The organism is Pseudomonas sp. TE6288, assembly GCF_054062095.1.
The window spans coordinates 1-57,309 of sequence record NZ_JBSSEW010000015.1 but is presented as its reverse complement, the minus strand read 5'-3'; the positions used below and the strand labels follow the sequence as shown (position 1 = coordinate 57,309).

Sequence of the window (57,309 nt, the reverse complement as noted above, 5' to 3'; positions counted from 1 at the left end):
CTTCAACATCGGCGGTTACCTGGGCACCGAACTGAGTCCGGTGGAGTTCATCGCCGTCGCCCACCCCGAGCATGCCCTGCACCGCATGGGCCGCGAAATCACCTTCCAGGACCTGGAAAGCCAGTTGCAGGTGGTGATCCGCGACTCCGGTCGGGCCCAGCCACGTGATGTCGGCTGGCTAGGCGCCGAGCAACGCTGGACGGTAGGCAGCCTGGGCACCGCGGCAACCTTCGTCGGCAGCGGCCTGGGCTTTGCCTGGCTGCCCCGGCACATGATCGAGCGCGAGCTGCGCGAAGGCGTGCTCAAGCCCCTGCCGCTGGATCAGGGTGGCAGCCGCCATCCACTGTTCTACCTTTACTCCAGCAAGGAAAAGACCTTGGGCCCGGCCACGCAGATCCTTATCGAACTGCTGCGGAACTTCGACACCGCGCCGCTGGACGTGCCCTTCGCAGCCCCCCCGCAAGCCTGAGAGGACCGCGCCCATGGCCGTTTTCGAACAGCAAGGATGCCAGTTGCATTACGAGGAACACGGTCAGGGCGAGCCCCTGGTGCTGCTGCACGGGCTGGGTTCGAGCAGCCAGGACTGGGAACTGCAGGTGCCCGAGCTCGCCCGCCAGTACCGGGTGATCCTCATGGACATCCGCGGCCACGGGCAATCGTCCAAGCCACGCGCGGGCTACCTGATAAAGACCTTCAGCGAGGATCTGCTGGCGCTGCTCCGTCACCTGGACACCGGCCCGGTGCACTTCGTCGGCCTGTCCATGGGCGGCATGGTCGGTTTCCAGTTCGCCGTCGACCACCCCGAGTGGCTGCGTAGCCTGTGCATCGTCAACAGCGCCCCCGAGGTCAAGCGCCGCACCCGCAGCGACTGGATCTGGTGGCTCAAGCGCTGGGGCCTGGCGCGCCTGCTCAGCGTCGAGACCGTCGGCAAGGGTCTGGCCGCACGGCTGTTTCCCAAGCCGGAGCAGGCCGAACTGCGGCGCAAGATGGCCGAGCGCTGGGCGCGCAACGACAAGCGTGCGTATCTGAAAAGCTTCGACGCCATCGTCGACTGGGGCGTACAGGAACGCATCGGCCAGATCCGCTGTCCCACCTTGGTGATCGCCGCCGACCACGATTACACACCGATACAACTGAAAGAACGTTACGTCGCCCTGATGCCCAACGCCAGACTGGCGGTCATCGACGATTCGCGGCACGCTACGCCCCTGGACCAACCTGAGGTCTTCAACCAGACCCTGCTGCAGTTCCTCGCAGCCGCTTCCACCTCTCAAGGATCATTGAGCCCATGCTGAAAAAACTTCTGCTCACCGCCTGCTCGGTCGCCTTCGCCACCAGCGTCATGGCCTCCGACAAGACCCCGCACGTTGAGCTGGTCACCAGCTTCGGCAAGATCGAGATCGAGCTGAACGCAGAAAAAGCGCCGATCAGTACCAAGAACTTCCTCCAGTACGTGGACAGCGGCTTCTACAACAACACCATCTTCCACCGTGTGATCCCTGGCTTCATGGTTCAGGGCGGTGGCTTCACCGAGCAGATGGTGCAGAAGCCGACCAAGGATCCGATCCGCAACGAGGCCAGCAACGGTCTGCAGAACACCCGTGGCACCCTGTCCATGGCGCGTACCTCCGACCCGAACTCGGCCACCAGCCAGTTCTTCATCAACGTCGCCGACAACGACTTCCTCAACCCGGGCCGCGACCGTGGCTACGCCGTGTTCGGCAAGGTCACCAAGGGTATGGAGGTGGTCGACCAGATCGTCAACTCGCCGACCACCGTCAAGAAAGGCATGCGTGATGTGCCGGCCGACCCGGTGTACATCAAGTCGGCCAAACGCATCGACTGATCCCGCACCACACAGGGACGTGAGTCGGGTCGAACAGGAGTGTCGTCACCCATGCTGTACCGTCGTTTCGAGCAGTTGATCGACATCTTCCGCGAGGCGCCGAGCGAGGCACCTCCCGGCAAGGTCTGGCCCTTCTATCTCTATTACCTGCGCCAGGTCTGGCCGAGCTTCCTCGCCCTGCTGATCGTCGGGCTGATCGCCTCATTGATCGAGGTGGCGCTGTTCAGCTACCTGAGCCGGATCATCGACCTGGCCCAAGGCACACCCAACGCCAACTTCTTCAGCGAGCACAGTGGCGAGCTGATCTGGATGCTGGTGGTGGTGCTGGTGCTGCGGCCGGTGTTCTTTGGCCTGCACGACCTGCTGGTGCACCAGACCATCAGCCCGGGCATGACCAGCCTGATCCGCTGGCAAAACCACACCTACGTGCTCAAGCAGAGCCTGAACTTCTTCCAGAGCGACTTCGCCGGGCGCATCGCCCAGCGCATCATGCAGACCGGCAACTCCCTGCGTGATTCGGCGGTGCAGGCGGTGGACGCGCTGTGGCACGTGCTGATCTACGCCATCAGCGCACTGGTGCTGTTCGCCGAGGCCGACTGGCGGCTGATGCTGCCGTTGCTGGTGTGGATCGCCTGCTATATCGGCGCGCTGTACTACTTCGTGCCAAGGGTCAAGGAACGCTCGGTGATCTCCTCCGACGCACGCTCCAAACTGATGGGGCGCATCGTCGACGGCTACACCAACATCGCCACCCTCAAGCTGTTCGCCCACACCGACTACGAGCAGCAGTACGCCCGCGAGGCGATCAGTGAGCAGACCGAGAAGACCCAGCTGGCCTCGCGGGTGATCACCAGCATGGACGTGGTCATCACCTCGCTGAACGGCCTGCTGGTGGTCGCAACCACGGGCCTTGCCCTGTGGCTGTGGAGCCAGTCGCTGATCAGCGTCGGCGCCATCGCCCTGGCCACCGGCCTGGTGATCCGCATCGTCAACATGTCCGGCTGGATCATGTGGGTGGTCAACGGCATCTTCGAGAACATCGGCATGGTCCAGGACGGCCTGCAGACCATCGCCCAGCCAGTCACCGTCAGCGACAAGCCCCACGCGCCGGCACTCAAGGTCAGCCGCGGCGCGGTGCGCTTCGACCATGTCGACTTCCACTACGGCAAGGGCGGCAAGGTGATCGACGCCTTGAACCTGGATATCCGCCCCGGCGAGAAGATCGGCCTGATCGGCCCCTCCGGCGCCGGCAAGTCGACCCTGGTCAACCTGCTGCTGCGCCTGTACGACATCGACAGCGGGCGCATCCTCATCGACGGCCAGGATATCGCCGAGGTCAACCAGGCCAGCCTGCGCGCGCAGATCGGCATGATCACCCAGGACACCTCGCTGCTGCACCGCTCGATCCGCGACAACCTGCTGTACGGCCGGCCGGATGCCAGTGACGAGGAAGTCTGGGAGGCTGTGCGCCGGGCACGGGCCGACGAGTTCATCCCGCAGTTGTCCGACGCCCAGGGCCGTACAGGCTTCGATGCCCATGTCGGCGAGCGCGGCGTGAAGCTCTCCGGCGGCCAGCGCCAGCGCATCGCCATCGCCCGGGTGCTGCTGAAGAACGCGCCGATCCTGATCATGGACGAGGCTACCTCGGCGCTGGACTCGGAGGTCGAGGCGGCGATCCAGGAGAGCCTGGAGACGCTGATGCAGGGCAAGACGGTGATCGCCATCGCCCACCGCCTGTCGACCATCGCCCGCATGGACCGGCTGATCGTGCTGGACAAGGGGCATATCGTCGAGAGTGGCAGCCACACCGAGCTATTGGCGCAGCGTGGACTGTATGCGCGATTGTGGCATCACCAGACAGGTGGGTTCGTCGGGGTGGACTGATACAGAAAACGGCATGGGAAAATCGGCGTGGGCTTGCCCCGCGATGGCGTCAGATCAGGCGACACGACAGCTTGATCTGACGCCATCGCGGGGCAAGCCCGCTCCCACGTGCCCCTTGATCTTCATGCCTGGCGATACGGCAGCATCCCGCGCGCCTCTTCGGCATACGCCCTCACCCCCGCCCGCTCCTGCAGCAGAAAATCCTCCACCGCCCGGCGCAATCCCGGATGCAGCAGGTAATGCCACGACCGCGTGATCACCGGCTCGAAGCCGCGAATCAGCTTGTGCTCACCCTGGGCCCCGGCATCGAAACGCTGCAGTCCTTCGCCTATGGCGAAATCCATGCCCTGGTAGAAACAGGTCTCGAAGTGCAGACGGTCGAACTCATCCAGGCACCCCCAGTACCGTCCATACAGGCTGTCACCGCCGATCAGGCTGAGCGCCATGGCCACCTCGCGCCCCTGCTGGCGGGCGATGACCACTCGGATGGCCTCGGGCATGCGCTCGGCGATCAGGCTGAAGAATTCACGGGTAAGGTAGGGCGCGCGCCGGCGCACGGCGTAGGTGTTGGCGTAACACAGGTAGACAAAATCCCACTGCGCCTCGCTCAGCTCGTCGCCCTGATACCAGGCGAAGTCGATCCCCTGCCCCGCCACCTGTTCGCGCTCCTTGCGCATCTGCTTGCGCTTGCGTGAGCTGAGGGTGTCGAGAAAGTCCTGGAAATCCCGATAACCCCGATTGCGCCAATGGAACTGGCAACCCAGGCGTTCCATCCAGCCTGGCAACACGCCGATGGCCTCATCCAGCGCAGTGTCGGTGAAGTTGATATGCGCACCCGACAGCCCGCCCTTGCCCAGGTACTCGGGGATGGCCTGCAACAGCAACAGGCCATCGCTCGGGTCGGTGGCCAACAGGCGTGGGCCGCTCACCGGGCTGAACGGCACGGCACCCAGCAGCTTGGGGTAGTAGGCGATACCTGCGCGCTCGCAGGCATCGGCCCAGCCGTGGTCGAACACGTACTCGCCGAACGAATGCCACTTGCGGTACGCAGGCAGCAGCGCCCGCACCTCACCATCGCGTTCCAGCACCAGGTGTTCGGCGGCCCAGCCAGTGTCGGGCACCACGCTGCCACTGTCCTCCATGGCCGTGAGGAAGGCATGGCGCAGGAACGGTTGGCCGTCGGGCGCCAGCGCGTCCCAGGTGGTCGCCGGCAGGTCGCGCAGGTGGGCAAGGCTGTGGAGGCTGATCACGTTTTCCGACTCGCTGAAAAGAGAGTGCCAGTATTGCCAAGTCGACCGTGACACTCAAATGACGGCCGCTTTACTTAACAACAGTGCCACTGTTTAGACATTATTCTGTCATTCGCCCCCGCAATACTTGCGCCTGTTTTCCGGAACCCCAGAACCTGTCTAGTCAGGCCCTTTCCGAAGACATGCCAACTTGGGGGCGGGCGCTTGAGCCTCCCCACTTTTTCCAACAGGGAGAACCTTATGCGTCTTGTTTCTACACTTACCGGAGTGAGCCTTACCGGCATGATGCTGGCTCTGAGTACTCCGGCCAGTGCTGCTGTCGACGCCAAGCTGCTCGAAATGCTCCGCGCCAATGGCTCGATCAACCAGGCGCAGTACAACGAACTGCAGGGCGACCTGGCAAAGGAAACCAAGGAAAAGGCCGACCAGAAAGCCCAGTCCGAACGCATGAGCTCGTTCGAACAGAAAGTGGCGTGGGCCGCCAAGACCCAGATCAAGGGTGATGTGCGCCTGCGTTACGAAGACGTCAACGTCGACAACCCGATCTCGCGCAGTGGCAACCAGGACCGTGAGCGCGTCCGCGCCCGTGTCGGCTTCTACAGCGAGATCAACCCGCAAGTGGACGCCGGCGTGCGTGTGGCCACCGGCAGCAGCGCCGATGCCCGCTCGACCAACCAAAGCCTGGACAACTACTTCGAGAAGAAATCGCTGTGGGTCGACCTGGCCTACCTCGACTGGCACCCGACCGCCATTCCCAACCTGCACCTGATCGGCGGCAAGATGGCTCAGCCATGGGTGAGCATGGGCGACATCATCTGGGACAGCGATATCAACCCCGAAGGCGTGGCGATCACTTACAAGACCAACCTGGGCGCCACCGAACTGTTCGGTAGTGCCGGCCACTACACCCTCAAGGACAACGTCGACGGCGACGGCGTGCAGTTCAAGCACGACGCACAGCTGTACCACGGCCAGCTGGGTGCCAAGTTCAACGCGGCCGACACCCTCAAGTTCACCGTGGGCGGCAGCATCTACGGCTACGACAACGACAAGGAGTCGACCGTCCTGCGTGCCCTGGGTAACACCACCAACGAGTTCAACCTGGTGGAAGGCTTCGGCCAGGTGGACTTCACCGGCTTTGCCATCCCACTCTCGGCCTATGGCCAGTTCGTCAAGAACACCGAAAGTACCGACGGCAAGGACAAGGCCTGGCTGGCCGGCCTGAAAACCAAGGTCGGCGCCTGGAGCCTGGACTACAACTACCGCGACGTGCAGCGTAACGCGGTGGTCAGCGCCTTCACCGACTCCGACTTCGGCAACGGCTTCACCGGGTCGCGTGGCCACAAGTTCAAGGTCGGCTACGAGATCGACAAGAACTTCTCACTGGGCGCGGCCTACCTGATGGCCAAGACCGACTTCTCCAACCTGCCGAACAGCGATGCTGACGTAGATACGCTGCAGGTGGACCTGGAAGCGAAGTTCTAAGCGCCAGGCTCCTTTGCACCACCCTGAAGCGGGAAATGCTGACCCCATCCAGCATTTCCCGCTTTTTTTGCTCTGTCAGAAATGCTCCGGCCCTATCGCCGGCAAGCTGACTCCCAAGAGAAATATGCACCACTGTGGGAGCCGGCTTGCCGGCGATAGGGCCGGAGCAGGCGAAACGGGTATCAGCGCTTGCGCAGGATCACGCTGCCAATCGAATAACCCGCACCGAACGAGCTCAGCACACCCAGCGCCCCCTTGACCAGGTCATCCTGGTACAGGTGGAAGGCGATCACCGACCCTGCCGAGCTGGTGTTGGCATAACGGTCGAGAATCACCGGCGCCTCTTGCTCGTCCACTTCGCGGCCCAGCAGCTTCTTGACGATCAGGTGGTTCATGCTCAGGTTGGCCTGGTGCAGCCAGAAGCGCTGGACATCGCTCGGCTGCTGGCCGTTTTCATCCAGGTGCTGGCCGATCAGTTCGGCGACCTTCGGGCAGACTTCCTTGAATACCTTGCGGCCTTCCTGCACGAACAGCTTGTCGCGCGAGCCGATACCCTCTTCCGCGGCGCGGTTGAGGAAGCCGAAGTTGTTGCGGATGTTGTTGGAAAACGCGGTCCACAGCTTGGTGCTGACAATATCGAACTGGTGCGCGGAGGTGGCCAGGTCGGCACGCTCGATCAGTACCGCGGTGGCGGCGTCACCGAAAATGAAGTGGCTGTCGCGGTCACGGAAGTTCAAGTGACCGGTGCAGATTTCCGGGCTGACCACCAGCACCGCGCGGGCCTGGCCCAACTGCACGCTGTTGGCTGCCGTCTGGATACCGAAGGTGGCCGACGAGCAGGCGACGTTCATGTCGAAGGCGAAGCCCTCGATACCGAGCGCCTGCTGCACTTCGATGGCAATGGCCGGGTACGGGCGCTGCAGGTTGGAGCAGGCGACAATCACCCCGTCGACATCGGCGGCGGTGCGCCCGGCACGTTCCAGCGCCTGACGCGCAGCGGCAACGCCCATTTCGCAGAGAATCGACTGTTCGTCGTTGGAACGCTCAGGCAGGCGCGGTTTCATGCGCTGCGGGTCGAGGATGCCGGCCTTGTCCATGACGAAGCGGCTCTTGATGCCCGAGGCCTTTTCAATGAAGGCGGCATCGGACAGCGGCGCCGCCTCGACTTCGCCACGCTCGATGGCGGCGGCATTGTCACGGTTGAAGCGCTGTGCCCAGGTGTTGAAGGACTCCACCAGTTCTTCGTTGGAAATGCTCTGGGCCGGGGTATACAGGCCGGTGCCGCTGATGACGACGTTGTGCACGGTCGTTCCTCTGGTCAAAGGCCATCGCCATGCGGCGCAGGCCGGGAAAAGGGCAACATAATGGCACCTTGGTACCAATTCATGGACGAGGGCTGCGCCCTCGATCGCTGGCAAACCAGCTCCCACAGTTCAATACGTCCCCTGTGGGAGCTGGCTTGCCAGCGATGGGCCGCAAAACGACCCAAAATTCCGTCAAGTTTGCCACAAGTTGCAACGGTTAGGCTTCCACCTGACTCCACTGCTTGCTCAGTCGCTTGTCGGAAACCGGCACCTTGGTACCCAATTGCTGGGCAAACAACGACACCCGGTACTCCTCCAGCAGCCAGCGGTACAAGGTCAGTTGCTCATCGCGCTTGCCTTCCTGGGCATGCTTGTCGGCACGGGCCTGGTATTGCGCCCAGCAATTGGCCAGCTCGCCACTCCACACCCGGTCCTTCTGTACCTGCGACCCCAGCTTCTCCAGGCGCAGTTCCACTGCCTTGAGATACCGCGGCAATTCCTTGAACCAGGCCCCCGGCGTCTCGCGCACGAAGCCCGGATACACCAGGTTGGCCAGTTGCTGCTTGATATCGTTGAGCGCCACCGCCTGGCTCAGGTCGATCTTGCCCTTGAAGCGCTTCTGCAAGCCATGCCATAGCTTGAGCACCTCCAAGGTCAGGCGCGCCAGGCGCTCGGCATGCTCGCTCCAATTGCCACGCTTGCGTTCGGCCAGCGAGGCCAGAGCGGCGCCATCACGGGGCAGCGGGTCTTCGCCTTCGAGCACGCAACTGTCGAGACTGGCCAACAGGATATCCTCCACCAGCGCCTCGACCCGGCCCAATTCGCGATACAGCAGGCCCAATTCGGTCAGCCCTGGCAGCTTGCCGCGCAGGAACTTGGCCGGCTCGGCCAGCTGTTGCAGCAACAGGCGCTGCAGGGCACGTCGGTGCTGGAACTCGGCCTCGGCCTGGGTCGAGAACCGCCCCTCGCGCACCGTGCCGTTGTCCTCGACCAGTGCCGGGTACACGGTCATCGACAGCCCGGCGATCTTCTGCTGGGCGGTCTGCGCCACTTGCTCGAAGACCTTGGCCTGTACCGGCTGTTCGGCTTTGTCGTTGCGCGGCAAGGCCAGGGCGGCCTGGCTGGCGGCGGCAAAACGGGCAGTCAGTTCGGCCAGGTCGCGGCCCTCGCCGAGGAACTTGCCCTGGGCATCGACCACTTCGATGTTCATGCGCAGATGGCCCTCGACCAGCCCGGTCGCTTCCGCCCAGGCCTCGTCGGACACCCGCGCCCCGGTCATGCGCAGCAGCTCATGGCCCAGTGCCTGGGGCAACGCGCCCTGGCCGAAGACCATGCGCGACAGTGCCGCCTTGACGAAGTCCGGCACCGGCACGAAGTTCTTGCGCAAGGCCTTGGGCAGGTTGCGCACCAGGGCGATGCACTTGGCCTCGAGCAGGCCCGGCACCAGCCATTCCAGGCGTTCGCCCGGCAGGTTGGGCAGCAACGGCGCCGGCACCCGTACGGTAACGCCGTCACGGGGGTGGTTCGGTTCGAAGTGGTAGCTCAGCGACAGGCGCAGTTCGCCCACCTGCAAGTGATCCGGGTACTGCGCTGCGGTGACCTCGCTGGCCTCGCGGGCCAGTACGTCCTCCTCGCGCATGATCAGCAGGTTGGCGTCCTTCTGGCTGGTCATCCGGTACCAGGCATCGAAGGTCGCGGTCTGGTGGATCTCTGCGGGCAGGCGCGCTTCGTAGAAGGCGTACAGCGTTTCTTCGTCAGCGAGAATGTCGCGCCGGCGGGCCTTGGCCTCCAGTTCGTCGAGCTGCTCCAGCAGGCGCTTGTTGGCCGCCAGGCACTTGGCCCGGGACTGGATCTCGCCGCCGACCAGGCCATCGCGGATGAACAGCTCGCGGGAAGTGACGGGGTCGATCGGACCGAAATGCACCGGGCGGCGTCCGACCAGGATCAACCCGTACAAGGTGATCTGCTCGTAGGCCACCACCTGGCCGCGCTTCTTCTCCCAGTGCGGTTCGAAGTGGTTCTTCTTGATCAGGTGGGTGGCCAGCGGCTCGATCCAGTCCGGCTCGATCTTGGCCACCATGCGCGCATACAGCTTGGTGGTTTCCACCAGTTCGGCGGCCATCACCCACTGCGGCCGCTTGCGGCCAATGCCCGACGACGGGTGAATCCAGAACCGCCGCTGGCGTGCGCCCTGGTAGTCGCCCTCCTCGGTCTTCTGGCCGATCTGGCTGAGCAGGCCGCTGAGAATCGCCTTGTGCATGCGCTGGTAGTCGCAGGCATCCTTGTTCACCGTCAATTGCAGGTCGCGACAGATCAGCGCCAGCTGGCGGTGGGCGTCGCGCCACTCGCGCAGGCGCAAGTAGTTGAGGAAGTTCTTGCGGCACCAGTTGCGCAGCGGGTTGGCGGTCAGCGCCTGGCGCTGCTCCTCGAAGCCGCGCCACAGGTTGACCAGCGCGGCGAAGTCGGAATCGACATCCTTCCACTGGGCGTGGGCCTGGTCGGCGGCCTGCTGACGCTCCGGGGGACGCTCGCGCGGGTCCTGCACCGACAGTGCGCTGGCGACAATCAGCACTTCCTGCAGGCTGCCCTGACGGGCGCCCTCGAGCAGCATGCGGCCCAACCGTGGATCGATCGGCAGACGCGCCAGCTGGCGGCCCAGCGGCGTCAGCTGGTTCTCGCGATTGACCGCCGACAGCTCCTGCAACAGGTTGAAGCCGTCACTGATGGCCTTGCCATCCGGCGGCTCGATGAACGGGAAGGCGTCGATGGCGCCGAGACGTAGGTGCAGCATCTGCAGGATCACCGCCGCCAGGTTGGTGCGCAGGATCTCCGGATCGGTGAACGCCGGCCGGCCGTTGAAATCGTCCTCGCTGTACAGACGGATGCAGATGCCCGGCTCGACCCGGCCGCAGCGCCCTTTACGCTGGTTGGCGCTGGCCTGGGACACCGCCTCAATGGGCAGGCGCTGGACCTTTGCGCGGTAGCTGTAGCGGCTGATGCGCGCGGTGCCGCTGTCTATCACGTAGCGGATGCCCGGCACGGTCAGCGAGGTTTCGGCGACGTTGGTCGCCAGCACCACGCGCCGGCCGCTGTGGGACTGGAAGATCCGCTGCTGCTCGGCCGGCGACAGCCGCGCATACAGCGGCAAAATCTCGGTGTGGCGCAACTGCGCCTTGCGCAGGATCTCGGCGGCGTCGCGGATCTCGCGCTCGCCGGGCAGGAACACCAGTACATCGCCCGGGCCCTTGCCCTGGCTGCGCTCGTACTGGGCGATCTCGTCGAGGCTGGCGAGGATCGCCTGGTCGACGGAAAGGTCGTCCTCGACCTGGTTGCCCTCCTCATCCTGTTCGCTGGTCAGCGGGCGGTACCAGGTTTCCACAGGGTAGGTACGGCCGGACACCTCGATGATCGGCGCGCCGTCGAAGTGCTTGGAGAAGCGCTCCAGGTCGATAGTCGCCGAGGTGATGATCAGCTTCAGGTCAGGGCGGCGGTGCAGCAAGGTCTTGAGGTAGCCGAGCAGGAAATCGATGTTCAGGCTGCGCTCGTGAGCCTCGTCGACGATGATCGTGTCGTAGCGTTCGAGGAAGCGGTCGTGCTGGGTCTCCGCCAGCAGGATACCGTCGGTCATCAGCTTGACCAGGGTGTTCGAATCGCTCTGGTCCTCGAAGCGCACCTGGTAGCCCACCAGCGCCCCCAACGGCGTGCCCAGCTCCTCGGCGACCCGCGCCGCGACGCTGCGCGCGGCGATTCGCCGAGGCTGGGTGTGGGCGATCAGGCCGTGGCTGCCACGGCCCAACTCCAGGCAGATCTTCGGCAACTGGGTGGTCTTGCCCGAACCTGTCTCGCCGGCGATGACCAACACCTGGTGCTCGGCCAGGGCCTTCTTGATCTCGTCGCGCTTGGCGGCGATGGGCAGGTTGTCGTCGTAGCGAATGCTCGGCACGCTCTGCTGGCGCGCGGTGACCTGGGCGCAGGAGGCCTGGACCTTTTCCACCCACTGCGCGAGCTTGCCCTCGTCGGGGCGCTTGCGCAGTTCGTGCAATTGCCAACGCAGCCGATGGCGGTCGGCGATCATGGCGTGGTCGAGGTTGTTCAGCAGTTGGTCGATGGCGTGGTCTGTCATGGGGCTTTTTAATGATGCAGGCGAGTGCTGCTTTTTCATGATCGGCAGGCGTAAGAGGCGCGATTGTCGCAGATTTGCCCGCGGGATGCTGCCTGTTGCGGCTCTGGCGCAGGTCAAGCCCGACACGGGCCCTGCACGAATGTTTAGCTCCCACCGGAATGAACGTCGCCATTCACTGATTTAATCAACCTTACCGGCCATGTGAGTATCGAGAGATGCTTCCCACCCCGATGATCGCCCGCCCGCTGCCCCACCCTTCGCTGCCGAAGGCCAGGGCCTGTGTCGGAGAAAATCCGCTGGTGCACATCATCCTCGCCTTCTGGGCGCTGTGGCATTGTCGTCACGCGCGCCCACCGGACACTTCGCTTACGCACCCCTGACCCGACCCGGCCACCCTTGGCCGATTGACTCAGCCTGACCGCTCGCCTGCGCGGCGGTCCTGCGTGCCCCAGAGCGAATCCACCATGCACTTTGCCCCCGCAGAGCAAGCCAGGCGTTTCCTGGCCGACAACCCCGATATCGACCTGATCGAACTGTTCATCCTCGACGCCAACGGCGTACCCCGCGGCAAGCTGCTGCACCGCGAGGAACTGCTGGCCGTGTTCGACAGCGGCCGCCCGCTGCCCAGCACCATCCTCGGCCTGACCCTCAACGGCGATGATGTGGAAGACTCCGGTCTGGTCTGGGACGTCGGCGACATCGACTGCCGCGCCTACCCGCTGGATGGCAGCCTGGTGCGCCTGCCCTGGCGCCGGGTGCCGACCGCCGCCGTGCAGGTCAGCATGCACCCCAGCGAAGGCCTGCCGGCCAGCGTCGCCGATCCGCGCCATGTGCTGCTGCGGGTGATCGACGCCCTCAAGGCCGATGGCTTCCACCCGGTGATGGCTTGCGAGCTGGAGTTCTACCTGCTCGACCAGCAGCGCGATAGCCAGGGCCGGCCACAGCCGGCGCTGGACAGCGACGGCGGCCGCCCGCGCGGTACCCAGGTCTATGGCTTGCGCGAGCTGGAGCAGATCGAACCGTTCCTTGCCGATCTGTATGCTGCCTGCAAGGCTCAGGACATCCCTGTGCGCACGGCGATCTCCGAGTACGCCCCGGGGCAGGTGGAAATTACCCTGGAGCACGGCGATGCGCTCCAGGCCATGGACCAGGCCGTGCGCTACAAGCGCCTGGTCAAGGGCATTGCCAATGCCCATGGCATGCAGGCCTGCTTCATGGCCAAGCCGTTCGCGCAACTGGCCGGTACCGGCATGCACATGCACCTGAGCCTGGCGGACGCCGCTGGCAACAACCTGTTCGCCAGCGAAGACAAGGCCGGCACCCCACTGTTGCGCCAGGCGGTGGCCGGCATGCTGCGCCACCTGCGTGAGTCGCTGCTGTTGTTCTGCCCCAACGCCAACTCGTTCCGCCGCTTCCAGGCCAACAGCTATGCCCCGCTGGCGCCGACCTGGGGCGTGGACAACCGCACCGTCAGCCTGCGCGTGCCCGGCGGCCCGGCCAACAGCCGGCATGTGGAGCACCGCATCTGCGGCGCCGACGCCAACCCCTACCTGGCCGCCGCCGCGATACTGGCTGCCACGCACCAGGGCATCCGCGAACAGCTCGATCCCGGCGCGCCAGTCGAAGGCAACGGCTATGCCCAGGCCAGCGAGTACCTGCCCACCGACTGGCTGACTGCCCTGGAAGCCCTGGAGCAGTCGGCCTGGGCCAGGGAGGCGCTGGGCGAGGCCTTCCTCGGCGTGTACCTGAAGGTCAAGCGCGCCGAGTACCGCCAGTTCATGGCCGAAGTCGGCGAGCAGGACTGGCGCTGGTACCTGCATCAGGCCTGACAGACGAACTACAACAAGGAACACCCATGAACGCAGCACTGAACAACAGGCCGGCCCAGCGCGCGCCGTCCTACTACAGCGCCACCCTCAATGACGCGACCGAATACCCCCCACTCAAGGGCACGGTGCAGGTGGACGTGGCGATCATCGGCGGCGGCTTCACCGGCGTGGCCACTGCGGTGGAGCTGGCCGAACGTGGCCTGAAGGTAGCCATCGTCGAGACCAACCGCATCGGCTGGGGCGCCAGCGGGCGCAACGGTGGCCAGGTCACCGGCAGCCTGTCGGGCGACGAGGCCATGCGCACGCAGATGCGCGACCGTCTGGGCGCCGAGGTGGACGACTTCATCTGGCACCTGCGCTGGCGCGGCCACCAGATCATCGAACAGCGCGTCGAACGCTACGGCATCCAGTGCGACCTCAAGCACGGTCACCTGCACGCGGCGATGAAACCTTCGCACATGACCGAACTGCGCGCCTTCGAGGCCGAAGCCCAGCGCCGCGGCATGGGCGACCTGGTGCAGTTGCTCGACCGCGACGCCATGCAACAGCACCTGCAGAGCCCGCTGTACCTCGGCGCGTTGAAGAACCGCCGCAACCTGCACCTGCATCCGCTCAACCTGTGCCTGGGCGAGGCCCGCGCCGCCCATGGCCTCGGCGCGCTGGTGTTCGAGAATTCCGAAGTGCTGGAGATCATCCACGGCCCTCGTCCGGCCGTGGTCACGGCCCAGGGACGGATCGAGGCACGCCAGGTAATGCTGGCCGGCGACGTCTACCACAAACTGGAAAAACGCCAGCTCAAGGGCAAGATCTTCCCGGCCATGGGCGGCATCGTCACCACCGCGCCACTGGGCGACCTGGCCGGCCAGATCAACCCGCAGGACCTGGCGGTGTACGACTGCCGCTTCGTTCTCGACTACTACCGCCTGACCGCCGACAAACGCCTGCTGTTCGGCGGCGGCGCCAACTACTCCGGGCGCGACTCACGAGATATCGAAGGCGAACTGCGTCCGTGCATCGAGCGTACCTTCCCGGCGCTCAAGGGCGTGCCGATCGAATTCCAATGGAGCTGCGCGATGGGCATCGTGGTCAACCGCATCCCGCAACTGGGCAAGCTGTCGGACAACGTCTGGTACTGCCAGGGGTACTCCGGGCACGGCATCGCTACCAGCCACATCATGGGCGAGATCATGGCCGAGGCACTGACGGGGACGCTGGGGAATTTCGATACCTTTGCGGCGTGCAAGCACATCAAGGTGCCGATGGGAGACTTGCTGGGGAATCCGCTGCTGGCGGCGGGGATGTGGTACTACCAGATGCTGGAAAAGTTGCGCTGAGTTTCATATCGCCAACGTGGGAGCGGGCTTGCCCCGCTCCCACGCTTCAATCCCAGAGCAGACTGCGGATCAGGCGATCTTCTTCAGGCCCTGCTTTTTCAGCTCTTCGTCACGCAACTCGCGGCGCAGGATCTTGCCAACGTTGGTAGTCGGCAGCGCATCGCGGAACTCGATGGCCTTGGGCACCTTGTAGCCGGTGACGTTGGCACGCATGTGCTCCATGACCTGTTCCTTGGTAAGCGTCATGCCAGGCTTGACCACGATGAACACCTTGATCACCTCGCCAGACTTCTCGTCCGGGACACCGATGGCCGCGCACTGCAACACACCTGGCAGCGTGGCAAGCACATCTTCGAGCTCGTTGGGGTACACGTTGAAGCCGGACACCAGGATCATGTCCTTCTTGCGATCGACGATGCGCATGTAGCCATCAGGCTGGATCAAGGCAATGTCACCGGTTTTCAACCAGCCATTGCTGTCGATGATCTCGGCGGTGGCATCGTCCCGCTGCCAGTAGCCCTTCATCACCTGCGGCCCCTTGATACACAGCTCGCCCACCTCGCCCAAGGGTAGTTCCTGGCCGTTGTCGTCGATGATCTTGCACAGGGTGGACGGCACCGGGATACCGATGGTGCCCACCTGGTTGGCCGAGGTCGGGTTGACTGCCGCCACCGGGCTGGTCTCGGTCATGCCGTAACCTTCGCAGATGGCACAACCAGTCACCGCCTTCCAGCGCTCGGCCACGCTCATCTGCAGCGCCATGCCACCGGACAGGGTGATCTTCAGCGCCGAGAAATCGAGGTTGCGGAAAGTCTCGTTGTTGCACAGGGCGACAAACAGCGTGTTGAGGCCGATGAAGCCGCTGAACTTCCACTTGCCCAGTTCCTTGACCATCGCCGGCAGGTCACGCGGGTTGCTGATCAGCACGTTGTGGTTGCCGATCAGCATCATGGCCATGCAATGGAAGGTAAAGGCGTAGATGTGGTACAGCGGCAGCGGAGTGATGAGGATCTCGCAACCTTCGTGCAGGTTCGAGCCCATCAGCGCACGGCACTGCAGCATGTTGGCCACCAGGTTGCGATGGGTGAGCATCGCGCCCTTGGCCACGCCGGTGGTACCGCCGGTGTACTGCAGCACGGCGACGTCGCCGGGCTGCGGGTTGGCCTCGGTGACCGCGCCGCCCTTGCCCAGCGCCAGCGCGTCGTTGAAGCGCACCGCGCCCGGCAGGTGGTAGGCCGGCACCATTTTCTTCACGTACTTGATGACGCTGTTGATCAGCAGGCGCTTGAGTGGTGGCAACAGGTCGGCCACTTCGGTGACAATGACATGCTTGACCTGGGTCTTGGGCACCACCTTTTCCGCCAGGTGCGCCATGTTGGCCAGGCACACCAACGCCTTGGCGCCGGAGTCGTTGAACTGGTGCTCCAGCTCCCGCGCAGTGTACAGCGGGTTGGTGTTGACCACGATCAGCCCGGCACGCATGGCGCCGAAGACGGCGACAGGGTACTGCAGGACATTGGGCAACTGGACCGCGATGCGGTCACCCGGCTTCAGGTCGGTATGCTGCTGCAGCCAGGCGGCGAAGGCACCGGACAACGTGTACAGCTCGCCGTAGGTGATGGTCTTGCCCAGGTTGCTAAAGGCAGGTTTGTCGGCAAAGCGTTGGCAGGATTGCTTGAGTACCGCCTGGATATTGGGGAATTCGTCAGGATTGATGTCCGCCGTGACCCCGGCTGGGTACTTATCCTTCCAAAAATGTTCGATCATGGAAGCCCGCTCCTTCAGCAACAGCGAATTCGGTACGCGTCGATGCGCTTATTATTGATATGAGAGGACGGCTCATTGCAAACCGGATCCTCTGAAAGCGCGCCGAGAGTAACAGCTTTGCAAGGGGTCGCCTAGAGGCCGGAATGGGCCGACAGGTCACAAAAATGACTCAATGAACAATACAGGTCATTTTTAGAGTAATTATACAAAATATCGCGAAAGCGCCTGAAAACCTCGATCTAGATAGGTTTTACAGGCGCTGGCTTGCCCCTTGATGGCATCTTGTCTGGCAATGGCCTTGATCCAGGCTCACGCGATCATGGGACAAACCCGCTCCTGCTATCAGGCAATATCACGCAGTTCCCGACGCAGGATCTTGCCCACCGGGGTCATCGGCAGCGAATCGCGCAGCACGATGTGCTTGGGCACCTTGTAACCGGTGAAATTGCTCTTGCAGAACGCCTTGAGCTCATCGACGCTCACCCCGCCCGCACGCGGCACCACGAACAGCTTCACCGCTTCGCCGGTGCGCTCGTCCGGCACGCCGATCACCGCGCAGCTGGCCACCTGCGGATGGCCCATCACCACGTCCTCGATCTCGTTGGGATACACGTTGAAGCCCGAGACGATGATCATGTCTTTCTTGCGGTCGACGATCCGCGTGTAGCCGTCCGGGTCGATGATCGCGATGTCGCCGGTCTTCAGCCAGCCTTCGCTGTCCAGCACCTGGGCGGTAGCCTCCGGCTGCTGCCAATAGCCCTTCATCACCTGCGGCCCCTTGATGCACAACTCGCCACGCTCGCCCAATGGTTGTTCGTGACCGTCATCGTCGATCACCTTGAACCCCGTGCCAGGCACCGGGATCCCCACCGTTCCCAGGCGCGCCAGCTGGCCATAGGGGTTGGTGCTGGCCGCTGGCGAGGTCTCGGTCAGGCCGTAGCCTTCGACGATGCGGCAACCCGTGAGCGCCTCCCAGCGCTCGGCGGTGGCCTTGACCAGCGCGGTGCCGCCGGAATTGGTGATCTTCAGCGCGGAGAAATCCAGCGACTTGAACCCCGGGTTGTCCATCAGCGCGACGAACAGGGTATTCAGGCCTACCAGCGCCGAGAACCGCCACTTGCCCAGTTCCTTGATGAACCCCGGAATGTCGCGGGGGTTGGTGATCAGCACGTTGTGATTGCCGGTTACCATCATGCACATGCAGTTCGCGGTAAAGGCATAGATGTGGTACAGCGGCAGCGGCGCGATCATCACCTCCTGCCCTTGCTTGATCAGCGGCTGGCCATCGGGCCCGTGCTGGCCGAAACAGGCCAGGACCTGAAGCATGTTGGCCACCAGGTTGCCATGGGTGAGCATGGCCCCCTTCGCCAGGCCCGTGGTCCCGCCGGTGTACTGCAGCACCGCGACATCGTCGAGCGTCTGCGCCACTGGTTGGTGGTTGAGCCGTTGCCCCTGGCGCAGGACGTGCTTGAACGAGACCGCCTGAGGCAGCCGATAGGCGGGGACCATCTTCTTCAGCTTGTCGACCACGGTGTTGATCAGCCAACCCTTGGCCGCCGGTAGCAAGTCGCCCATCTTCGCTTCGATCAGGTACTCGATGCCGGTGTCGGGCAGCACCTCCTGCACGCGCTTGCCGAACATGTTCAGGTACACCAGCGCGCGGGCGCCGGAGTCCTTGAACTGATGGCGCATCTCGCGCTCGGTGTACAACGGGTTGGTGTTGACCACCACCAGCCCGGCGCGCAAGGCGCCGAACACAGCGATCGGGTATTGCAGGACGTTGGGCATCTGCACCGCGATGCGGTCGCCCGGCGCCAGGTCGGTGTGCTGCTGCAACCAGGCGGCGAAAGCCGCCGAGTAGCGTTCGAGGTCCGCGTAGCTCAGGGTGACGCCAAGGTTGCTATATGCCGGCCGGTCGGCGAAGCGCTTGCAGGAGCGTTCGAAAACGTCGACGACTGACGTATAGGCATTCATGTCAATGGTGGAAGGCACGCCCGCCGGGCGCTTGTCGTTCCAGAAATCGGCTTGCATTTATTGTTGTTCCTCTACCGGGACGTCCCTGACCTGATCGCCTGATGGCAAAAAGGTGTTCAGCCGACGTTAGCAGCTCTGTCGAGGGTGGCAAATACGCCAAGTGCCGCCATTAACATTGTGAATCTCTTTTCTACCCTTCCTGCAATCGAGCGCTTTGCGCATACACTGTTGGCGAACCTTTGCGCGCAAGGACCCGCCATGCCCCATGACGCCTTCTGGCTCCCCGCCAGCGAGCATTGCAGTCTTCATGTTCATCAATGGCTGCCCGCCACGCCGGTCAAGGCCGTGGTGTTGCTGGCCCACGGCATGGCCGAGCATGCCGGGCGCTACCAGCGCCTGGGGCATGCCCTCAACGCTGCCGGCTACGGGCTGCTCGCCCCCGACCTGCGCGGGCATGGCCGTACCGCCGAGCTGGGCAGCCTGGGCCTGTTCGCCCGCCATAATGGCTGGAATGCCGTGGTCAACGACCTGGGCCTGTTGGCCCAGCACGTCGGCCAGCAGTTCCCGGGCACCCCGCTGTTCCTGTTCGGCCACAGCATGGGCAGCTACATCGCCCAGGCCTACCTGCTGCACCACAGCGCCAGCCTGCAAGGTGCAATACTCAGCGGTTCGAACTTCCAGCCAGTGGCACTGTACCGGGCCGCGCGCCTGATCGCCCGCTTCGAAGCCTGGCGCCAGGGCCCCCTGGGCAAGAGCGCGCTGATCGACTGGCTGTCGTTCGGCTCGTTCAACAAGGCCTTCAAACCCAACCGCACGGCGTTCGACTGGCTCAGCCGCGACGCAGGGGAAGTGGACAAGTACATCGCCGACCCGTTGTGCGGCTTCCGTTGCAGCAATCAGCTGTGGCTCGACCTGCTGCAGGGGCTGGCGCAGATCAGCCAGCCCAGGCATCTCGGGCAGATCGACCCAAACCTGCCTATTTTGGTGATCGGCGGCGAATGTGATCCGGTGAGTGCCGGCAAGCGTCTCACCCATCTGGCCGACGCCCTGCGCGCGACCGGCAACCGTCATGTACAGTTGCGCATCTACCCCGGCGCACGCCACGAAGTGCTCAACGAAACCCATAGCGACGAGGTCACCGCCGAGATCATCGGCTGGCTGGACCAGGCGCTGGCCCTTGGCCGCCCTGCCCGCAGTGAATGATCGGCCACCTCGCCCGCACCACAAGGAAGCCTCGATGACCCAGGTCAGCAACACCCCTTACGAAGCCCTCGAAGTCGGCCAGAAAGCTGAGTACAAGAAGTCTGTCGAAGAGCGCGACATCCAGCTGTTCGCCGCCATGTCCGGCGACCACAACCCGGTGCACCTGGACGCCGAGTTCGCCGCCAAGAGCATGTTCCGCGAGCGCATCGCCCATGGCATGTTCAGTGGCGCGCTGATCAGCGCCGCGGTGGCCTGCACCTTGCCTGGCCCGGGCACCATCTACCTGGGCCAGCAGATGAGCTTCCAGAAGCCGGTGAAGATCGGGGACGAATTGACCGTGCGCCTGGAAATTCTCGAGAAGCTGCCCAAGTTCAAGGTGCGCATCGCCACCAATGTGTACAACCAGAACGATGAGCTGGTCGTCAGTGGCGAGGCCGAGATCCTCGCGCCGCGCAAGCAGCAGACGGTCGAGCTGGTCAGCCCGCCGAACTTTGTCGCCAGCTGATTCACCACGCCGGCCATCGCGGGCACGCTGGCGATAGCTCAGCCCAGTTCGCGTAAGCGCCGTTCCATATGCCGCCGTTCCGGCCCCTGGCGGGTAAGCGTCAGCGCTTGCCGCCAGGCATCCCGGGCCTGATCGAGGTTGCCCAGCTGCCGGTGCAGTTCGGCGCGCGCGGCATGGGCCAGGTGATAATCACCCAGCTCGCCCCGCTGCAGGATTGCCTCCACCGCCTGCAACCCCACCTGGGCGCCGTCCCGCCTGGCCAGCGCCGCCGCCCGGTTCAGCTCCACCACCGCTGATGGCCAGTGACGCTGCAGCACATCGTACAGGCCGATGATCTCGTCCCAATCCGTGGCCTCGGCGCTGGGCGCTTCGGCATGCACCGCGGCTATGGCCGCCTGCACGGTATACGGCCCGAGGTCGCGACTGCGCAGTGCCTGCTGGACCAGTTGGCTGCCCTCGTCGATCTGCCCGCGATCCCACAAGCTGCGATCCTGCTCATCCAGCAGCACCAGCTCACCATGGGCATCGCTGCGAGCCCGCTGCCGCGATGCCTGCAGCAGCATCAACGCCAAGAGCCCGTGCACTTCGGCATCGGGCAGCAACTGGGCCACCAGGCGCCCCAGGCGGATCGCCTCATCGGTCAGCTCGCGGGTGGTGACATCTTCGCCCGCCGAGGCCGAATAGCCTTCGTTGAATACCAGGTAGATGACCCGCAGCACGCTTTCCAGGCGCTCGGGCAGCTCGCTCAGCTCCGGCACCTGATAGGGAATCTTCGCATCGCGGATCTTGGCCTTGGCACGCACGATGCGTTGGGCGATGGTGGCCGGGCTTTGCAGGAAGGCACGGGCGATCTGCTCGGTGGTCAGGTCACACACCTCGCGCAGGGTCAACGGCACCTGGGCGTCGGAAGCCAGCGCCGGGTGACAGCAGGTGAAGATCAGCCGCAGTCGGTCATCGGCCAGCAACGTCTGCTCGCCCGGATCGTCCGCTTCGCGTTCGAGCAACATGATCAGGTCGGCCTGGGAGCGGTCGAAGCGGGCACGCCGGCGCAGGGCATCGATGGCCTTGAAGCGGCCGACAGACACCAGCCAAGCCCGCGGGTTGTCCGGGATACCATCACGCTGCCAGCGCTGCACGGCAATGAAGAAGGCATCGTGCATGGCCTCCTCGGCCAGGTCGAAGTCCCCCAGCAGGCGGATGAGGGTCGCCAGGATCCGCCGCGAATCGCGGCGGTAGACAGCCTCCACCTCCTGGCGGACTTGCGCTTCCCCCACCATCAATCGGGCTTTCCCTGCTGACTCATGCGACTTTTCTCCCGTTGCGTCAGGGTTGCAGTTCACGCACCGGCCGAACCTCGACGCTGCCCACCCGGGCTGCCGGGATGCCCTTGGCGATGTTCAGCGCCTCGTTGAGGTCACGGGCGTCGACCAGGTAGAAACCGGCCAGTTGCTCCTTGGTTTCGGCGAACGGGCCATCGGTCAGGCTCATCCGCCCGGCGCGTACACGTACCGTGGTGGCCGTCTGCACAGGCTTGAGCGCCTCGGCGGCGAGCATGCGCCCGCTGCCCTGGATGGATTCGGCGTAGGCCATGCATTCGGCGTCTTCGGGGCTGTCGGGCAGGCTGTTCAACAGCGCTTCATCACAATAGACCAGGCACAGGTATTTCATGATCGTCTCCAGCAGGTCGGCTCGGTGCGGTGGGCGATGAGCGGTATCAGGGCTTGAGGTCGAACAAGGCTTTTTGCGTTTCCATGTCGAACGGCGCCGACCAATGCTCGTGGATCACTTGCCATTGGCCGCCGCTGCGCCGATAGCCGACCGTGGCGCGCATGAAGCCGCACTGGCTTTCGTCGTCGCCCGGGCCACAGCGGTTGAGCCAATGAGCCAGGGCCAGGTCGCCGTCGGCGTATACCTTCAGCTCCGCCAGTTCGAAGACCATCGGCCCCGTGCACATGCCCATGCACATTTCCCAGTGTGCGCGGTAGGCGGCCTTGCCCTTGAACTGCAAGGCCTGGATGGCATCGAAGGCGAGAATGTCGTCGGCATAGGGTGCGACGATACGGTCCACGTCGCGCTCGCGCACGGCCTGCATCCACTGCTCGATCAGTTGACGAAGTTCAGTCTCGGCTGCGCTGTTCATCGGTGCTTCCTCCCAGCGTTCAACAATGATTGGCGCCGGTGCATTCCGGCGCCTTCACCCATGGTCGAACGGGAAAATGGAGAATCGACAACCCGATGAGAAAAAACAGTCAGCGGCACAGAACAGCCCGAATGATCAGGCCGGTAGTGCCAGGATGAATTCGCGGTAACCGGAGAGCACCACGTAACCTGCGAAATAGCAGAAGATCGCCGCCGACAACAGGTACGACCAGGTCAGCAGGCGATCACCAAGCAGCCGCCCGCCATGACTGGCGATACCGCACAACGAGACACACCAGAGTAGCCCTGCGGCAAAGAAGCCACCGAGGAACAGGCCCGCATCCAGCGCGCTGCCGGCGCCGGAGCGGGAGATCAGCACGCCGCCGACTGCGGCGAACCAGAGAATCGCGCTGGGCGATGACATGGCCAGGAAGATACCGCGCAGGAATTCGCGCCAGCCCGATTCGATCACTACCTGGCCACGCGACTCCAGGTGCCCGCCGCGCCACGCCGCCAGCAGCATCTTCACCGCGAACCATGCCAATAACGCGGAGCCCCCCAGCCACAACGTCCAGCGCACGCTTTCGAACTGCAGCAAAACGGTCATGCCGGCCAGGGCCGCAATGGCGTAGATGAGATCGCCGACGCAGGTCCCCAGCCCAAGCCAGAAGCCCTGAAGAAACCCCCGCTGCATGGCCAGGGTAATCATGGCGATGTTGGCCACGCCGATGTCCAGGCACAGGGACAGGCTGAGGAGGAAACCATTGGAAAAGGGCATGGCAGGCTCGACTGCGGATGAAAGTCAGCGATTGAACCTGAATGCCCCCTGGCGGTACAGGAGGAATTTGCAGGTCAGGCCATCGCTGCCTGCTCGAAGACCTCGTCGGCCCATTGGTTCAGGCTCTTGCCGGCAACCCTGGCGGCAAGGCTGGCAGCAGCGTGCACTTCTGGGCGGATGCGCAACATGACCTTGCCCGAGGCCGGTTTTTCGGGGGTGACGCCCTGTTCGGCGCAATCGGCCAGGTAGTCGTCGAGTGCCTCACGGAACGCCTCGTGCAACGCAGGCACGGCGCTGGCGTGGAAGCTGATGATGTCCCGCAGGCCGAGCACGCGGCCGACGAAAATATCGTCACGCGCGTCGTACTCGATGCGGGCGGCATACCCTTTGTATCGCATGCAGCTCATGGTCGGACTCCCGCCCGCAGCAGGAACTCGCGGGCCTCTTCTATCTGATATCGCCTGGCTTCCTTGCCAGGATGGGGGCGATGGCAGCGCCAACACTGCTCGCCCAACAGCATCTTGACCCTGGAACCCTGCCGCTCCAGCACCTGGCCGCCAAGATGCAGCACCAGAGCCTCGATTTCGGCGAACGGCAATGTGGGTGTGGTTGGAGCTCTGAAGATGCTGTCCAGAATCTTGCGATATCGAGTGTTCATCGGAAAATGCTATCAAATAAAGATAGCACCTCCTTTCAACACTTTCATACAGGATCTTGCGTACCCATCAACACCTGCGCATAGCGCCCGCGATCCACGTTCGCGCCACTGAGCACCACCGCCACCCGCTTGCCGGCCTGACGCCCACGCTCCTGCATCAGTGCAGCCAGGGCGGCGGCACCGGCACCTTCGGCGGTGTTGTGGGTGGTTTCGTGGTAGAGGCGCATGGCTTCGGCGATCTCCTCGTCGCTCACCCGCACGATGCGCGCGGCATTCTCGCGTACCATCGCAAAGGCGTCGGGATGTGGTACGCGGCAGGCCATGCCGTCGGCGAAGGTATCGGCGCTGGCGGTGGTGACGATGCGGCCCTGCTCGAAGCTCTGGGCATAAGCGTCTGCCGCAGTGGATACCACGCCGACGATCTCGGTGGACAACCCAAGCAGGTTGCGCGCCTGGATCAGCCCACAGATGCCCGACCCCATGCCGATCGGCACGTACACGCAATCCAGGTCGGCCACCGCCTCGAACAGCTCCAGAGCATAGGTGGCCACGCCACGCACTAGCTCCGGATCGAACGAGGGAACCATGGCAAAGCCCCGCGTATCGGCCAGGCGCGCCGCCTCTTCCCGGGCCACGTCGAAGTCCACGCCATGCTCCACCAGCTCCGCACCCAAGGCGCGCATGGCGGCATTCTTCTCCCGCGAATTGCCTTCCGGCACCACGATCACCAGTGGCAAACCGGCCTGGCGCGCCGCCAGGGCCATGCTCTGGCCGTGATTGCCACGGGTGGCGGTAACCAGGCCACGGGGGACTGCACCACTGGCCAACAGCGAGCGGACATAGACCAACCCGCCGCGCACCTTGAAGGCCCCCGTAGGCGCATGGTTCTCGTGCTTGACCCACAGCTGGCATCCCAGCCGCTCGGCCAGCAGCGGCCAGGCGTGCTGTGGGGTCGGCGGCACGTGCTGGTGAACGAAAGCGGCGGCTTCGCGCAGGGCGGGCAAGTCGAACATGGCGAACGTCCTTCATCGGTATGGGCTTGAACCGATCCTAAGCGCCGGGCATTGTATGGGTCCAAATAAATATTGCATGGGTAGCAATTTCGTGTGGATTCCGAGCCTCCCGGCCAACGACCAGCCGCGCTACCAGGCACTGGTCGAGGCCATCGCCAACGCCATCGAACAGGGTGAACTGAAGGTCGGTGAACGCCTGCCCCCGCAACGCCGCCTCGCCTGGGCGCTGGGCCTGAACCCGAGCACCACGCAGCAGGCCTACCGAGAAGCAGCGGCGCGGCACCTGGTGTCCGGGGAGGTGGGACGCGGCACCTATGTGCTGGCCAGCAGCAAGGAAGCGACGCTGTTTCGCCTCAAGCAACCCAGCCGCCAGCACCCAGTGATCGACCTGTCGACCAATGTGCCGGTGGCCGATCCCTGCAATCTCGACCTTGAGCACAGCCTGCGCAGATTGCTAGAACAGGGCGATACCACCCTGCTCGACCATTACCTGGGGCCCGAGCAGTTACTGCTGGGGCGGATCGAGGGCGCGCGTTGGCTGAGCAACCGCGGCCTGGACCTCACGCCGGAAGACGTGCTGCTTTGCGGGGGCGCCCAGCAGGCGCTGATCCTCGTGCTGCAGTCGTTGTGCCAGGCGGGCGAGCCGGTGATAGTCGAGGCGTTGACCGCCCCAGGCATCAAGGCGGCCTGTCGCCAGTTGCGCCTGCCTGTGCACGGCGTGGCCCTGGACGAGCAAGGCCTGCTCCCGGACGAACTGGACCGAGTGGTCCGCGCGAGCGGCGCGCGGGTATTGGTCACCACGCCTACCCTGCACAACCCGACCGGAGCGTGCATGGGCGAGGCCCGGCGCCTGGCGCTGGCACAAGTCGCCAGGCGCCACGAACTGCTGGTCATCGAGGATGACGTGTATGGCGCCTTGACCGACCGGCCACCACTCTACCCCTTGCTCGAGGGCCGTGGCGTGCTGATCAGCAGCTTGTCCAAGACCGTGGCCGCCGGCTTGCGCCTGGGCTGGATCGTGGCCCGGCCAGCATTGCTGGAGCAGATCGATCCCTATGCCCAGGCCACCCACTGGTCGGTGTCACCGCTGAACCTGCGCATCGCCTGCCAATGGATCGCGGATGGCACTGCCGCCCGGCGGCTGGCCTGGCAACGGGAGGAACTGGGCGAACGTTGGCGGCTGGCGCGGACGGTGCTGGACGAGGCGCTGCCCGCCGAGGGCGTACCGTCGCCGCACATCTGGCTGGCCACCCCTGGAGACGCCCAGGCGCTGGTCGCGCGGTGTCGGGAACACGGTGTCGAGATCGTGCCGGCCAGCGTATTCGCGGTGGGCACCGACAGCGTAAGGGCCGTGCGAATCAGCCTGTCGGCGGCCCACAGCCGGGCGCAATTGAAGCAAGGACTGGAACTGGTGGGAGCGGGCTTGAGCCGCGATTACACTTGATACTCGGCTGAACGCCATCGCGGGGCAAGCCCGCTCCCACGAGCCTTGTCTCGGCCACGCGGCTCAATTGAGCCGGCAACCCTCACCCAATGCACGGTACTGGAGGGTGTGGACCTGCCCTTGATGATCCTCGTAGGTCATGGTGGCGGGCACCACTTCGCAGACGTTGGGGATCGTCGACAGGCTGATCACGCGCTTGATGTCGAGGTTGGTGGAATAATCGTACTGCTCGACCACAGGCTGGGTGTCTGCGGTCTTGGCCTGGTCCGCGAAGGCGAACGGGGACATACCGACCAATGCAAGAATCAGTAAGGCTTTCATGGGTGTCGACCTTGATGGCTATCAAGCTGATCGCGTGACTTCTGACGCCGTCAATGGCCCGGAGAAGTTGTCATCGACTGCGAAGATGACACGAAGTACCGATCCCGCTTTATCGTACTGCCGGAGGGATGAGTGAAAGTCTACTCCGCGCCTGAAATAGTTGAACCCCGGAGTCGGACATTCACCCTTGCCGTATTTGCAACAATCTGCGACAAAGCACCGATGAAATCCTGCCGAGATAGCCACACCGCGTGAACCAAGCATGCTCCCCCTGACCTGTACTCGCCTTCCACCAGGCCAGCGGCGCCTGCTGGACCATTTCTACCGCCGGCATGGCTCGCGCATGCGCGCCGCCGGTGAAGGCGAGCAATGGGTGGCGCGTGCCGCAGAAATAATCGGTGGGATGAACCTGACGCCCATCGGTGGCGATCACTGGCTGACCGGCCTGTTCGTCGCCCCACAGTGGCGCGGCCAGCAGATTGCATCCCGACTGATCGACGCGGCGCTGGCCGAAAGCAACACGGCGACCTGGCTGTTCTGCCACCCGGATTTGGCGCCTTTCTACCAGCGCCTGGCCTTCACACCCACAACCACCCTGCCCGAGGCCCTGGCCTCACGCCTGGCCCGCTACCAACGCAACAAGGCCCTGATCGCGATGGTTCGGGGTCAGTCGTCGGCCACGTCGAGCCCGGGGAACAGCACATCGGTATAGCCGAACTTGCTGAAGTCCTGGATGCGCGAAGGATACAAACGGCCGATCAGGTGGTCGCACTCATGCTGCACCACCCGGGCGTGGAAGCCATCGGCAAAGCGGTTGATCGGGTTGCCCTGCGGATCGACGCCCGAATAACTGATGTGCTTGTAGCGCGGCACCACGCCACGCAGGCCGGGCACCGACAGGCAACCCTCCCAGCCGTCCTCGACCTCCGTGGCCAGCGGCGTGATAACCGGGTTGAGCAGGATGGTGCGTGGCACCGGCTCGGCGTCCGGGTAACGCTCGCTGCGCTCGAAGCCGAAGATCACCAGTTGCAGGTCGATGCCGATCTGCGGCGCGGCCAGGCCGACACCGCCGACATGGGCCATGGTCTCGAACATGTCGTCGATCAGTTGCGCAAGCTCCGGGCTGCCGATCATGTGCTCGGGAACCGGCGGGGCGATGCGCAGCAGGCGTTCATCGCCCATCTTGAGAATGTCGCGGATCATCAGGTATTCGGCTCGCGGGTCTGTGGTTCGGGTGTCACCGGATGCTCATGGCCGAGCACGGTGATGGTCTGTTGCGGGTTGTCCTGCTCGAATTCCTTTTCGCCGGGGTTCTTGCCCTCGGCCGACATATGCTCGATCACCGCGTTCATCTCGGCGCCCAGCAGCAGCACTGCGGCGGAGATGTAGAAGTACAGCAACAGCACGATGATCGCCCCGATACTGCCATACATGGCGTTGTAGTCGGCAAAGGTCTTCACGTAGTAGGCAAAGCCCAGCGAGGCGACGATCCACACCACCACCGCCAGCACCGAACCTGGGGTGATGAACCGGAATTTCTGCTTCACGTCGGGCATCACGTAGTAGATCAGCGCCACCGCCACCATCATCAGAATGATGATCGCCGGCCAGCGCAGGATGGTCCAGACGATGACGACCGCCTCCTCCAGCCCGACCTGGGAAGCGATCCACGCCATCACCTGCGGTCCCAGCACCATCAGCGCCGCCGCTGCCAGGAGCATGCCAGCGATGCCGACGGTATAGATGACCGACAACGGAATGCGCTTCCACACCGGCCGCCCCTCGGGCACGTCGTAAGCCGCGTTCATCGCGCTCATCATCAGGCGCACGCCCGCCGAAGCAGTCCACAGAGCAATCACGATACCCACCGACAGCAGCCCGCCCTTGGACTGCTGCAACTGGTCGATCACCGGATTGACCTGCTCCAGGGCCTGGGGCGGCAGCACCAGTTCCGACTGCAGGCGCAGCCAGGAGAAGAAGTCCGGCAGATGCAGGAAACCGATCAGGGCGATCAGGAACAGCAGGAAGGGGAACAGCGAGAACAGCATCTGGTAGGCCAGCGCGGAGGCATAGGTGGACATCTCGTCATCGAGGAACTCCTTGACGGTGCGCACCAACACGCGGTGCAGGGGCAGGCCGCGCAGGTCGGGGAAAATCATAGCGTCTCCTTTCGCCGCTTGATCGGAATGGCAATGCTGCAAGTCTAATAGACCAGGCGGCGGGCGTGCTGTTCGCTTGTACCTTGCGCACAGTCCAAAGCAAGCGCGGGGCAAGCCCGCCCCCATCTTGCGGGAGCGGGCTTGCCCCGCGGCCAGGCTGCGGCGGTCAAGGTTTCTTCACGGCATCCTTGACCTTGCCCACGGCCTGTTGCGCCTCGCCTTTCAGTTCCTGGGCCTTGCCCTCGGCGCGCAGCTTGTCATTGTCGGTTACCTTGCCGACGCCCTGCTTGATATTGCCCACGGCCTCGTTGGCCAGGCCCTTCGCTTTGTCCTTGGTGCCACTCATGGGATGTCTCCTCGGGGGAAAGACACGGGAAATCGTGTCGACATCTGATCGACCCAAGGCCATTGGCCAGAGTTTCAATTCATTTGCCCCCTGTCAGCCAAACGGCAATTGGCTCGGCTCGATACGCTTGCACGGTTCAGGTTCGGTGATTTCGGGGAAGCGGGCTTGCCCCGCGATAAGCCCCACCCCACAATGTCAGGCCTTACTCGCGTCAACCCGCAGGAACCTGCATGAAACTCGACAAACCCACCGCCATCGCTCGCCGTAACGAGGCGCTGGCCAAGCCGGTACTCACCAGTGCCAACACCCTGTTCGCCATTCTCGACACCAAGCGCAACCTGTGGTGGTTCGAAGTGCCGGTCGCACTGCTGCGCAAGGGCCAGCCCGACTGGGTCAACCTGCTGCTGCACACCCCCGAGAACGACGGGCTGCAGCATCTGAAGGTGCCCACCAACTTCCTCAAGGCTCATCAGGAACATATGGAAGTACGCAACCCCGGCAAGCGCCGTTCGACCATCAGCCTGGCCCTGAGCGCCGACCGCGACTCACTGCTGCGCGACACCCGCCCAGGTGGCGAGCAGCTGGACTTCAGCGCCTTCGTGCAGGCCTGATCAGGCCCGCTCGATCCGATCGTCATGGATGACGATGCGGCCCTGCTTGAACAACGCGCCGATGGCTTTCTTGAAGTTGCCCTTGCTCACGTTGAACATCTGGCTGATCAGCGCCGGGTCGCTCTTGTCACACACCGGCAGCACACCGCCATTGGCCTCAAGGCGCTGCATGATCTGCTCGTGCAGGCTGTCGGCCAAGGCCTGGCCCACCGGCTGCAGGCTCAGGGCGATCTTGCCATCACCCCGTACTTCCTTGATGAAGCCCTTCTCGTGCATCCCCGAACGCAGGAACTTGAATACCTCGTTCTTGTGGATCAGGCCCCAGTGGCGGTTGTTGATGATCGCCTTGAAGCCCATCGGCGTCTCGCCGGCCACCAGCAGTTCGACCGGCTGGCCGACGCTGTAGTCCACCGGGGTGCGGTCCAGGTAACGGTCCAGCTTGGCGGTGGCGGTAATACGCCGGGTGCGCTTGTCCAGGTAGGCATGGACCACGCAGTAATCGCCGATCTTCAGTTGCCGCGACTCTTCCGAGTAGGGCATCAACAGGTCCTTGGACAGGCCCCAGTCAAGGAAGATGCCCGCGCCGTTGATGTCCTTGACCTTGAGGCTGGCGAATTCGCCCACCTGCATTTTCGGCTTTTCGGTGGTGGCGATCAGCTGGTCTTCGCTGTCCAGGTAGATGAACACGTTGAGCCAATCGTCCAGCTCCAGCTCGGCATCCTTGGGGAAGTAGCGCCGCGGCAGGAGGATTTCGCCATCGGCGCCGCCGTCCAGGTACAGGCCGAACTCCACGTGTTTCACGATTTGCAAACTGTTGTAACGCCCAAGCAGAGCCATTTCCGAAGATCCTCAAGACAAGGGGGGTATTTTCCAGACAGACACCGCTCAGTGTCAAAGCGCATTCATACCGAGGCCCGTAAAACCGGCCAAAAATAGGGCCCGGCAAGGATAACCTGCCCCGAGCAGGTTGGGGTTTGGAAACGACTCTCAACATCAACCGATGATCGCCTCGCGGCCTGGCCACAATACCTTCGTCGTCAAAACACGCGTCTCACGTGAATACTGACCTGCACCACCAAGGCACCTCATCGCCCATTTAAGAATCGTCTTATGTACACAGTATATTTGTCTGATTGATAATTCACTCCGCCTTGGACATGAACCCTGCTTGGATACTTTCACTTGACCTCATATGGATCAAGCGCTGGGCATTGTCTGCAAAGAGACAAATTACTAATAATGTGAGTTATTAAGATGAAACTGAAACATATCGTGATTGCCATGGGCTTGAGTGCCAGCCTGATCGGAGTAGCACAGGCGGCCACGCCACCAGAAAATACAGTGACAAAGAAAATTACTCTGACAGCCAATATCAATGATGCCATCTTCGTTTCCAAACCCGATGGTTCCACCTGGTATGGCACCGAAGAACTGGTTGCCGATGACTACAAGCAGAAAAAATTTTCCGCCACGCTGCCTATCCGTATCTGGACCAAGGGTACCGAGTTCAACGTATCGCTTGCTCAACCGCTGAAAATGTCGAATGGCCATGTTGAGATGAAGAACCCGGTTGTCTCCTTGACCCACAGCGGTGGCGAAGGTGAAGTCAAGTTTGGTTCCGAGCTGAAAATTGCCCAGATGGAAGAAGGCGAGGACGGCAAGGATGAAATTCACAACTTGAAAATCAAGGCTGAAGCCCCAGCTTCGGGCGATTTCAGCGATGGCAGTTTCAGTGGCGACCTGGTCATGTTGTTCGAGCCAGTAGCGGCAGCCGAAATCCCTTGAAACTGAGCGCTCGATAATCTGGGTAACGCAGTGCCCTGATGCCTGAGAAAGTTACAAAGTCTGCAGGGACGCCAAGCCACATGGCTTTCCACTTTCCCGTCCGCGAAAGTTGCGCCTGCCTTCTTGCGCTATTGTCAGCATCCGCCGTCGCGGGTGCGAAAGTGTCTTATGGCATCCCGGAAGGGTTCGATGCCATACAAATGGACAACAGCGCAACTTATGTCGCCACGTTCAACGGCATAACACTCCCCGGCCTGGTCAGTTATGACATTGAGCGTGCGGAGTTGATATTCGACTCAGACAAGTACCGGCAAAATGGTGTACCTGCAGAAACCCTGGCGGCTATCCGCAAGGTGCTTCCCGGCATTCATTACAAGGCCTGTGATCGCGGTTGCGACCTAGTGGTGGCAGATCATTATGTGACACTGGACAAGCAACGACGCACGTTGCGAATTTCCAGTGTACGCGAGGACTTCATCAGCCCTGATACAACCTGGGGTGTTGTGAACAATCAGACGTTGGACGTGCGTGGGGCAACGGGTGGTTACCGAGCCATGGACCTAAGGAGTAATACCTGGGTTGGCTTGCCATCGCGCAGCTTTGCCTATGTCAACTGGTATGCAAACCGTTCTGCAATGCAGGAGACGAGCCGGAGTGATCAAGGCATATCGTCGTACTACCTGCAGAAGAATTTCGACAGTGCCTACCTCCGGGCGGGCAAACAAGACAGCCTCGACTACGCCTCCGGTTCGGTCAGTACGCTGCTGGCGCCGAGTTTCGACCAGTTCTTGACAGTGGGTAGCCAAGGGAACCTGCGCGCCCAGCAGAATGCAGGGACCTTGGTCATGTACTCCACGGCCGAGGGCAGTTACGAGTTTTATCGCAACGGTCGCATGATCCTCAAGCGCCCGGCCATGTTGGGGCGCAACGAATTCAGCTACGTCGACCTGCCGGGCGGCTACTATCCGGTCGAGGTTCGCCTGGTAGATCGCAACGGGATGACCGTCAATAGCGAGACACGGGATATCAACAACCTCAACCTCGAGGTAGGGCAAGGCACTTCCTGGCACGTCACCGGTGGCCGAGAACTGGGGCGCGGTGGACAGTTGCTTCAAGCAAGCGTCAGCCACAACTTCAGCCAGTTCTATTTGAATGCCTCGGCCATTACCGGCGAGCGGTCGAGAAAGGCCGCCGAGGTCAACTTCACCCGCCCTTCCAACTTTGGAGACACGGCAGTAACGCCCACCGTGGGCTTGTTGAGTGGAGAGCGGGGCACTGGGGGCTACTTCGATCTTTCGGTTACCGATGAAGACCTTGGCAGCTTCATGTTGAGCCGCTACCAGAGTACAGATGTTTCAGATTTCTATCGGGGCGCGCCAAGCACAGCGTTTTCCTACAGCAGAAGCGTTGGCGAAACACAGTTGTCTTACAACTATCAGAAACAGCGCCGAGGAGAGTCGCACCGGGCAGAAGCGCGTTGGAACTACCGACCAAACGGCTTGTGGTCATCTCTGGCCTTGGGCATCCAGAAGGGCGGGTTCAGTCAGGACAATGCGTCCTATCAGGTTTATTTCAATGTGACCTGGATGCTCGACCAGTCCCAGGCCAGTTTCAGGGCTGCCCAATACGCGGGGCGCACTCAACTCAGTGGCGACTACCGCAAGGAGTTCACGGACAGCTATGGCACCTCAACGGCCGGCCTGACAGTCAGTCACATTGACGAGGACACAAACGTCAATGTTTATGGAAGCCGCTCGGGCACACGTGGTGATGCCTCGTTGAGCCTGGGCCAGAGCAATGCAGGCAACAACCTGGACTTCAACTACCGCGGCATGGTGGCAGCCAATGCCGATGGCGTCGCATTCGGGCGCTACAGCTCCAGTGGCAGCGCCATGTTGTTGCACACCCCGGACCTTCAGGCCACGCCTTACGGCTTCAACGTCGAAGGTCACCCGGTTGCAGGCGGGGGCAACTATGCCGTCCCGTTGAAACGCTATGGCGATGTGTCATTTGCACGAGTATCGAGCGACAGCGAAAACATGGACATGCAAATCGAGGTGCCCGCCAACATTATACGGGCGCACCCGGGCCAGGTGTATTCCGCCGATGCCAAGGTGGGAATCAACATGGTCTACAGCGGCATTCTTGTCGACGGGGCCGGCCAGCCAGTCAGCGGGCGCATTGTCGAAACCGGCGAGTCTGCATATGGCAACGGCCTGTTCTCCATTGCCAGCACCCAAGTGCTGACTCATATCACTGTGGAACAGATCAACCGACATTACGACTGCGACCTCACTCAAACCATTAAAGACAGCGTTTACCGCTGCCAGCGATTTGAAACAGCGCTAGGAATGAATCGATGAGAATCTATGTAATGGCATTGCTACTAGCAGGCATGATGGCGTTGGTAGCGCCTTCGGTACAGGCTGAGGGCGAACTGATGGTGATGCCGGCCAGCCTCAAGCTCGACAACACCCGTGATCGCACGGTGAGTGTGAAGAACCTCGGGGATGCGCCGCTCTATCTTTCCGTCTCCGTGCAGCAGGTCGCCAACCCAGGCATGGAGCCAGAGGTCAAGGTGCCCCTGAGCCAGGTTGAACACCCCGGCCTGCTGGCTAGCCCGGACAAGATCACCTTGGGGCCAGGGCAAAGCCGCACGATCAGCCTCAAGTCGTTGCACAAGCCCGAAGCGGAACACCTGTACCGGCTGTACATTGTGCCAGTGCGCGCCATGCAGGTGCACCAGGCCCCCGAAGGAACTATAGAAGCCCCCATGTCGGTTGCGGTCGGGTATGGAGTGCTGGTGCGGCATCTACCGCCGCTGGAAATCCAGACCACGGGCTGGACGCACCGTTGTCAGGCGCGAGGTTTGATGCTGGAGAATACAGGTTCCCTACGCGTGATTCTGTCCAAGGTCACGGGTGACAACGGTTTACTGAAGGAACGCTTGGCGTTGTTTCCAGGTACACCACATATTTTTAATAGCAAACATGTGAGCCTGATGGCGGGTGATCAAAAGCATGAACTGGAGTGTCCATGATCAGCAAAAATCTTGGAGTCAGCCTTAGTTCAAGAGGTCGGTTGACGACTGGAGTAGCGGTTCTGCTGTTGATCTTACTAAGTGGCAAAACGAAGGACGCTCTGGCCTACGACCTCATATTGAGCGATCTGAGTTACGGCTACAGCGGGTGCTACTATACCGACAACGGAAACGGCACGAGCGACGTAGAGGTAACCATTTCATGGAAAGATATAGAAGGACATACGGGAAACAGAGAGTTTTATGGCCGAGGCGTCCTTCTCCACACTTATGATGCCAATGGCAAGCTTACCCCCAGCGCCGCTATCGCCTCAAAAGTTACACTCAATGGCAAAAAACACATCAGCACATTTAATGGAAACGGTTACACATTATATTTCGGAGTGGGAACCGAAAGCTGGAAAAACCCTAATCCCATTACCGCCACCATTGTGGCCACACTGGACAATGATAAAATCAAACAGTGGCCTGCCGTGGGAATTCGCGCGGGCAACTATACTTCTGGCAATGATGTAGGAGAAAGCCTAGGCCTTGCCTATATTGCGCCAAGCAACAAAAATGGAACCTGTCACATCCTTACCGATCCGGAACTCCCCCCCCCGCCGATTGATGTGGTTATTGACATGAAGGCGCCTGACTGGGACCTGGGTGAGCTGAAGCGTGGCGAAGAAACTGAAAAAACCATGACCGACATGAACAGCCAGCTGTGCTTCACTTACAATGGCGGGAGTTACGTCATATTCCAAAAATATATCATATCAGCTAGCAACACCAATGGAGAGTCCGCCGCCGGAGAGTACTTACTCAGGAGGGCTAGCGGTGGAAACAGCACAATACCTTACAAGTTAATTTTGGAGGATGGAACATCGACGGTCACCCTACCCAATCACAACAACACCGTATTCAGCCTGAACAAATCTGGAAAAACATGTTTCACCCCAACTTTCAGGACATTCGCCGAGAAAAAAACCAAGGGCGGCGTTTATCACGACATATTGACTTTTAACATCATTGCCAAACCATAGAAAACACCCCATGAACGCTTACCACTATGAGTCAAGCTGGTTGCACCGGCTAAAAAAAACGATCCATTTTCTTGGCACATTGTCCAGTTTCTCCCTGCTGCCAACTGTAACACCCGCGATGGCTGAAGGAATACTGCAACTTTCCCATACTGAGGTGCGACTTGACCCAGGCACGTCTGAAACGCAGCTGTACGCCGAAAACAAAGGCAACAGCCCTTTATTTATCGAAGTCAAACAAGAACTCCTGCTAAATCCAGGTGCACATTCGGAAAGTTTGGTCCCTGTCCAAGTCGTCCCCCAACCCACGCTGCTGGTTTCGCCATCACGTTTAATACTAGCGCCCGGGCAAAAATACCGGATGAATCTGAAGGTACTGTCTACCCCACCCACCGCGCGTGTTTGGCGCTTGACATTCCGACCACGGCAGAAGGTGATCGTCGAAGCGAACGATAGCATCGGGCGTGCGGCCCCCATGATTATGAGCATTGGCTACGGTGCGATTATCTATCAACTCCCTGCGGGCACTTGATGCCTGCCCTGGAGTCACAAATGCCCCATAAAATTGCAGGCTGGATGTTATTGCTCAGCTCGCTTCTTCAATCCGCCTTCGCATCGGACGTCATTCTCAAAGGCAAGATCGAAAGTCAGGTCACGGCGTTCATCAACAACCCGGACAACCTTTTCGTTACCGATACCGCTGGAGGATGGTTCGATCAAGGCTTAACAATGGAGCAATCAGGGGGTTGGAACAGCCCTTACGAGGTGCAAGCCAGGCTGCGTATCGTGTCTTCCAGCGGGGTATTCCAGGTACGGCTGGATGAACCGATACAACTGCGCCACCTTAAGAACCCCGCCAAGGTGTTTCAAAAATCGGCCGTTACACTCGCGGCGCTGAGTGCCGAGGCGAAAAACCTTGTCGTGGGGCAAAACGTGGAATTCAAAAACCCGCCTCCCGCCATTGAAGGTGAAGACTCGGTGGGTTACTACGACCTGGATATATCTGCCTACCCGCCAGAAGGCAGTTTCAAGGATAACGTAGGTACATACTCTGGTGAGGTGTCCCTGACATTCGAGCCCATTGCGATCGAGCCCTGACAGACCCAAGGCCGACACTGGCTGTGGAGGTGAAATGAAAACTCTATTGAGTCGATGCTTACTGACGGCTACGTGCTGGCTGCTGGCCTCCCCTGCCTTTGCAATCATCGATGTGCAGCCCAAGGTAGTCGATGTTCAGCAGACCGCAACCAGCATTGAGATCATCAACCAAGGCGACCGCCCGGAATATGTCTCCATCAATCTTTCACGGTTGCTCAATCCAGGGGCCGAACCGTCGGATGAACAGCTGGAACCGGTGAGCCAAATACAAGAATTGGAATTGTACGTCTACCCTTTTCGCCTCACCTTGGCCCCAGGGCAAAGCAAGCGAATTCGTGTCAAACCGCTTAAGACAGTCGCGCAGGAACAAGTATATCGGGTTGATATCAGACCTGTAATCAATCTGCTCGACTCTAAACAGCCCGACCACTCGGGGAATATCGTGGTCAACTTGGCGTTCAGCGGCTTGATCCGTCATCGCCCGGCGGCGATTAATTCCGAGCTCAAGGTTCAATGTGAAGCGCAGGGCGCCAGGTTGATTGCCACTGGCAATTCTAGGTATTGGCTAAAGGGTGCCTCCGTGGCGGGCCAAGCTGTCGATGCCTTCAATATTTACCCTCAGTTGCCCCTTCTGCTCAAAGGCAAGGCAGTCCAGGTACCTGGGCAGGCAACCTGCCCAGGCCAATAAAGAGACTCACCAAGTGCTGTTGTGCTCAAGGCAATACACCAGCAGCGCCTGGTCACTGAGCACGTTCAGTTTGCGCATGCCCGCATTTTTTTGCGCACTTATGGTTTTCACACTGCGATTTTGTTGAACAGCGATTTCGCTGACTGTTTTGCCAGAAACGAATAGGCGAAGTATTTCAGCCTCTTTCGGCGACAACATGGCGAAGCGGTCATTGACCTGGGGAGCCGCGGGACTGCCTGCCCCCACCTTTGTTCTTTGAACAGGTTGCGCAACGGCCATGAGCGCACGCTCGATATCGCTGTGCATCTGGTTTTTCTGGATCACCCCGAGAACACCGAGTTCAGTAAGGCGGGTAAGCAGCAACGGGTTGGACATCATCGTCAACACCAGAATATTCACAGCCGGAAAGTGCCGCCTCAGGTATTCGATCAACTTCAGCCCATCGCCATAGGGGGAATCGCTGGGCATTTGATAATCGGTGACGACCACCTCTGCAGCTGTGCGCTGCAACAGCTCGACGAGCTGATGGGAGCACGTCGCTTCACCGACCACGCAAAAGCGCTCGTCGCGTTCGATCAATTGACGTACCCCTAGCAGTACCACGGGATGGTCGTCCGCTATGATGACCCTGAGTTTGTTCATAAGGAGATCCATGGTTCTTGTTGTAAATGAGTGGATGATCTGACATGCACGCATCGGTAGCAGGCGTCACTCAAGTGACCCCAATAAACTTGAAAGTTGAACCAACACCTCCTGCACACTGACGCCAAGCGCGGCATCCAGTGGAGTATCGGCCAGCCGGATTTCCAGGCCATTGCAGCATTGAGCAAGGTGACTCGCTTGCACCGCTGCAAGCCCACCGCCAATGCGGTGGAGGGTTTGCGCAAGCTGGGCGCCATCGCCATGCTCCAGCGCATTGCTGGCCAAGGCCATGTCCTGCTGCATCGTGCGGGTGAACAACTCGCGCATCGCGGGGGTGAGTTGCACATGATGGAACCCCGTATCGTCCATTGGCGCGGTAAGTGCCTCCGCTTCGATACGGTGTGCAGAGGTTTGCAGCGATGGCCTGCAGAGTTTGGTCAAGTGGCTGCGCAATGTCTGGATACTTAGGGGTTTGACAACCCAGGCATTCATGCCAACGGCAATACAGCGCATACCCTCTTCACGCATGGCATTGGCAGTCACGCCAATGATGGGCAAGCCGGGGTCGAGTTTGCGCAGCACGCGGGCCAGCTCATAGCCATTCATAACCGGCATGTTGATGTCCGTGAGCACTAGGTCGAACATACCGGGGCGCCAGTGATCAATAGCCTGTTCGCCGTTGCTGACAACGAGGGTGGTGCAGCCCAAGGCTTCAAGCTGCTCTTTCAAGATGGCCTGATTGATCGGGTTGTCCTCAGCTGTCAGGATATGCAGACCAAGGTCTTCGGTGCACTGTGTCGACGCATGTCTAGGCGACAACTGCTTGCCCTGCTGGGCGAACGACACGGCGTGAGCAATGGCGCGAAGATCGAAGAGATCGACATCCCAGGTCTGATTAAGAGGATCAGAACCCGTGCCCCCTGCTGGGGCGCAGACTATTCTAGGGCCGGGCCAGGGTGAAGCCGACGATGCGGGCAAAAGGTCGACCAATACCCGCTGCTCAGGCAAATTCTCGAGCAGCGGCATCACCTGCGTGGCAGGTATGCCAAATCTATTCAACCAATCGATTACCGCCTGGGCCAGTTCCTGGAATGGCGCGCGCACGTAGACCTGATTGCCCCCCGGGACAATGGATTCACAATCAGGCAGTTGCCCTGGCACGACCGTCAACTGAATCCTCAGGGCAAAACTGCTGCCCAAGCCCGGCTCACTGGTTACCCTGAGTTGCCCCTCCATCATCTCGCTGAGCCACCAGCAAATAGGTAACCCCAACCCTGCCCCCCCTTCACTGCAGGCATCCTGAACCTGATAGAACAACTCGAATAGTTTTTCCTGCTGGGATGCAGAAATGCCAATACCGCTGTCCGTCACCTGAAACTCAAGACTGGCTTTTCCCTCCAGCATTTCCAGTACGCGGGTGCGCAGAACCACATGCCCGTTGTCGGTAAATTTGATGGCATTGCTGAGCAGGTTGTTGAGGATCTGCCGGATACGCATGGGATCACCCAGCATACGGTTGGGCAGCGTAGCGTCGGTACAGGCATACAACTGCAAGCCTTTGCGCTGGGCGAAAGCCGAGTAGGTGTGCACCGTGTCTTCGATCAGATCGAGCGGGCAGAACTCGACCCGTTCAATGACCATCTGCCCAGACTCGATTTTGGAGACATCGAGAACATCGCTGATCAGTTGGAACAATGTTGCCGAAGAACGTTGGATCGTCTGCAGGTATTCTTGCTGGCGCGGTTCAAGGTGGGTCATTCCAAGCAATTCGAGCGTGCCCAGAACGCCATACAATGGGGTACGGATTTCGTGACTCATAGTGGCCAGGAACAAAGTCTTGGCTTCGTTGGCGGCATCGGCCGCCCGCCTCGCCTCCTTTAGCGCCGAAGCGTCCTCGATATGCTGGGAAACATCATTGAACGCATAGAGCCGCGCATCCTCGCCTTTGAAGCGCGTTGAAACGAAACCCACCTGCAAGTGGCGCCCCTCCACTTCAAGGTACGCCTCACCCATAACGTCTGTTTCAAGATGGTGCCCAAGTGCCATGGCCAGTTGGGTGCTGCCCTGCCACTGCTGAGCACGCTGATTTTCCATCAATACCTTGTTGTCCGAACGGCGCACGACGCACAGGCCAGTGGGCGCGGTGTCGATGACGATGCGGCTGAAGGCCTCACTTTCGGCGATGCGTGCATGGGCGTGCTGGGCCGGGAGGATGATCCGTTGCCGGTACCAGCGGCTGGTGGCCCAGCCCAGGCCGATCATCCCCAGCAGCGAAGCGGCCACGACAATCAATGACCACATGGCATAGCGGAAGAAATGGGCATAGGAAATGGTGTAGATCGCCATCCAGCCCGGGCCCTCAGGCTGACTGACTTTGATCTGCAGCCCCTCTGACGTGAAGTTGACCCCTTCACCTAACGAAGGATCAGGCAACACACTGCCACTGAGCAGCTCTAAAGAGGGCGCCACCAACGTAAAGTGATCATACTGCGCGCCATCCATAGTGCGCTCGTAGTCATCGACCTGCGTCAAGCTGAGTAACGTTGCGATGATCACCCTCGGCTGTGCGCCTTTGATGTGCATCTCACTGGCCGGAAGATCAAGGTGGGTATAAGCCATAAATCGCGGTGGCCGCTGGCTATCCGTAGCTGTTTCGAATCGAGTCCAGATCAAGCGTCCCGCACTGGGTGTTCTGGAGTGATGTATGACACGGGTGACGACATCGACAACCGCTTCGTCGTGCTGCAACGTCTTGACGCGAGAATGCTCTGAGGACGGCACAGCGATATCGAAGTTGTCCCGGTCGTTGATCAGAAAGACCTGCGGTGACTGATAGTTGGAGGTCGACCAGAAGGTGCTATAGAACGTGGCAAGGTTGGCACCGAGCGCGAAGGCCTTGGCGTACTCATTGTCGCGAATTTTCTGCGGGTTGATCTTGATGCTGAAGGGCATTGAGAAAGCGTGTTCTTGCCCTTGGTAGATATGCGGGCCCTCTTCGGGAATTTGCTGGAGGTCATGAATGGGAGTGACCTCATTGCTGAGCATCATGCCCTGCTTGCTCAGCTGGGCAAGGGTAATGAGGAACACTTCTTGCTCCGAGATGTTCTCAATTAAACGCGCAAAATGAAAACGCACGGTTTGCTGCTGCTCTTCCAATACCCGGTGTATCGCCCAATAGCTGATGCCCACCAGTAACGATACCAGGACGAGTAAAATCATCAGCCCGCGGTGCTGACGCAGTGAACTGCGCGAGAGTTTTTCGATCAAGGCATTCGTGTGTTTCATTCTTTGCACTCGCGGTGTATGCCAGGTCAGAAGAGCGTGGCTGATCCCTCTTGATCCAACAGGCCTTGAAATTCCACAGCGCAGACAGCGGGTGAAACGACAAAACCCTGGACCTGCGTGCAGTTAATATCACGCAAGTAAGCGAGTTCTTTAAGGGATTCCACACCCTCCGCGACCACCGCCACCCCCAGTTTGAGACAGAGGCTTATGATACTTGCCAATGCATGACGTGTACCCTGATTTTCATGGCAGCCCTGAACCAACGAGCGGTCAACCTTCAGCTCGGTAAACGGTGTAGACACTAGGTTGGCCAGCGAACTGTGCCCCTGGCCAAAATCATCTTGCGAAAGACCAAAGCCCTTCAGGCGCAGGCGGCAGGCACCGGCGTAGTAATTGCTCAGCGCTTGCGGTGTCGAGCACTCCATGAGTTCGAAACAGATCATGTCCGGTGTACCGCCCTGGTCTATCACGAACGTTGCCAATCGGTCTGCCAGGTCCTGGCAATCAAGCAGGTGGGTTGGCAAGTTGATGGAAACAGGCAGGTGGTAACCCTGCAGCCGCCAACAGGCCTGTGCCTGGATGGCTTGTTTCAAGGTAAGCCACAGCACATGCGCCTCTAGCCCAAACTGCTTGATGGCAGGCAAGAACTGGCCAGGCAGCATGACGCCCTCTGGGGTGAGCCAGCGTATCAAGGCTTCGGCACCGGCGATACGACAATCGCTAAGTGCCATCTTGGGTTGGAACCAGGCCTGAATGTGGTTGTTGTTCAGCCCTTCGCGAAGGCACTCGTAGTCGATAACCGGGGGTGAGCCTACAGGAGAGCACAGTGCAGGGTGTACATCAACGCGCTCCAGTAACTGCAGAAGCGTTGCTGGAGTCGCCGTAGTGCCGATCAGCCCGATGACGTCTATACCAAGCTCCCAGGCCATCAGGCTCACAGCCTTGAACATCTGCTCGGAGATGGCGCTAACAATGGCCAGCGCCGGTTTACAGGACAACTGTGCGAGGTGCTGGATAAGCTGTATACCGTCCATGCCTGGCATCATAATGCTGGTCAGGACCAGATCGATACTGCGTATTTTCAAATACTCCCAAGCCTCTGCACCATCTTTCGCCACATAGATATGGAACGCACCCAAGGCATTGAGTTGTTGTAGCAGGTACTGCTGTTGAACGGGATACTGTTCAATGATTAGAATTTTCAAAGATTTCATGTGTTGCCTTTTTTGAGCGTTGCCAGGCAACGGAACAGTGAACTCAATATCAGGGGCTGTGCCAGGCAATAATCCATGCCATGGGCAAGGCATAATCCAGCGTCGTGGCGCGTACCGTTGGCTTTTATGCCGATAATAAGCTTGTCGCAGCCTCGACGGCGCAGTTCGGTGGCAAGTTCATATCCGTTGATGTGAAGACTGCTGACTTGCGTGAGAACGGCATCGAAGACAGCGCTGCTCCATTTTTCCAACGCAGCGGCGCCATCAGTACATAGTGTCAGGGTGCACCCCAGCACGCGAAGCTGATCGCACAGTAGCGATTGATTGAAACGGTTGCTCTCGACCACCAGGATATGCAGATTGAGTTCCCGTTCAGGGCGAGCAAAGCGCACGCCATTACCAATTGAAGAACAACTCATTTGAGCCTGGCGAACCGCATGGCGGATCGCCTGCAGGTCGTTTATATTGGGCTGTCCGCCCCGGGTATCGGTACTGGCGATGACCAGTGGTCCTGCCCAGTCCCTGACCCATGTTTGCTCGCTGCAATCCGGGTGCAACTCCAAGAGCAATTGGCCACCGAATTCAGCCGTGACGGGAGGACGACCTACCTGGGCCCGAGCCCCCCAACGGCGAAGCCAGCCACAGACCGATTGCGCCAGCTCACGAGCGGATGAAACCACGTAGACGGTGTGAGGCAGCAACTTGCCATGAATGTCTGAGCCTACAGGCGCTGCGGGGGTTTCCAGTGGGACGGAGAGTGTGAAACTACTGCCTAGCCCTACTTCACTCACCAGACGAAGATCACCCCCTAAGTTGTTCGCGAGTTGTTGGCAAAGCGGCAACCCGCGAAGGGTACGAGGCGTTGTGTCATTTTTTAATGAAGCGAAAAGTTTTTGATGCCGCTGCGGATCTATGCCTGCCCCGGTATCTGAAACTTGCCAGTGCAAATTGGAGGAATGGCCGTCGCGCTTGACGGAGTTTACCCTTAGCACTACCCGCCCATTGCTCGTAAACCTGATCGCATTACTCAATAAATTTTCTAGGATAATGCGAATATGCCCTGCACCGCCAACCAACCGTTCAGGAAGGTCAGGACTCAAGCACATATATAGTTGCAAATTTTTCGCACTAGCCAGCGCACTGAAGCTTTGGACAACTTCGCAAACCAGAGCCTGCAACGAATATTCAACGAGCGCCACGGACAACTGCCCATTCCTCAGTTTTTTCGACGCATCTTGTTGGGGCCGGCGCTCAACGCCCTTCGCTTTTTCTTTATTGCAGAGTTGAGACGACGCACAGATCACGAACAATAATCGATGTAGCCATCGGGCCGCTGCAGGGCACAATGACACCCGGGCGAGTTTGGGGAAATGGCATTTTAGTTTCATCCCGCTACTTTAAGGCAAGCACCAGCGTGTGCAAATAAGACGATTCTTAAATGAATAGTTATCGATGGCTGCGAACGCTTTATTCCACGCTGCCCTCGCCAAGATTATCCAACAGACGTCATCACATTTTCAGCGGTACATCTAGACTCTCCATTGACGCCTGACCCAGCCGACCGGCACGCATATTCGTCGGAACCGTCGTGCCCAGCTTGCGTCTACCGCCTGGCCAGCCCCTGCAAGGATTCGCTCATGCCCCTTCGCCTGCCCAAAGCCCTGCTCCTGCTCATCGGCTTCGCCCTGGCACTGACGGCCTGCAGCCGCATCGACCTGGCCTACCGCAACCTCGATCGCCTGGTGCCGTGGTCGCTGGGCGACTATCTGGACATGAACCGCGAGCAGAAGCAGTTGCTCGACGAACGGCTCAAGGCGCATCTGGCCTGGCACTGCAAGACCCAACTGCCCGGCTACCTCGACTGGCTCGACCGGGTGCAACTGATGGTCGCCAACGACGCGGTCACCGATGAAAACCTGCGTCAACGCACGGTCGAGGCGCGCCAGGCCATTGGCCGGGTCACCGAAGCGATAACCCCCTCTGCCGCGGAACTGCTCAAGGGCATGAATGACAGCCAGGTAGCGGAAATGCGCGAGGCTTTTCGCAAGGACATCGACAAACGCCAGAAGGAATACGTCGACACGCCACTGGCCAAACAGGTCGAGAACCGTGCCGCGCGCATGCGCAAGCGCCTCGAGCCCTGGTTGGGCGAGCTCGACGCCGAGCAACGGCTGCGGGTGATGAGCTGGTCGCAGGCCCTGGGTGACCAGAACCGGCAGTGGATCGCCAACCGCGCCCACTGGCAGCAGCAACTGCTGCTGGCGATGGACCAGCGCGCCAGCCCGAGCTTCGAGCCCCGGCTGGCGCAGTTGCTGCAGCGCAAGGAAAGCCTGTGGACGCCGGAGTACCGCCAGGCGTTCCAGAACACCGAGCGCCAGGCACGCAGCCTGCTGGTGGATCTGCTGAAACAGAGCAGCCCGGCCCAGCGGCAATTCCTGCAGCAGCGGCTGAGCAAGGTGCGCGCGGACTTCAGCGAGCTCAAGTGCCTCAAGGGGTGAAAAGCTAGGCTCTGTACGAAAAGTCTTGAGACGCAGGTCAGGCAAGGCGAAAACAGCCGAGGAAGCGCAGTGTACTGGAGTACATGAGCATTCCGAGGCTGTTTTCAACGCAGCATGAACAAGTATCAAGGCTTTTCGTACAGAGCCTAAGGCCTAACGCGCCTTGCGCCGATAAGGGAACACATCGATCACCTTCCCCGCCCGGATCGCCTCCTGCAGACCTTTCCAGTAATCGGCGTCGTACAGTTCGCCATGCAAGCGGCTGAACAAGCGGCGCTGGCCGATATCGGCGAACAGGAATGGCGGAAACTCCTCGGGGAACACGTCGTGCGGCCCGATCGAGTACCACGGCTCGCCGGACATCTCGTCCTCCGGATAGCGCGGCGGCGGGATGTGACGGAAGTTGACCTCGGTGAGGTAGCTGATCTCGTCGTAGTCGTAGAACACCACCCGGCCATGACGGGTGACGCCGAAGTTCTTCAGCAGCATGTCGCCGGGGAAGATGTTCGCCGCCGCCAATTGCTTGATCGCCAGCCCATAGTCTTCCAGCGCCTCCAGCACCTGGGCTTCGCTGGCCTGCTCGAGGTACAGGTTGAGCGGGGTCATGCGCCGTTCGGTCCAGCAGTGGCGGATCAGCACTGTGTCGCCCTCAAGCGCTACGGTGGAGGGGGCCACCTCTAGCAGTTCCGCCAGGCAGTCGGGATCGAACTTGCCCTGGGGAAAGCGAAAATCGGCGAACTCCTGGGTATCGGCCATGCGCCCGACGCGGTCGACGCTTTTCACCAGGCGGTATTTCTCGATCACCGTGGCCCGGTCGACAGTCTTGGACGGCGAGAAGCGGTCCTTGATGATCTTGAACACGGTGTTGAAGCCCGGCAGGGTGAACACGCTCATGACCATGCCGCGCACGCCCGGAGCCATGACAAAGCGGTCGTCGCTGTTGGCCAGGTGGTTGATCAGCGCCCGGTAGAACTCCGACTTGCCATGCTTGTAGAACCCGATCGAGGTATACAGCTCGGCGATGTGCTTGCCCGGCAGGATGCGCTTGAGGAAGTTGACGAACTCCGCCGGCACCGGCACATCGACCATGAAATACGATCGGGTGAAGGAGAAGATGATCGACACCTCCGCCTCGTCGGTAATCAACGCGTCGGCCTCGATGCCATGCCCCTCGCGGTGCAGCAGCGGGATCACCAGTGGCCACTGCTCGTCGGGGGTGTACAGGCGACCGACCAGGTAAGCGCCCTTGTTGCGGTAGAGCACCGGGGTGAACAGTTCCACGGTCAGGGCCGGATCCTTGCACACCCAGTCGGGCAGGCATTCGCGCAATTGATCCTCCAGGCGCGCGATATCGCCTTCCCGGTCACCATACGGTACTTCGAACGCATAGTCGGCAAAGATCGCTCGCAACAAGCCTTTGAGACCGTCCTGCAGCGTATAGGTGCGCGTCTGCGCCGCCCGCTCATGGCCGCGCATCGACGGCCGGGTGGTGTGGATGAACATGCAGCCGTCGCTGATCAGGTCATGGCTGAACAGGCTGCAGAACAACGAGTTGTACCAGGTCTCGGACAGCTCGTCGTCCAGCCGGGGGTCGATCAGACGGATATAGGCGTTCTTGACCAGCGGCCACTGCTCGACGTCCAGCAGCACCGCGGTGTCGAAGCGCTGGCGCAGCCAGCCGTTGACCTCGGCGACCTTCTCTTCATACAGGTTGATGCGCGCCGCCGCGGCGTGCTGGATATCCTGCCAGCGCGCCTGTTCGAAGCGCTCGCGGGCGCCGAGGGTGATACGGCGAAAGTGCTCGCGGTAGTCGTCGAAGCCATCGAGGATCATCCGGGCGATGTCGACGGCGGGCCAGGCTGGGGTCATGCGCGTGCCTCTATGCAATGGTCACCGAGAGAGCTTAGTCGGATACGAGCCCTGTGGGAGCCGGCTTGCCGGCGATGAAGCCAGTGAGGCGGCCCCGGATTCACACAGCAAGAAAGCACAAGAATCCCTCGCTCGCCCTGACGTACACTCGCGCCCTGCCCTACCGCCGGAGACCACCGTGAGCCCCATCGCCCTCGCCCGCCTGCTGACCCTTGCCGCTGTCTGGGGCGCCAGCTTCCTGTTCATGCGCATCATTGCCCCCGAGCTGGGCACGGTGCCGACCGCCTTCTTCCGCGTGTCGATCGCCTGCCTGGGACTGATCGCCATCCTCGCCGCCGCCCGCGTGCGCTGGGACTTCGAGGGCAAGCTGGGCGCCTGCCTGGTGCTGGGCATGATCAACTCCGGCATTCCGGCCACGTTCTATTCCGTGGCGGCGCAGGTGCTGCCGGCCGGCTATTCGGCGATCTTCAACGCCACCACGCCGCTGATGGGCGTGCTGATCGGCGCCTTGTTCTTCCGCGAAGCCATGACCCTGCCCAAGCTCTGCGGGATCTTCCTCGGGCTGTTCGGTGTCGGTATCCTCAGCGGTGCCGGCCCGGTGGCGCTGGACATGGCCCTGGTGCAAGGCGCACTGGCCTGCCTGGCCGCCACCACCTGCTACGGCTTCGCGGGCTTCCTGGCAAGGCGCTGGGTCGGCACGCTGGACAGCCGTCTGTCGGCGCTGGGCAGCATGCTCGGCGCCACCTTGCTGCTCAGCCCGCTGTTCGCCTGGAGCGCGCTGACCCAGCCGCCGGCCAGCTGGGGCGGCTGGCAGGTATGGCTGTCGCTCCTGGGCCTGGGGCTGCTGTGCACGGCGTTCGCCTACATCCTGTACTTCCGCCTGCTGAACGAAATCGGGCCGGTCAAGGCCAGTACCGTGACCTTCCTGATCCCGGTGTTCGGCGTGCTGTGGGGGGCGTGGCTGCTGGATGAGCCGCTGTCGATGGCGCACCTGTATGGCGGTCTGCTGATTGGTGCGGCGCTATGGTTGGTGCTGCGCCCGGCACGGCGCTGAAAAAAGGAGCGGGCTTGCCCCGCTCCCAACGCTAGTTGACTCAGGCCTCGGCCGTGCGCAAGGCAGGTTTACGGAACACGAACAGCAAGCCGATCACGATCAGTCCCATCCCCAGCAGACTGAGGGGCGCCAGGCGGTTGCCGAAGATGATGAAATCCATCACCGCCGTGACCGCCGGCACCAGGTAGAACAGGCTGGTGACATTGACCAGGTTGCCCCTTGCGATCAGCCGGTACAGCAGCAGCGTGGCCAGCAGCGAAACCACCAGCCCCATCCACAGCAGCGCCGCGAGGAAACTGGCGTTCCACTGGACGTGCAGCGGCTGCAACGGCGCGAACACCGCGCACATTGCAAAGCCCGCCATGTATTGCAAGGGCAAGGTGCCCATGGGGTTGTCGGTAATGCGTTTCTGCAGGATCGAGCCCAAGGTCATGCTGGCCAGCGCCAGCAGGGCGAACAGCATCCCGGCGAGAGATACCCCACCCAGGTTGATACCCTGGTAGACCACCATCACCAGGCCGCCCAGGCCAAGCCCCAGGCCGAACAATCGGCTCCAGGACCGCTGACGCTCCATCAGCACCACGGTCAGGATCGGTTGCACGCCCATGACCGTGGCCATGACGCCGGGAGTAACGTGGGTGTTCAGCGCCAGCAGGTAGAAAATCTGGTAGGCACCGAGCAATACGCAGCCGGTCCCCAGGGCGCGAACAATGCCGCCCCGGGTACGTGGCCAACGTAATCCGAGCAACGGACCGATCAACAGCAGACCGAACAGCGCCAGGGCCGAACGCAGCAGCAGGAAGGCGAAGGGGCTGGCCTGGGCCAGGCCAAGCTTGGAGACGATCGCCCCGCTGCTCCACAGCAGGACGAACAGGCTGGTCGTGGCCGCCGAGGCCACGGATGCTTTGTTGAGGACAGACATGTATTGCCACCTGTATACGGGCAAATGAGCCGTACGGAGGGCCTATCGCGACTTGCGGGGATAGCCGACCGTGTTCAGTAGGTTGCGAGTGCGGTGGGGAGCGGCCAGCGGCCGGTCAGCCCAGCACCACGACTGCGCAAGGAGGCGGAGCTACGCCGCCTACCACGCCACTGACAGGTGGTGGATAGTGACTGATCATGGCCGGCTGCTGGCTGCCACGCACGACCACGCCCGCGACAGGCGCGAGAACGTAAGCGGTGGTGGAAGGGATGGCTGGCATGAACAGGTCTTCGGGGAAGATAGTGTTTCGGAATATAGCGGGGGAATCATCGCGGGGCAAGCCTGCTTGCACAAGGTGCGAAAGCAGGCCTGCTCAACCGGATCAGAACAACCATTGGTACAGGGCGTAGGCGACGACAACCGCCAGCACCGGACGCAGCACGCGGTAGGCCTTGGGGTTGGCACGCTTGAACTGCTTGACCCGGGTGCTGATGACATTGCTGAAGCGCTTGCTCCAGGCATAGGCCTGGTTGATCCCGCCGACACGCTCGCCATCGGTGTTCTGCGGCGCGGTGGCGCGGCCGAGGAAGGCACTGACCTTGCGGTTGATGCGGGTCATCAGCGGGCTGTTGAGCGGGCGCTCGACGTCGCAGAACAGGATCACGCGGGTGACCTCGGTCTCGTTCTTGACCCAGTGCACGAAGGTCTCGTCGAACATCACGTCCTCGCCGTCGCGCCAGGCGTAGGGCTGGCCATCAACGTAGATGCGGCAGTTGTCGGAGTTCGGCGTGGACAGCCCGAGGTGATAGCGCAGGGAGCCGGCAAACGGGTCGCGGTGCGGGTTCAGGTGGCTGCCGCCGGGCAACAGGGCGAACATCGCGCCCTTGACGTTGGGGATGCTGCTGACCAGCTCTACGGTCTTCGGGCACAGCGCTTCGGCCGAAGGCAGCGGTTTGTCGTACCACTTCAGGTAGAAGCGCTTCCAGCCCTTCTTGAAGAACGAACCGAAGCCGGCGTCGTTGTCTTTTTCCGCCGCGCGGATGTAACCCTCGTCGAACAGGCGCATGGCCTCTTCGCGGATCACCTCCCAGTTGTCCTTTAGCACATCCAGCTCGGGGAAGCGCTGGCGGTCCAGGTACGGCTTGGAGGGTACGCCGGAAAACAGGTACATCAGGCTGTTGTAAGGGGCAAACAGCGCCGAATGGTTGACGAACTGGCGCAGCACCGGCAGGCGTGCCTTGCCGCGCAGGTGCACGAACAGCACACTGCCGAAGAACACCAGCAGGACACCGGCCTTGGCGACGAAGGAAAAGGTCATGCAACACTCCTTGGAGGGGAAATCAGGCCATCCCCAGATAGCCGGACATCATAAACCCATCAGGAGCAGCTGCAAGCCAGAAGCTGCACGCGGCAAGCCCAAGCTGATCCGCGTCAATACGGACATGCCCTCGACTTGCGGCGTGCAGCGTGTCGCTTACTGCTGGTTTTCCTGCTCGGTGAACAGATCGCTGAACAGCATGCTCGACAGGTAACGCTCGCCCGAATCCGGCAGGATCACCACGATGGTCTTGCCCTGCATCTCCGGCTTCTCGGCCAGGCGCACCGCCGCCGCCATGGCCGCGCCGCAAGAGATGCCGCAGAGGATGCCCTCCTCCTGCATCAGGCGGATGGCCATGGCCTTGGACTCGTCCTCGGTCACCGTCTCGACCTGGTCGACGATCGACAGGTCGAGGTTCTTCGGCACGAAGCCGGCACCGATGCCCTGGATCTTGTGCGGGGTGGGCTTGAGCTCCTCGCCGGCCAGGGTCTGGCTGATCAGCGGCGAGTTCACTGGCTCCACCGCCACCGACAGGATCGGCTTGCCCTGGGTGTGCTTGATGTAGCGCGACACCCCGGTGATGGTGCCACCAGTGCCGACCCCGGCCACCAGCACATCGACCGCGCCATCGGTGTCGTTCCAGATTTCCGGGCCGGTGGTCTTCTCGTGAATGGCCGGGTTGGCCGGGTTGTCGAACTGGCCCGGCAGGAAGTGCTGCGCCGGGTCGGAAGCGACGATTTCGTTGGCCTTCTCGATGGCGCCCTTCATGCCCTTGGCCTTGTCCGTCAGCACCAGCTCGGCGCCCAGCGCCTTCAACACCTTGCGCCGCTCCAGGCTCATCGAGTCGGGCATGGTCAGCACCAGGCGGTAGCCACGGGCGGCGGCGACGAAGGCCAGGCCGATACCGGTGTTACCCGAGGTGGGTTCGACGATGGTCATGCCTGGCTTGAGCTTGCCGCTGTCCTCGGCGTCCCAGATCATGCTCGCGCCGATCCGGCACTTCACCGAGTAGCCCGGGTTGCGTCCTTCGATCTTGGCCAGGATGGTCACCCCGCGCGGGGCGATGCGGTTGATCTGCACCAGCGGCGTGTTGCCGATGGAATGGGCGTTGTCGGCGTAGATACGGCTCATGGCGGCGGTCCTTGAACAGGAAAAAAGTGCAGGGAAAACCCTGAGGGTAAGCCTGCAATCGGTGAGCGTAAAGCCCGTTCGAACTCGACGAAACGACCTGCGGTCAACCGCACATGCTCCCGTGGAGAAACCCGATGAAAGCGCGCTACCGCTGGCCACTGCTCGGCTTCGCCAGCCTGGTCGCACTGCTGGTGGCCCTGCACCTGGCCTTGCCTTACCTGGTGCGTGACTACCTCAACGACAAGCTGGCAGACATGGGCGACTACCGCGGCCAAGTCCGCGACGTCGACCTGGCGTGGTGGCGTGGCGCCTACCAGATCAACGGCCTGAAGATCGTCAAGGTCAGCGGCAAGGTGCCTGTGCCGCTGCTCGAAGCGCCGCTGATCGACCTGTCGGTGAGCTGGCACTCGCTTTGGTACGACCGCGCCGTGGTCGCCGAAGTGGCCTTCGTACGCCCCGAACTCAATTTCGTCGACGGCGGCAACAAACAGAACTCTCAGACCGGCCAAGGCACCGACTGGCGCCAGCAACTGGAAAAGCTGCTGCCGATCACCCTGAACGACGTGCGCATCGAACAAGGCACCCTCACCTTCCGCAACTTCAATTCCAGACCGCCGGTGGACCTCAAGGCCACCCGGCTGGATGCAAGCATCCGCAACCTGACCAACGTGCGCGACGAAAAGGGCCGGCGCGATGCCCGCTTCGACGGGACGGCGCTGCTGCTGGGCGATGCCAAGGTGGAAAGCCGCGCTACCTTCGACCCCTTCAGCGACTTCGACGACTTCCAGTTCCGCCTGCGCGCCACTGGCATCGAGCTGCGCCGGCTGAACGACTTCGCCAGTGCCTACGGCAAGTTCGACTTCAATGCCGGGCATGGCGATGTGGTGATCGAGGCCGAGGCCGAGAACGGCCGGCTCAAGGGCTACATCAAGCCGCTGTTGCGCGATGTCGATGTGTTCAATTGGCAGCAGGACGTGGAAGAAAAGGACAAGGGCTTCCTGCGCTCGATATGGGAAGCCGTCGTGGGCGCCACCGAGACCGTGCTCAAGAACCAGCCGAAAAACCAGTTCGCCACCCGCGTGGAACTCAGCGGCAGCGTGCACCAGCAGGACATCAGTGCCTTCGAGGCGTTCCTGCAGATCCTGCGCAACGGCTTCATCCAGGCGTTCAACGCACGCTACGAGCAGCCGCCACCAAAAGCGGACTAAGGACTTGAGGGCACCTCGGCAACACTCAGAGCCCACTTCAATGCGTATTGCTCGATTGGATTCGTGACGCGCCAGGTACGCCTCCCCCCTTTGAGTCCAAATGAAATATCTTGCAACACTCCGCACAAGGCATTCCTACTGCCTTCAACCTCCTTGCTCGTCCTTTATCCGTCCCCATTCAAAGCGCGGCCCTCTGGCGTCTCAAGCCAGAGCACTACAGCGTTGCAACATGGATAAAAGCGTCGACAGACAGGAGCACACCATGGCAGAGCACTTCATTACAACCCGGGCCGAGGAGTCCGTGACGGTCCCGAACTACAACCCCGGATTCATGTCATCGGGAAGACCTTCATTTACCATCCATGCGGCAAGGTCTGGATCTGCGATGGAAGGCGGGAATGAGTCCAGCACTGGGCACGTATTCCTTGAGCTAAACACGCCAAGATACAAAGGCTCGATCGGCTTCAGCCCTGGGAGCGATCTGGGCACCTCAGCCGACAACATTTCATTCAATGATCACCTCATCTATAAAGACACGTCCTCGCACCGGGTAGAATCCCACGACCCCAGATTCGTAAACATGTTGGACAACTTGGTCCTGCAAGTTGAGGGGTACAAGAACGGAACAACACAGCCCGAAAACTACGACCTCCTCTTCAACAACTGCATTACTTTTGTTACAAAAATGTTTGCCAAAGCCGGCAAAGAAATAAAACTTGCCAAGACGCCAAACGAGGTCGCAAAGGATATTAAAGTAGTTGCCGAACAGTTCAAAACCCCCTTGCTCATTGACCTTGAGGGGCACGGCATCACCACCCTGCCACTCGAGCAGGGTATTGAATTTGACTACGATGGAGACGCCAATCCAATCCTTACCGGATGGGCTGGAAAAAGCAGCGGATTTCTGGTGCTCGATAGAAACAACGATGGCGTGATAAATGATGCTTCAGAGCTCTTTGGTGATCGCTCCCCGCTACCCGCCGGAGGCGTAGCTGAGGACGGTGCCGTTGCGCTCGCCGCTCTGGACAGCAACCTGGATGGGCTTATCGACATGAACGACCCAGTCTGGGGCGACCTGAAAATCTGGCAAGACATCAACAGTAATGGAGCGTCTGAAGCGGCCGAACTGCATTCAGTGATCGATATTGGCTTGAAAAGTATCGATTTGTCATTCGTGAAAAACCCGATCACCGATGTAAACGGCAATATCCATGCCCTCCATTCATTTGTCATGTGGCAGGATGGCCAAGTCAGCGACATAGTGGACGTTCTGTTCAAAACAGCCGATCACAAGATCAGCAATGATTTCTTCAACCCAACAGCTGGCTATTTCCCGGCCGAGCCCATCGGTTCAAAAGACATGATTGAAGAGGTTATTGCATGAAAACATCTGGACGAAAGCGGCTGGGCTGCTGCCTGGCCGTTTCGCTAATGCTTCTGTCAATGCCAGCCCTGTCGAGTGATCATATGAACACGCACACAGCATTACCCCCAGCGATTGCCATGAAACTGGCGGCGCCGCCGGAGCCTCAAACCACTACCTACCCCCGCGACAGTGAGGAGTTTGAACATCTGATCGAGCTCGCCAAAAACGGCAACGCGCACGCCAACTACGTGCTCGGCCTGATTTACAGCGACCAAAGGCTGCCGGACACCGAGAGAAACTACAAGGCGAGCGTGGCCTATTACGAAAAAGCCATAAACCTATACAGCCGCCACGCGCCGGCGCTTGCGCGCCTGGCGTTCCTGTACCGTGCTGGCCTAGGCACACCTGTAGACATCAAAAAAGCAGTGGCGCTGTATGAAAGAGCAGGCGAGTCCGGGTCAGCGGTGGCCTACAACAACCTGAGCACGTTGTATGCCGTCGGTGACGTGGTACCGCAGGATTTCAAGAAAGCCAGGATGTACGCCGAGTATGCCGCCCATCTCGGCCATGCTGAAAGCTTCGAGATACTGCAGCATTGGGATTACTACGTGGAAATATCCTCTACCACGGACAGCAAGAAAATCAGTGAGATCGTTGAAAAATATAAAAACCTTGAACTGCAAAAAAAGGACGCTGGAAAGTAGCTCATGACCCAGCCGACCGAAGGTGTACTTCTGGGGCAAGCCGCTCGAATCCATGCGCGCAAGTAGCCGGGCCAACGCAGCCCGTTCAACGATGCCTATCGCGTTGTGATCGTGCCTGCGCCAAATCCAGCCGGGCGTGGTGACGCGCCATTCAGGGACTGAATACCCGGTCTGCGTTTTCACGCGTCGGCCGTGGCGTTATAGTCGCTGACACATCAATAGACATGCGTGACCTCATTGCCGGGCAAGCCCGCTTGCACAACAGTCCGTGGGAGCGGGCTTGCCCCGCGATGAGGCCCTCCCAGAGGATCGGTTAATGAAGTTCGAAGGCACCCGCGACTACGTCGCCACAGATGACCTCAAGCTGGCGGTCAACGCGGCCATCACCCTGGAGCGCCCGTTGCTGGTCAAGGGCGAGCCGGGTACCGGCAAGACCATGCTCGCCGAGCAACTGGCCGCCTCCTTCGGCGCACGCCTGATCACCTGGCACATCAAGTCGACCACCAAGGCCCACCAGGGCCTGTATGAATACGACGCGGTCAGCCGCCTGCGCGATTCGCAGCTGGGCGTGGACAAGGTCCACGATGTGCGCAACTACCTGAAAAAAGGCAAGCTGTGGGAGGCCTTCGAGGCCGACGAGCGGGTAATCCTGCTGATCGACGAAATCGACAAGGCCGACATCGAGTTCCCCAACGACCTGTTGCAGGAACTCGACAAGATGGAGTTCTACGTCTACGAAATCGACGAGACCATCAAGGCCAAGCAGCGCCCGATCATCATCATCACCTCCAACAACGAAAAGGAGCTGCCTGACGCCTTCCTGCGCCGCTGCTTCTTCCACTACATCGCCTTCCCCGACCGCGCCACCCTGCAGCAGATCGTCGATGTGCACTACCCCAACATCAGCCAGTCGCTGGTCAGCGAGGCACTGGACGTGTTCTTCGACGTGCGCAAGGTGCCGGGCCTGAAGAAAAAGCCCTCCACCTCCGAGCTGGTCGACTGGCTCAAGCTGCTGATGGCCGACAACATCGGCGAGGCGGTACTGCGCGAGCGCGACCCGACCAAGGCCATCCCGCCGCTGGCCGGGGCCCTGGTGAAGAACGAACAGGACGTGACGCTGCTCGAGCGCCTGGCCTTCATGAGCCGGCGCGGCAACCGCTGACGGGAGCCGGGCCATGTTGCTCAACCTGTTCAATGAAATGCGCGCGGCCAAGGTGCCAGTGTCGGTGCGCGAGTTGCTCGACCTGCACCATGCCTTGCAAAAAGGCGTGGTGTTCGCCGACATGGACGCCTTCTACTACCTGGCCCGCGCCATCCTGGTGAAGGACGAGCGGCACTTCGACAAGTTCGACCGCGCCTTTGCCGCCTACTTCAAGGGCCTGGAAAACCTCGACCGGCATATCGAGGCGTTGATCCCCGACGAGTGGCTGCGCAAGGAGTTCGAACGCTCGCTCACCGACGAAGAGCGCGCGCAGATCCAGTCCCTGGGCGGGCTGGACAAGCTGATCGAGGAATTCAAGAAGCGCCTCGAGGAGCAAAAGGAACGCCACGCCGGCGGCAACAAGTGGATCGGCACGGGCGGTACCAGCCCGTTCGGTTCCGGCGGTTTCAACCCCGAGGGCATCCGCGTCGGCGAGGCCGGCAAGCGCCAGGGCAAGGCGGTGAAGGTCTGGGACCAGCGCGAGTACAAGAACCTTGACGACCAGGTCGAGCTGGGCACTCGCAACATCAAGCTGGCCCTGCGCCGGCTGCGCAAGTTCGCCCGCGAAGGCGCCGCCGAGGAGCTGGACATCGACGGTACCATCGATCACACCGCCCGTGACGCCGGCCTGCTGAACATCCAGATGCGCCCCGAACGGCGCAACACGGTGAAGCTGCTGTTGCTGTTCGACATCGGCGGCTCGATGGATGCTCACGTCAAGGTCTGCGAGGAGCTGTTCTCGGCCTGCAAGACCGAGTTCAAGCACCTGGAGTACTACTACTTCCACAACTTCGTTTACGAGTCGGTGTGGAAGAACAACCTGCGCCGCACCTCGGAGCGCTTCTCCACCTTCGACCTGCTGCACAAGTACGGCGACGACTACAAAGTGATCTTCGTCGGCGACGCGGCCATGGCACCCTACGAGATCACCCAGCCCGGCGGCAGCGTCGAGCACTGGAACGAAGAGGCCGGGTACGTGTGGATGCAGCGCTTCATGGAGAAATTCAGGAAGATTATCTGGATCAACCCGTATCCGAAGCAGGCCTGGGACTACACCGCCTCGACCCATCTGGTGCGGGACCTGATCGAGGACAAGATGTACCCGCTGACGCTGCAGGGGTTGGAAGACGGGATGCGTTACCTGTCCAAGTAATCTATTGACCGAACTGGCCTCATCGCGGGGGCAGCCCCCGCCCCCCACGTGCGCCATTGGAGGTGTGGGGGGGGGGCGGGGGTGCCCCCCGCTGGGGCCCGCCGACGCAAACCCCCCCCCGCCACCAAGCCAGCTGGG

Annotated in this window: 51 protein-coding genes (1 of these 51 only partly in view); 26 read left to right on the top strand and 25 right to left on the bottom strand. The window is 61.3% G+C overall.

Translation table 11 applies throughout. From position 1 onward, the window contains the following. The 4 genes in view from ACVWY1_RS17055 to ACVWY1_RS17040 are tightly spaced (at most 51 nt apart) and all read left to right on the top strand, a layout consistent with a single transcriptional unit that may run on beyond the window. Positions 1-469, top strand: the 3' portion of a protein-coding gene (locus ACVWY1_RS17055) for a LysR family transcriptional regulator (protein WP_028693074.1). Its footprint begins 455 nt before the window's first position; only the last 469 of its 924 coding nucleotides appear in the window; its start codon lies beyond the left edge, outside the window; it ends in the stop codon at positions 467-469. 13 nt (positions 470-482) lie between these two features. Then, the gene (locus ACVWY1_RS17050; protein WP_457378538.1) at positions 483-1,295 is read left to right on the top strand and encodes an alpha/beta fold hydrolase; all 813 of its coding nucleotides are present in this window, start codon (positions 483-485) and stop codon (positions 1,293-1,295) included. Then, entirely contained in the window at positions 1,289-1,846 is a 558-nt protein-coding gene (locus ACVWY1_RS17045; RefSeq protein WP_102684413.1) for a peptidylprolyl isomerase, read from the top strand. The genes ACVWY1_RS17050 and ACVWY1_RS17045 overlap by 7 nt, the downstream gene beginning before the upstream one ends. A 51-nt stretch (positions 1,847-1,897) precedes the next feature. After that, complete coding sequence (locus ACVWY1_RS17040; protein ID WP_139672949.1) at positions 1,898-3,730, top strand: ABC transporter ATP-binding protein; 1,833 nt, start codon at positions 1,898-1,900, stop codon at positions 3,728-3,730. 122 nt (positions 3,731-3,852) lie between these two features. Here the strand turns inward: ACVWY1_RS17040 and ACVWY1_RS17035 are convergent, their stop codons facing one another. Then, positions 3,853-4,980, bottom strand: a complete 1,128-nt coding sequence (locus tag ACVWY1_RS17035; protein ID WP_277503166.1) for a GNAT family N-acetyltransferase — start codon at positions 4,978-4,980, stop codon at positions 3,853-3,855. Between the two features lie 240 nt (positions 4,981-5,220). Between ACVWY1_RS17035 and ACVWY1_RS17030 the strand changes: the two genes are divergently transcribed. Further along, on the top strand, positions 5,221-6,465 hold the full coding sequence (locus ACVWY1_RS17030; protein ID WP_102684410.1) for a putative porin: 1,245 nt from the start codon (positions 5,221-5,223) through the stop codon (positions 6,463-6,465). Positions 6,466-6,647: 182 nt separating this feature from the next. Here ACVWY1_RS17030 and ACVWY1_RS17025 read toward each other — a convergent pair whose 3' ends face one another. Together ACVWY1_RS17025 and hrpA are read right to left on the bottom strand one after the other, a co-directional pair. Beyond that, positions 6,648-7,769, bottom strand: a complete 1,122-nt coding sequence (locus ACVWY1_RS17025; protein ID WP_277503165.1) for a beta-ketoacyl-ACP synthase III — start codon at positions 7,767-7,769, stop codon at positions 6,648-6,650. Positions 7,770-7,986: 217 nt separating this feature from the next. Continuing rightward, complete coding sequence (hrpA, locus tag ACVWY1_RS17020) at positions 7,987-11,892, bottom strand: ATP-dependent RNA helicase HrpA (RefSeq protein ID WP_457378537.1); 3,906 nt, start codon at positions 11,890-11,892, stop codon at positions 7,987-7,989. Positions 11,893-12,356: 464 nt separating this feature from the next. Here hrpA and ACVWY1_RS17015 point away from each other — a divergent pair, with 464 nt between their 5' ends. Together ACVWY1_RS17015 and ACVWY1_RS17010 are read left to right on the top strand one after the other, a co-directional pair. After that, on the top strand, positions 12,357-13,721 hold the full coding sequence (locus ACVWY1_RS17015; protein ID WP_457378536.1) for a glutamine synthetase family protein: 1,365 nt from the start codon (positions 12,357-12,359) through the stop codon (positions 13,719-13,721). A gap of 26 nt (positions 13,722-13,747) precedes the next feature. Next, complete coding sequence (locus tag ACVWY1_RS17010) at positions 13,748-15,055, top strand: NAD(P)/FAD-dependent oxidoreductase (protein WP_457378535.1); 1,308 nt, start codon at positions 13,748-13,750, stop codon at positions 15,053-15,055. Between the two features lie 69 nt (positions 15,056-15,124). Here the strand turns inward: ACVWY1_RS17010 and fadD1 are convergent, their stop codons facing one another. Together fadD1 and fadD2 are read right to left on the bottom strand one after the other, a co-directional pair. Further along, the gene (gene fadD1 / locus ACVWY1_RS17005; RefSeq protein ID WP_102684403.1) at positions 15,125-16,822 is read right to left on the bottom strand and encodes a long-chain-fatty-acid--CoA ligase FadD1; all 1,698 of its coding nucleotides are present in this window, start codon (positions 16,820-16,822) and stop codon (positions 15,125-15,127) included. Between the two features lie 342 nt (positions 16,823-17,164). Then, complete coding sequence (fadD2, locus tag ACVWY1_RS17000; protein ID WP_102684402.1) at positions 17,165-18,853, bottom strand: long-chain-fatty-acid--CoA ligase FadD2; 1,689 nt, start codon at positions 18,851-18,853, stop codon at positions 17,165-17,167. A 201-nt stretch (positions 18,854-19,054) separates the two neighbouring features. On the opposite strand from fadD2, the gene ACVWY1_RS16995 reads away from it, so the two are divergent. Together ACVWY1_RS16995 and ACVWY1_RS16990 are read left to right on the top strand one after the other, a co-directional pair. Further along, the gene (locus ACVWY1_RS16995; RefSeq protein WP_277503161.1) at positions 19,055-19,999 is read left to right on the top strand and encodes an alpha/beta hydrolase; all 945 of its coding nucleotides are present in this window, start codon (positions 19,055-19,057) and stop codon (positions 19,997-19,999) included. Positions 20,000-20,033: 34 nt separating this feature from the next. Next, positions 20,034-20,504, top strand: coding sequence for a MaoC family dehydratase (locus ACVWY1_RS16990; RefSeq protein WP_277503160.1), 471 nt, complete (start codon positions 20,034-20,036; stop codon positions 20,502-20,504). A 38-nt stretch (positions 20,505-20,542) separates the two neighbouring features. On the opposite strand, the gene ACVWY1_RS16985 is transcribed toward ACVWY1_RS16990, so the two are convergent. From ACVWY1_RS16985 to ACVWY1_RS16955, 7 genes are all read right to left on the bottom strand, one after another. Next, positions 20,543-21,781, bottom strand: a complete 1,239-nt coding sequence (locus tag ACVWY1_RS16985) for an RNA polymerase sigma factor (RefSeq protein WP_277503159.1) — start codon at positions 21,779-21,781, stop codon at positions 20,543-20,545. Positions 21,782-21,827: 46 nt separating this feature from the next. Next, positions 21,828-22,172: a YciI family protein gene (locus tag ACVWY1_RS16980; RefSeq protein WP_277503158.1), complete on the bottom strand. Its 345-nt coding sequence runs from the start codon at positions 22,170-22,172 to the stop codon at positions 21,828-21,830. 46 nt (positions 22,173-22,218) lie between these two features. Then, the gene (locus ACVWY1_RS16975; protein ID WP_023631071.1) at positions 22,219-22,644 is read right to left on the bottom strand and encodes a YybH family protein; all 426 of its coding nucleotides are present in this window, start codon (positions 22,642-22,644) and stop codon (positions 22,219-22,221) included. Positions 22,645-22,779: 135 nt separating this feature from the next. Continuing rightward, the gene (locus tag ACVWY1_RS16970; RefSeq protein ID WP_111531799.1) at positions 22,780-23,421 is read right to left on the bottom strand and encodes a LysE family translocator; all 642 of its coding nucleotides are present in this window, start codon (positions 23,419-23,421) and stop codon (positions 22,780-22,782) included. 74 nt (positions 23,422-23,495) lie between these two features. Beyond that, on the bottom strand, positions 23,496-23,828 hold the full coding sequence (locus tag ACVWY1_RS16965) for a type II toxin-antitoxin system HicB family antitoxin (RefSeq protein ID WP_023631069.1): 333 nt from the start codon (positions 23,826-23,828) through the stop codon (positions 23,496-23,498). Next, complete coding sequence (locus tag ACVWY1_RS16960) at positions 23,825-24,079, bottom strand: type II toxin-antitoxin system HicA family toxin (RefSeq protein ID WP_414536199.1); 255 nt, start codon at positions 24,077-24,079, stop codon at positions 23,825-23,827. Before ACVWY1_RS16960 ends, ACVWY1_RS16965 begins: the two co-directional genes overlap by 4 nt. A 44-nt stretch (positions 24,080-24,123) precedes the next feature. Beyond that, positions 24,124-25,092, bottom strand: coding sequence for a threonine dehydratase (locus ACVWY1_RS16955; protein WP_457378534.1), 969 nt, complete (start codon positions 25,090-25,092; stop codon positions 24,124-24,126). A gap of 76 nt (positions 25,093-25,168) precedes the next feature. Here ACVWY1_RS16955 and ACVWY1_RS16950 point away from each other — a divergent pair, with 76 nt between their 5' ends. Continuing rightward, the gene (locus tag ACVWY1_RS16950) at positions 25,169-26,536 is read left to right on the top strand and encodes an aminotransferase-like domain-containing protein (protein ID WP_457378533.1); all 1,368 of its coding nucleotides are present in this window, start codon (positions 25,169-25,171) and stop codon (positions 26,534-26,536) included. A gap of 63 nt (positions 26,537-26,599) precedes the next feature. On the opposite strand, the gene ACVWY1_RS16945 is transcribed toward ACVWY1_RS16950, so the two are convergent. Beyond that, on the bottom strand, positions 26,600-26,857 hold the full coding sequence (locus ACVWY1_RS16945; protein ID WP_023629531.1) for a DUF2790 domain-containing protein: 258 nt from the start codon (positions 26,855-26,857) through the stop codon (positions 26,600-26,602). A gap of 262 nt (positions 26,858-27,119) precedes the next feature. Here ACVWY1_RS16945 and ACVWY1_RS16940 point away from each other — a divergent pair, with 262 nt between their 5' ends. Next, positions 27,120-27,569, top strand: a complete 450-nt coding sequence (locus ACVWY1_RS16940) for a GNAT family N-acetyltransferase (protein WP_457378532.1) — start codon at positions 27,120-27,122, stop codon at positions 27,567-27,569. Here ACVWY1_RS16940 and def read toward each other — a convergent pair. The 3 genes from def to ACVWY1_RS16925 form a co-directional block, all read right to left on the bottom strand. Next, entirely contained in the window at positions 27,524-28,060 is a 537-nt protein-coding gene (gene def, locus ACVWY1_RS16935; protein WP_110697971.1) for a peptide deformylase, read from the bottom strand. The genes ACVWY1_RS16940 and def overlap by 46 nt on opposite strands. Continuing rightward, positions 28,060-29,016, bottom strand: coding sequence for a YihY/virulence factor BrkB family protein (locus tag ACVWY1_RS16930; protein ID WP_457378531.1), 957 nt, complete (start codon positions 29,014-29,016; stop codon positions 28,060-28,062). The genes def and ACVWY1_RS16930 overlap by 1 nt, the downstream gene beginning before the upstream one ends. A 166-nt stretch (positions 29,017-29,182) precedes the next feature. Beyond that, positions 29,183-29,362, bottom strand: a complete 180-nt coding sequence (locus tag ACVWY1_RS16925) for a CsbD family protein (RefSeq protein ID WP_023629533.1) — start codon at positions 29,360-29,362, stop codon at positions 29,183-29,185. Positions 29,363-29,592: 230 nt separating this feature from the next. Between ACVWY1_RS16925 and ACVWY1_RS16920 the strand changes: the two genes are divergently transcribed. After that, positions 29,593-29,973, top strand: a complete 381-nt coding sequence (locus tag ACVWY1_RS16920; protein WP_457378530.1) for a hypothetical protein — start codon at positions 29,593-29,595, stop codon at positions 29,971-29,973. Here the strand turns inward: ACVWY1_RS16920 and ACVWY1_RS16915 are convergent, their stop codons facing one another. Further along, on the bottom strand, positions 29,974-30,810 hold the full coding sequence (locus ACVWY1_RS16915; protein ID WP_139672985.1) for a CvfB family protein: 837 nt from the start codon (positions 30,808-30,810) through the stop codon (positions 29,974-29,976). It lies immediately after the preceding gene. Between the two features lie 417 nt (positions 30,811-31,227). Here ACVWY1_RS16915 and ACVWY1_RS16910 point away from each other — a divergent pair, with 417 nt between their 5' ends. From ACVWY1_RS16910 to ACVWY1_RS16880, 7 genes are all read left to right on the top strand, one after another. After that, positions 31,228-31,758 (top strand): hypothetical protein, encoded by a 531-nt coding sequence (locus ACVWY1_RS16910; RefSeq protein WP_277503153.1) that lies wholly within the window; start codon positions 31,228-31,230, stop codon positions 31,756-31,758. 80 nt (positions 31,759-31,838) lie between these two features. Next, on the top strand, positions 31,839-34,121 hold the full coding sequence (locus ACVWY1_RS16905; RefSeq protein WP_277503152.1) for a TcfC E-set like domain-containing protein: 2,283 nt from the start codon (positions 31,839-31,841) through the stop codon (positions 34,119-34,121). After that, positions 34,118-34,798, top strand: coding sequence for a hypothetical protein (locus ACVWY1_RS16900; RefSeq protein ID WP_277503151.1), 681 nt, complete (start codon positions 34,118-34,120; stop codon positions 34,796-34,798). The genes ACVWY1_RS16905 and ACVWY1_RS16900 overlap by 4 nt, the downstream gene beginning before the upstream one ends. Continuing rightward, positions 34,795-35,823, top strand: a complete 1,029-nt coding sequence (locus tag ACVWY1_RS16895) for a hypothetical protein (protein ID WP_457378529.1) — start codon at positions 34,795-34,797, stop codon at positions 35,821-35,823. Before ACVWY1_RS16900 ends, ACVWY1_RS16895 begins: the two co-directional genes overlap by 4 nt. A 10-nt stretch (positions 35,824-35,833) precedes the next feature. Beyond that, positions 35,834-36,352 (top strand): hypothetical protein, encoded by a 519-nt coding sequence (locus ACVWY1_RS16890; RefSeq protein ID WP_277503149.1) that lies wholly within the window; start codon positions 35,834-35,836, stop codon positions 36,350-36,352. Between the two features lie 20 nt (positions 36,353-36,372). Beyond that, a complete protein-coding gene (locus tag ACVWY1_RS16885; protein WP_457378528.1) occupies positions 36,373-36,918 on the top strand; it encodes a hypothetical protein in 546 nt (181 codons plus the stop codon). 34 nt (positions 36,919-36,952) lie between these two features. Then, a complete protein-coding gene (locus tag ACVWY1_RS16880) occupies positions 36,953-37,606 on the top strand; it encodes a hypothetical protein (protein WP_277503147.1) in 654 nt (217 codons plus the stop codon). 6 nt (positions 37,607-37,612) lie between these two features. Here the strand turns inward: ACVWY1_RS16880 and ACVWY1_RS16875 are convergent, their stop codons facing one another. The 4 genes from ACVWY1_RS16875 to ACVWY1_RS16860 all read right to left on the bottom strand — a co-directional run bounded on the left by ACVWY1_RS16875 (position 37,613) and on the right by ACVWY1_RS16860 (position 43,946). After that, positions 37,613-38,248, bottom strand: a complete 636-nt coding sequence (locus ACVWY1_RS16875; protein ID WP_277503146.1) for a response regulator — start codon at positions 38,246-38,248, stop codon at positions 37,613-37,615. Between the two features lie 66 nt (positions 38,249-38,314). Then, a complete protein-coding gene (locus tag ACVWY1_RS16870; protein ID WP_457378527.1) occupies positions 38,315-41,533 on the bottom strand; it encodes a response regulator in 3,219 nt (1,072 codons plus the stop codon). Positions 41,534-41,559: 26 nt separating this feature from the next. Then, the gene (locus ACVWY1_RS16865; protein WP_277503145.1) at positions 41,560-42,747 is read right to left on the bottom strand and encodes an EAL domain-containing response regulator; all 1,188 of its coding nucleotides are present in this window, start codon (positions 42,745-42,747) and stop codon (positions 41,560-41,562) included. Beyond that, positions 42,744-43,946 (bottom strand): ATP-binding protein, encoded by a 1,203-nt coding sequence (locus ACVWY1_RS16860; RefSeq protein ID WP_457378571.1) that lies wholly within the window; start codon positions 43,944-43,946, stop codon positions 42,744-42,746. The genes ACVWY1_RS16865 and ACVWY1_RS16860 overlap by 4 nt, the downstream gene beginning before the upstream one ends. Positions 43,947-44,384: 438 nt before the next feature. Here ACVWY1_RS16860 and ACVWY1_RS16855 point away from each other — a divergent pair, with 438 nt between their 5' ends. Further along, on the top strand, positions 44,385-45,245 hold the full coding sequence (locus ACVWY1_RS16855) for a DUF6279 family lipoprotein (RefSeq protein ID WP_457378526.1): 861 nt from the start codon (positions 44,385-44,387) through the stop codon (positions 45,243-45,245). A gap of 153 nt (positions 45,246-45,398) precedes the next feature. Here ACVWY1_RS16855 and aceK read toward each other — a convergent pair whose 3' ends face one another. Continuing rightward, positions 45,399-47,114, bottom strand: coding sequence for a bifunctional isocitrate dehydrogenase kinase/phosphatase (gene aceK / locus ACVWY1_RS16850; protein ID WP_110697965.1), 1,716 nt, complete (start codon positions 47,112-47,114; stop codon positions 45,399-45,401). Between the two features lie 178 nt (positions 47,115-47,292). On the opposite strand from aceK, the gene ACVWY1_RS16845 reads away from it, so the two are divergent. Then, on the top strand, positions 47,293-48,168 hold the full coding sequence (locus ACVWY1_RS16845) for a DMT family transporter (protein WP_102684390.1): 876 nt from the start codon (positions 47,293-47,295) through the stop codon (positions 48,166-48,168). A gap of 40 nt (positions 48,169-48,208) precedes the next feature. Here ACVWY1_RS16845 and ACVWY1_RS16840 read toward each other — a convergent pair whose 3' ends face one another. The 3 genes from ACVWY1_RS16840 to cysK form a co-directional block, all read right to left on the bottom strand. Continuing rightward, the gene (locus ACVWY1_RS16840; RefSeq protein ID WP_139673000.1) at positions 48,209-49,090 is read right to left on the bottom strand and encodes a DMT family transporter; all 882 of its coding nucleotides are present in this window, start codon (positions 49,088-49,090) and stop codon (positions 48,209-48,211) included. A 382-nt stretch (positions 49,091-49,472) separates the two neighbouring features. Continuing rightward, positions 49,473-50,408: an aspartyl/asparaginyl beta-hydroxylase domain-containing protein gene (locus tag ACVWY1_RS16835; protein ID WP_457378525.1), complete on the bottom strand. Its 936-nt coding sequence runs from the start codon at positions 50,406-50,408 to the stop codon at positions 49,473-49,475. Positions 50,409-50,564: 156 nt separating this feature from the next. After that, on the bottom strand, positions 50,565-51,539 hold the full coding sequence (gene cysK, locus ACVWY1_RS16830) for a cysteine synthase A (RefSeq protein WP_102684388.1): 975 nt from the start codon (positions 51,537-51,539) through the stop codon (positions 50,565-50,567). A gap of 134 nt (positions 51,540-51,673) precedes the next feature. Between cysK and ACVWY1_RS16825 the strand changes: the two genes are divergently transcribed. The 5 genes from ACVWY1_RS16825 to ACVWY1_RS16805 all read left to right on the top strand — a co-directional run bounded on the left by ACVWY1_RS16825 (position 51,674) and on the right by ACVWY1_RS16805 (position 57,171). Continuing rightward, positions 51,674-52,747, top strand: a complete 1,074-nt coding sequence (locus ACVWY1_RS16825) for an AsmA family protein (RefSeq protein ID WP_277503143.1) — start codon at positions 51,674-51,676, stop codon at positions 52,745-52,747. A 262-nt stretch (positions 52,748-53,009) separates the two neighbouring features. Further along, positions 53,010-54,131, top strand: coding sequence for a hypothetical protein (locus ACVWY1_RS16820; RefSeq protein ID WP_277503142.1), 1,122 nt, complete (start codon positions 53,010-53,012; stop codon positions 54,129-54,131). Then, positions 54,128-54,817 carry a tetratricopeptide repeat protein gene (locus tag ACVWY1_RS16815; protein WP_277503141.1) on the top strand — a complete coding sequence of 230 codons (690 nt, stop codon included), beginning with the start codon at positions 54,128-54,130 and terminating at the stop codon, positions 54,815-54,817. The genes ACVWY1_RS16820 and ACVWY1_RS16815 overlap by 4 nt, the downstream gene beginning before the upstream one ends. A gap of 316 nt (positions 54,818-55,133) precedes the next feature. Then, positions 55,134-55,979, top strand: a complete 846-nt coding sequence (locus ACVWY1_RS16810) for an AAA family ATPase (protein ID WP_023629931.1) — start codon at positions 55,134-55,136, stop codon at positions 55,977-55,979. A 13-nt stretch (positions 55,980-55,992) separates the two neighbouring features. Then, a complete protein-coding gene (locus ACVWY1_RS16805) occupies positions 55,993-57,171 on the top strand; it encodes a vWA domain-containing protein (protein ID WP_110697957.1) in 1,179 nt (392 codons plus the stop codon). Positions 57,172-57,309 lie beyond the last annotated feature (138 nt).

Bases quoted from the DNA above. Each gene is read 5' to 3' on its own strand.
- ACVWY1_RS16975 (WP_023631071.1), bottom strand. From the start codon at position 22,644: ATGAACAGCGCAGCCGAGACTGAACTTCGTCAACTGATCGAGCAGTGG.
- ACVWY1_RS16945 (WP_023629531.1), bottom strand. From the start codon at position 26,857: ATGAAAGCCTTACTGATTCTTGCATTGGTCGGTATGTCCCCGTTCGCC.
- ACVWY1_RS16890 (WP_277503149.1), top strand. From the start codon at position 35,834: ATGAACGCTTACCACTATGAGTCAAGCTGGTTGCACCGGCTAAAAAAA.
- ACVWY1_RS16870 (WP_457378527.1), bottom strand. From the start codon at position 41,533: ATGAAACACACGAATGCCTTGATCGAAAAACTCTCGCGCAGTTCACTG.
- ACVWY1_RS17015 (WP_457378536.1), top strand. From the start codon at position 12,357: ATGCACTTTGCCCCCGCAGAGCAAGCCAGGCGTTTCCTGGCCGACAAC.
- ACVWY1_RS16930 (WP_457378531.1), bottom strand. From the start codon at position 29,016: ATGATTTTCCCCGACCTGCGCGGCCTGCCCCTGCACCGCGTGTTGGTG.
- cysK (WP_102684388.1), bottom strand. From the start codon at position 51,539: ATGAGCCGTATCTACGCCGACAACGCCCATTCCATCGGCAACACGCCG.
- ACVWY1_RS16810 (WP_023629931.1), top strand. From the start codon at position 55,134: ATGAAGTTCGAAGGCACCCGCGACTACGTCGCCACAGATGACCTCAAG.
- ACVWY1_RS16880 (WP_277503147.1), top strand. From the start codon at position 36,953: ATGAAAACTCTATTGAGTCGATGCTTACTGACGGCTACGTGCTGGCTG.
- ACVWY1_RS16950 (WP_457378533.1), top strand. From the start codon at position 25,169: ATGGGTAGCAATTTCGTGTGGATTCCGAGCCTCCCGGCCAACGACCAG.
- ACVWY1_RS16900 (WP_277503151.1), top strand. From the start codon at position 34,118: ATGAGAATCTATGTAATGGCATTGCTACTAGCAGGCATGATGGCGTTG.
- ACVWY1_RS16855 (WP_457378526.1), top strand. From the start codon at position 44,385: ATGCCCCTTCGCCTGCCCAAAGCCCTGCTCCTGCTCATCGGCTTCGCC.
- ACVWY1_RS17030 (WP_102684410.1), top strand. From the start codon at position 5,221: ATGCGTCTTGTTTCTACACTTACCGGAGTGAGCCTTACCGGCATGATG.
- ACVWY1_RS16985 (WP_277503159.1), bottom strand. From the start codon at position 21,781: ATGGTGGGGGAAGCGCAAGTCCGCCAGGAGGTGGAGGCTGTCTACCGC.
- ACVWY1_RS16875 (WP_277503146.1), bottom strand. From the start codon at position 38,248: ATGAACAAACTCAGGGTCATCATAGCGGACGACCATCCCGTGGTACTG.
- ACVWY1_RS16820 (WP_277503142.1), top strand. From the start codon at position 53,010: ATGGCAGAGCACTTCATTACAACCCGGGCCGAGGAGTCCGTGACGGTC.
- ACVWY1_RS17050 (WP_457378538.1), top strand. From the start codon at position 483: ATGGCCGTTTTCGAACAGCAAGGATGCCAGTTGCATTACGAGGAACAC.
- ACVWY1_RS16865 (WP_277503145.1), bottom strand. From the start codon at position 42,747: ATGAAATCTTTGAAAATTCTAATCATTGAACAGTATCCCGTTCAACAG.
- aceK (WP_110697965.1), bottom strand. From the start codon at position 47,114: ATGACCCCAGCCTGGCCCGCCGTCGACATCGCCCGGATGATCCTCGAT.
- def (WP_110697971.1), bottom strand. From the start codon at position 28,060: ATGATCCGCGACATTCTCAAGATGGGCGATGAACGCCTGCTGCGCATC.
- hrpA (WP_457378537.1), bottom strand. From the start codon at position 11,892: ATGACAGACCACGCCATCGACCAACTGCTGAACAACCTCGACCACGCC.
- fadD1 (WP_102684403.1), bottom strand. From the start codon at position 16,822: ATGATCGAACATTTTTGGAAGGATAAGTACCCAGCCGGGGTCACGGCG.
- ACVWY1_RS16955 (WP_457378534.1), bottom strand. From the start codon at position 25,092: ATGTTCGACTTGCCCGCCCTGCGCGAAGCCGCCGCTTTCGTTCACCAG.
- fadD2 (WP_102684402.1), bottom strand. From the start codon at position 18,853: ATGCAAGCCGATTTCTGGAACGACAAGCGCCCGGCGGGCGTGCCTTCC.
- ACVWY1_RS16995 (WP_277503161.1), top strand. From the start codon at position 19,055: ATGCCCCATGACGCCTTCTGGCTCCCCGCCAGCGAGCATTGCAGTCTT.
- ACVWY1_RS16980 (WP_277503158.1), bottom strand. From the start codon at position 22,172: ATGAAATACCTGTGCCTGGTCTATTGTGATGAAGCGCTGTTGAACAGC.
- ACVWY1_RS16960 (WP_414536199.1), bottom strand. From the start codon at position 24,079: ATGAACACTCGATATCGCAAGATTCTGGACAGCATCTTCAGAGCTCCA.
- ACVWY1_RS16835 (WP_457378525.1), bottom strand. From the start codon at position 50,408: ATGACCTTTTCCTTCGTCGCCAAGGCCGGTGTCCTGCTGGTGTTCTTC.
- ACVWY1_RS16970 (WP_111531799.1), bottom strand. From the start codon at position 23,421: ATGCCCTTTTCCAATGGTTTCCTCCTCAGCCTGTCCCTGTGCCTGGAC.
- ACVWY1_RS16910 (WP_277503153.1), top strand. From the start codon at position 31,228: ATGAAACTGAAACATATCGTGATTGCCATGGGCTTGAGTGCCAGCCTG.
- ACVWY1_RS17040 (WP_139672949.1), top strand. From the start codon at position 1,898: ATGCTGTACCGTCGTTTCGAGCAGTTGATCGACATCTTCCGCGAGGCG.
- ACVWY1_RS16805 (WP_110697957.1), top strand. From the start codon at position 55,993: ATGTTGCTCAACCTGTTCAATGAAATGCGCGCGGCCAAGGTGCCAGTG.
- ACVWY1_RS17045 (WP_102684413.1), top strand. From the start codon at position 1,289: ATGCTGAAAAAACTTCTGCTCACCGCCTGCTCGGTCGCCTTCGCCACC.
- ACVWY1_RS16905 (WP_277503152.1), top strand. From the start codon at position 31,839: ATGGCTTTCCACTTTCCCGTCCGCGAAAGTTGCGCCTGCCTTCTTGCG.
- ACVWY1_RS16885 (WP_457378528.1), top strand. From the start codon at position 36,373: ATGCCCCATAAAATTGCAGGCTGGATGTTATTGCTCAGCTCGCTTCTT.
- ACVWY1_RS16915 (WP_139672985.1), bottom strand. From the start codon at position 30,810: ATGGCTCTGCTTGGGCGTTACAACAGTTTGCAAATCGTGAAACACGTG.
- ACVWY1_RS16940 (WP_457378532.1), top strand. From the start codon at position 27,120: ATGCTCCCCCTGACCTGTACTCGCCTTCCACCAGGCCAGCGGCGCCTG.
- ACVWY1_RS16895 (WP_457378529.1), top strand. From the start codon at position 34,795: ATGATCAGCAAAAATCTTGGAGTCAGCCTTAGTTCAAGAGGTCGGTTG.
- ACVWY1_RS16965 (WP_023631069.1), bottom strand. From the start codon at position 23,828: ATGAGCTGCATGCGATACAAAGGGTATGCCGCCCGCATCGAGTACGAC.
- ACVWY1_RS16825 (WP_277503143.1), top strand. From the start codon at position 51,674: ATGAAAGCGCGCTACCGCTGGCCACTGCTCGGCTTCGCCAGCCTGGTC.
- ACVWY1_RS16920 (WP_457378530.1), top strand. From the start codon at position 29,593: ATGAAACTCGACAAACCCACCGCCATCGCTCGCCGTAACGAGGCGCTG.
- ACVWY1_RS16925 (WP_023629533.1), bottom strand. From the start codon at position 29,362: ATGAGTGGCACCAAGGACAAAGCGAAGGGCCTGGCCAACGAGGCCGTG.
- ACVWY1_RS16840 (WP_139673000.1), bottom strand. From the start codon at position 49,090: ATGTCTGTCCTCAACAAAGCATCCGTGGCCTCGGCGGCCACGACCAGC.
- ACVWY1_RS16815 (WP_277503141.1), top strand. From the start codon at position 54,128: ATGAAAACATCTGGACGAAAGCGGCTGGGCTGCTGCCTGGCCGTTTCG.
- ACVWY1_RS17010 (WP_457378535.1), top strand. From the start codon at position 13,748: ATGAACGCAGCACTGAACAACAGGCCGGCCCAGCGCGCGCCGTCCTAC.
- ACVWY1_RS16990 (WP_277503160.1), top strand. From the start codon at position 20,034: ATGACCCAGGTCAGCAACACCCCTTACGAAGCCCTCGAAGTCGGCCAG.